Consider the following 57,671-nt stretch of genomic DNA (forward strand, 5'->3'; position numbering starts at 1 on the left):
TTTCCCCCGCGCTTTGGCTATCTCGTCGGCGCCGTGCTGGCAGACCGGATCGGTGCGACCCTAACGCTCGATCGCATGGCCAAATTGCCGCCTGATGCAGTGAAGCTCCGCCCCATAGCGGCGCTCGCCGCTTATGGCCGCTGCTAGGCGGTAAAGCGCTTGGTGAACCCCTTGGGCAAGCGTTCGGTATCGGCGCGCGCCTCGACATGGTCGACGCGCGCGAGCGGCGGCCCATCGCGGCAGGCGTCGATCAGCGCGGTCATTGCTTCGTCCTCGCCTGCGACCAGCAGTTCGATGCGCCCATCCTTGAGGTTGCGCACCCATCCCACCACACCGAGATCCGTTGCCTTGCGCACGACCCAGTCGCGATACCCGGTCTTTTGGACCTTCCCGCTGACAAACACGCGCTGCATCATCATAATCCGCCCTTAACCCGCCGCGACGCGAGACCCGCGCGACGATACGTCGTATAGCACCGTCGGATGCAGAACGCGGCGCGGCATATTCGGCGTCCATCGCAAATCACGCAGTTTCCGTCGCTTATGCAGCACGTTTCACGGGTAGCTGATCGCTAAAACCTCGTAGCTGCGCTCTCCCGCTGGAAGCGTTACGCGCCGCACATCGCCAATCGCAGCGCCCCGCAGCGCCCGCGCGATCGGTGCGTTCCAGCCGATCCGACCCGCCGTCGCGTCGGTCTCGTCGTCACCGGCCAGCGTCAGGATCCGTTCGGCATTATCCCCCATATCGTCGACGTCGGCGATTGTGACGGTCGCGCCGAACCAAACGCGGCTGCGGTCGGGCTGGGCGGCGGGATCGATCACCTTTGCCGCCTTCATCCGCCGCGCAAGGAAGCCGAGCCGCCGGTCGATCTCACGCAGCCGTTTGCGTCCGTAAATATAGTCGCCATTTTCCGAGCGGTCGCCATTCCCGGCAGCCCAGGAAATGACATCGACCAGCTTCGGCCGTTCCTCGCCGAGCAACTGGCGATACTCCGCGCTCAGCACGGCATAGCCAGCGGGCGTGATGTAATTGGGTCGGTCGTCCATCGGAGGCGGTACGCTCAGCCCGCGGTCCGCTTGCCCAGATACCAGCTCAGCCGATTAGCCCCGGCCGAGCGCGAGCGCTGGGGGTTCATCAGATCGTAGACCACCGCATTTTCGAGCACGCGCTGCACGTAATTGCGCGTTTCGTAGATCGGGATCGCTTCGATCCAGTCGACCATGTCGACGCCGGGCATCCGCGGATCGCCATTGGCGCGCAGCCATTTGTTCACGTTTCCGGGGCCGGCATTATACGCCGCGACCGCGAGCGGATAGCTGCCGAACAGGCTGTAAATCCGGCGGAAATAGGCCGAGCCGACCATGATGTTGTAATCGGTATCACTGGTCAGTGCCGAGGCGTCGTAGGACAGGCCGAGCTTGGTCGATTGCTCTCGCGCGGTGCCCGGCATCAACTGCATCAGTCCGCGCGCGCCGGCATGGCTGATCGCGGCGCGATCGAACTGGCTTTCCTGTCGTGCGATCGCGTGGATCATCGTCCAGTCGTCCTGGCTCGCGGCGGGGACGCGGACATTGGGGAAGCCGATCGTCGAATAATCGCTGAGCCCGTTCTGCAGCGCGCTGCGCCCGACCATCACGCCGAGGTCGGGCCGCCCGAGCGTGCGCGAGAGTTCGGTCGCAAGCACATGGTCGCTGTCGCTCTTGGCGTCGATCGCGATCTGGCGGACAAAGGCGGTCTGGTCCTCCCACGCGCCCGTCGTGCCGAGATATTGCGCGGCGCGCACGGTTTCGCGTGCGTAGAAGGCAGCACGAACCGCGGGGTCGACCGCACGCAGGATCGGATCGCCGGGTGCTGTCAAAGGTTGGCCGAGCTGCTCGCTCGCCAATTGCCCGTAGAACACGTCGCGGAAGGCGGCGGCGCGTGTGTAATAGCCGTTGGCCTCGTCACGCCGCCCGGCGGCCTCGGCCGCGCGTGCTGCCCAATACAGGCCCTTGGCCTGGATCGCCGGGGCTTTTGACCCAGTCGCATAGCGCAGGAACGGCGTCACTGCTTCGGCCGGTCGCCCTAGTTGCTTGAGTGCGGTCTGCCCGGCGAGCCAGGTCAAATTGGTATAGTCGTCGCGCTCGCCATAGGGGCGCGCGGACACGTCGGTGCCGGTCGGATAGGCATCGCCGACCTGTCGTGCGATGTCGTAAGCGAGCGTCGCTTGCCCGTCATGCGCGGCGGCGTTCGCATTGGTCCACAGCACCTCGAACCATTGGCCGGGGGAGGCGGGCGCGGTCGCCAAGGCCGGACGTTGCGCCAGCGTGCTGCGCGCGCTCATCGATGCGCCATTGTTGCGGAACCAGCTTGCCCGGTCGGCGAGCCACCCGGGGTCGGCCATGCCGAGCGCTTGCGTCGTCACCGCACGATCGGACGCGTCGGGCGCATTGGTCTTGAATGCGAGCCGGGCGGCGAATACCGGCTGGCGCGACGGGCTGGTCAGCGCAAGCTGGCGCTGGGCGGCGGCGGTAGCACCTTGCCACAACAGCATATCCATCCGCGCATCCTGATCGGCCGGGGACAGTGCTGTCGCAAAGCTCGTCGCGATCTTCGCTTCATCCGCCACCGACAACGCGCCCGATACCCAGGCGGCGCGCGCGGCGGCATTGGCCTCCTCACGCGCACCGATCGCCGCCAGCGCTTCGGCAAAGCGTGTCTTGCCCGCACTTGTCAGCGCCGGGAAACGCCGGAAGAAGCTGACGGCGCTCGATGGCGACCATCCCGCCGCATCGAGCGATTTTTCTGCCGCGCGCTGCAGTGCCAGTTCGCCCGGCCAGCCGGGATGCGCGAGCAGGAAACGCGCATAGCTGTCGAACCCATAGCCCGTTCCGGCCGAGAGCGATTTCCATTCCGCGATCGCCGAGGCAAGCGCGGCGTTGCTTGCCGTCGTGCCCGTCAAAACTTGCGTCGCGCGGCCCCAGCCAAGCTGATCCTGCGCCGCGTCCGAATTGGCACCCAAGGAGATGGCCAGGGTCGAAACCCCTGCCAGCAGCAACCCCGATTTGATCAAAGATGCAATCATGTGGACAGACTATGCCTCCCGTCCGTATTTGTCGCGTATCTTATTCGAAAAATGCGACGGAATCCCGTCCCGCAGGAGTATATCAACCATGTTTTCGGGATCGATCCCGGCGCTCGTCACGCCGTTTGCCGCTGACGGCCGTTTCGACGAGGGCGTTTATCGCGATTTCATCGAGTGGCAGATCGCCGAAGGGTCATCCGCGCTCGTCCCCGTCGGCACCACGGGCGAGGCGGCGACGCTGAGCGCCGAGGAGCATTTTTACATCGTTGCGGTGTGCGTCGATCAGACCAAAGGCCGCGTGCCCGTTATCGCCGGTGCTGGATCGAACGACACGCGCGTCGCGATCCACAACATTGCCGCGGCCAAGGCGGCGGGGGCGGATGCCGCGCTGATGGTGCCGCCCTATTACAATCGCCCCAATCAGGAGGGGATCTTCCGCCATTTCGAGGCGGTCGCCGGATCGTGCGATTTGCCGATCGTCCTCTACAACGTGCCCGGCCGCACCGTCACCGACATCGCGGTCGAAACCGTCGCACGGATCGCGCAGGAACTCCCGAGCGTGGTCGGGATCAAGGACGCGACCGGGCAGCTCCAGCGCGTCTCGGGTCAGCGCGCCGGGGCCGGGGCAGGGTTCTGCCAGCTTTCGGGCAATGACGAGACCGCGCTCGCCTTCAACGCGATGGGCGGGGTCGGCTGCATCTCGGTCACCGCGAATGTCGCGCCACGGCTGTGCGCCGAATTTCAGGCGGCGTGCGCGGGCGGCGATTACATCGGCGCGCTGGCGCTGCACGACCGGTTGTTCGCGCTGCATCTGGCGCTATTCACCGATGCGTCGCCGGGGCCGGTCAAATATGCGGTGACGCGGATGCGACCGGGCTTCCCGGAAGCGTTGCGTTTGCCGATGATGTGGCCGAGCGCGGCGAGCCGTGCGGCGGTGGATTCGGCGATGGCCGCGCTTTCACCGCGACCCTGACAAAATAGGAGCGGGACATGCCGGGCGGACTTGTAGCCTTATTGGACGATATCGCGGCGCTCGCGCGGCTGGCGGCGGCGTCGGCTGACGATGTTGCTGCCGCTGCGGGCAAGGCCGGTACCAAGACGCTGGGCGTGGTGATCGACGATGCCGCCGTCACGCCTGGCTATGTCGTTGGCCTGTCGCCAGCGCGCGAGCTGCCGATCATCTGGAAGATCACGCTCGGATCGCTGCGCAACAAGCTGCTCTTCATTCTGCCGGTCGCGCTACTGCTCAGCGCCTTCGCGCCATGGGCGCTGACGCCGATCCTGATGCTGGGCGGCCTGTATCTCAGTTTTGAAGGGGCCGAGAAAATCCTGAAGGCGGTGCAAGGCAAACACGCGATCGCAGAGGTCGCCGCGATCGAGGACCCGGCCGTGCTCGAGGCGCGACAGGTCAGCGGGGCGATCCGCACCGATCTCATCCTCTCGGCCGAGATCATGGTCATCACGCTGAACGAACTGACCGGTTCGCCGCTGCTCACCCAGGCAGGCGTGCTGGCGCTGGTCGGCGCGGCGGTCACGGTCGGGGTTTACGGCGTAGTCGGGCTGATCGTGAAGATGGACGATATCGGGCTGCATCTGGCCCGATCGGGCGGGGCTGCCGCCGGGTTCGGGCGCGGACTCGTCGCAGCGATGCCGGTGTTGCTGCAAACGCTGTCGGTGATCGGCACCGGCGCGATGTTGTGGGTAGGCGGCGGAATCCTGATCCACGGCTTCGCCCAATTCGGCTTTGCCGCGCCAGAGCATGTGATTCATGCTCTGGCAGTTGGCGTGGGTCGCGGCGTCGGCGTGGTCGAATGGGCGGTCGGCGCGCTTGGTGGTGCGTTGGTCGGGCTCGCAGCGGGCGCGGCCGTTGCAGGCTTGCTGCATTTGAAACCGGGCGCGAAGCACTAGGACCGCGCGATGTTCGCGCGGCTCAATCCTTGGCGAAGAACTTGTCGATCACGCCTTGTGCCAGCCGTGCCGGTCGCAGCGTGGTTGCGTCGAGGCAGCACCAGCTCGATTTCACCTCGGCCAGCACTTCCTCACCGCGCTTGATGATCGTTTCGTAGAAAGCGCGCGCGCCCTGGACCTTCTCGAGCAGAACGGTGGCGATCACTTCATCGTCGAGGAAGGTCGGCTTGCGATAGGTAATCTCGTGGCGGAGCGCGACCCAGGCGTGGCTGGCGACCGCGTCGGCCGGCGCGAAGCGCTGCCAGTGGCTCACCACCGCGTCCTGTACCCATTTGAGATACGAGGCGTTGTTGACGTGCCCCATAAAATCGATGTCCGCCGCGTCGATCGCGACCTGAAAGATGTGAGAAGCGAATTTGGGGGCAGCAAGATCGGACATGGCACATCCTACACCGGAACGGGCTGTGGCGCGAGCGTACAATCGGCCCAATGCATAGATAAGCGGTTAGCGCGCGCATGCCATATCCGGTAAATTACGCAGACGGCTTTCGCTTGTGCATCGCAACGCCTACATCGCCGCTCTTATGGCGCGCCCAAAACCCCCCATCTTCGAAAAAACCAAGATCGTCGCCGAGAACCGGCGCGCGCGTTACGATTATTCGATCGACACGGTGTACGAGGCGGGGATTGCCCTCGTCGGCACCGAAGTGAAGTCGCTGCGATCGGGTACCGGATCGATCGCCGAGAGCTATGCCGAGGTGAAAGACGGGCAAGTCTGGCTGATCAATTCCAATGTACCCGAATTCAGCCACGGCAACCGCTTCAACCACGAGCCCAAGCGCGCGCGCAAACTCTTGTTGAAAGAGCGTGAGATCAACAAGATGCATGGCGCAGTCGCGCGCGACGGCATGACGCTGGTGCCATTGATGATCTATTTCAATTCCAAGGGCCGCGCCAAGGTCGAACTTGCACTCGCCAAGGGCAAGAAGGCGCATGACAAGCGCGAAGCGACCAAGGAGCGCGACTGGAAGCGCGAGCAGGGTCGGTTAATGCGCGACCGTGGCTGAGGCAGCGATCAGACCTGGGATCGTTGCGCGGGTCTTCGCGCGGCTCCACCATCACATCCCGACGCGCGAACGGATCGAGGCGAATCGCTATTTGCGGCCGGTCGCGGGGCGCATTCTTGTGCCGTCGCTGTGGCGCTTCAATCGCCGGTCGGTGCCGCGGGGCGTCGCGCTCGGGCTGTTCACCGGCATCCTGTTTCCGTTCGTCCATGCGCCCGTTGCCGCGGTTTCGGCGCTCCCGGTGCGCGCCAACGTCCCCGTAGCAGTTGCGACCACGCTGTTGCACAACCCGCTGACGACGGTGCCAATCTATTATGGCGCTTTCCTGATCGGGCACTGGATCCTGCATTTCGACCCGTATCTCGGGAAACCGCTCGCCGCCAACGTAAAGGCGAATGCCACGTGGTTGCACTGGCTGGTGGCGCAGGGCGGGCCTGCCACGATCGTCGGGCTGATCGCGATGGCGATCGGGCTGGCCGGTCTCGGCTTTGTCGCGAGCGGCCTGTTCTGGCGGTTCCGCGTGGCGCGAAAATGGCGCGCCCGGGCGCATCGATTAGGGCCGAATCAGGCGAATTGACTAGGCGTATGGTCTGGGTACAACACGCGGCAATCTCCTCTCCAAGAAGGATTACCGCATGCGCCGTTCGCTGATCGCCGTTTCGTTGCTCGCTTCCGCCGCTTTGGTCGGTGCCAGTTATGCCAAACCAGCTCCAAAAGCTAAGCCGGCAGCAGCGAAGAAGGTGGTAGCGGGCAAAGCCCAGACCGGGCCGAAGATCGGCGCCTTCGGCTTCGATATTGCCGGCATGGACCGCAGCGTTAAGCCGGGCGACGATTTCGCCGCTTTCTCGGGCGGGACTTGGTTCAAAACCACTGAAATTCCCGCCGACCGCGCAACCTGGGGCATGTTCAACGTGCTGCAGGATGTGTCGAACGAGCAGACCCGCGCGATCCTCGATGAAGCCGCGAAGGCCCCGGGCAGCAAGATCGGCGATTTCTACGCAAGCTTCATGGATGAGGCCGCGATCAACGCAAAGGGCGTCGATCCGATCAAGCCGTGGCTCGCGCAGATCGACGGGGCCAAGGACAAGACCGAACTCGCAGTCGAGATGGCCAAGCTCGCGCGGTACGGGATCGGCGGCATCTTCGGCATGGGCGTCGGGCAGGACAGCAAGGATCCGCAGACTTATGTCGTCAATCTCGGTCAGGGCGGGCTCGGCCTGCCGGATCGCGATTATTATCTGAAGGATGACGCCAAGCTCGCCGACACGCGCGAAAAGTATAAGGCGTATCTCGCCACGATGCTCGGTTTCGTCGGCACGCCCGATGCAACGGCGCGGGCGGGCGCGATCTTCGATTTCGAAAAGGCGATCGCGACGGTGCATTGGACCCGCATCGAATCGCGCGATGCCGACAAGCGCTACAACAAGCTGACCTTTGCCGATATCGAGACCAAGGCGCCCGGTTTCCCGTGGGCAGCCTATGTCGCGCAAAATGGCATGGCGGGTCGTCCTTATTATTTGGTCGGCCAGCCGAGCGCGATTGCGGGCGAGGCCAAGGTGTTTGCCGATACGCCGCTGTCGGTGTTGCAGGATTACATGAAGCTGCGCGTGCTGCGTTCTTATGCCAATTATCTGGCGAAGCCGGTCGTCGACGCGAACTTCGCCTTTACCGGCACGGTGCTGAGCGGCACGCCGCAACAGCAGCTGCGCTGGAAGCGCGGTGTCGCGGCAACCAGCGGCGCGCTGGGCGAGGAAATCGGCAAGGTCTATGTCGCGCGCTACTTCCCGCCGAAATCGAAGGCGGCGATCGATCAGCTCGTCAAGAACATCATCGCGGCGATGAGCGTGCGGCTCGACAAGCTCGAATGGATGGCACCCGATACCAAGATCAAGGCGCACGAGAAGCTCGCCGCCTTCACGCCCAAGATCGGTTACCCGTCGGTATGGCGCGATTACAGCAGCGTGAAGATCATGCGCGGTGATCTCGTCGGCAATGTCGCAGCGGCGAATGAATTCGAATATCTGCGCAATTTGCACAAGCTCGACAAGCCGATCGACCGCACCGAATGGGGCATGACCCCCATGACGATCAACGCCTATGCCAATCCGGTGCTGAACGAGATCGTCTTCCCGGCGGCGATCCTGCAAGCGCCGTTCTTCGATGCCAAGGCTGATCCGGCGATCAACTATGGCGGGATCGGGGTCGTGATCGGCCATGAACTGAGCCACCATTTCGACGATCAGGGCCGCAAATATGACAAAACCGGCAAGCTGACCGAATGGTGGACGGCAGAGGACGTCAAGCGCTTCACCGCGCTGACCGACAAGCTCGTCAAGCAGTACGATGCCTATGAGCCGATTCCCGGCCAGCATATTCAGGGTGGCCTGACACTGGGCGAGAATATGGCCGATCTGGCTGGCCTCGCCGTGGCCTATGATGCGTATCACCGTTCGCTTGGTGGCAAGCCTGCGCCGGTAATCGGCGGGATGACGGGCGATCAGCGCTTCTATCTCGGCTATGCGCAAGTGTGGCGCAGCAAGTTCCGCGAACCCGCGCTGCGCTCGCAATTGCTCAGCGATCCGCATTCGCCCGGTCAGTTCCGCACCGCCGAGGTCCGCAATGTCGATGCGTGGTATGCGGCGTTCGGTGCGCAGCCGGGCGACGCGCTGTACCTTGCGCCTGGTGACCGTGTGCGCGTCTGGTGACGCCGCCACGCCTCCATTCTCTCTGATCAGGACATATCCGATGAAGCGTTCGTATCTCATCGCTCTCGCCTCGGCCGGTGCACTCGCGACTGCGATTGCCGGCACGGGCGTGGCCAAGACCGCGCCCAAGGCCGCTGCAAAGGCCGCCCCCGCCGCCAAGCCCTTTATCGGCAGCTTTGGTCTCGACACCGACGGCATGGACAAAGCGGTCACGCCCGGCGACGATTTCGTAAAATATGCGGGTGGCGCTTGGGAAGCGAAGACCGAAATCCCGGCCGACAAGGCCAGCTGGGGCGCGTTCAACGCGCTCGGCGATCGCTCGCTCGACCAGACGCATACGATCCTAGAGGCCGCAGCAAAGGCCCCCGGCAGCAAGATCGGCGATTTCTACGCCAGCTTTATGGACGAAGCCGCGGTCAACGCGAAGGGCATCGCGCCGATAAAGCCGTGGCTCGCCGAGATCCAGGCGGCGGGCGACAAGACTGCGCTGGCGGTCGAAATGGCCAAGCTCGAGCAGCAGGGCGTCGGCGGGCTGTTCCGCGGCGGCGTGCAGCAGGACGACAAGGCCCCCGAAAATTATATCTTCGGCTTCAGCCAGGGTGGGATCGGTCTGCCCGACCGCGATTATTATCTGAAGGACGACCCCAAGCTCGCCGACACGCGCGTGAAATATCAGGCATATCAGGCACAAATGCTCGCCCTCGCCGGGATCGAGAACGCCCCGGCGAGGGCCGCCGCGGTCTATGCCTTCGAGAAGCAACTCGCGACCGCGCATTGGGACCGGATCAAATCGCGCGATTCGGACCTGACCTACAATAAATGGGCGATGGCGGATTTTGCGGCGAAGGCGCCCGGCTTCCCGTGGGACGCCTATTTCAAGACCGTCGGCACCGCCGGGCAAGCCGATTTCCTTGTCGGCATGCCCAGCGCAGTGACGGGTGAGGCGCAGGCCTATGCCGATGCGCCGCTACAGATGCTGCAGGATTTCCTGACGCTCAAGGTGATGCGGTCCTACGCCGGCTATCTCGCCAAGCCGATCAACGACGCCAATTTCGCCTTCTACGGCACCGTGCTGAGCGGCGCGCCGCAGCAGCCGGTGCGCTGGAAGCGCGCCGTCGGCACCGTCGGTCAGGCGCTGGGTGAGGACGTCGGCAAGAGCTACGTCGCCACCTATTTCCCGCCTGCGACCAAGGCGGCGGCGGATCAGCTCGTCAAGAACATCATTGCGGCGATGAGCACGCGGCTCGATAACCTCACTTGGATGGCGCCCGAAACCAAGGTCAAGGCGCACGCCAAGCTGGCCGCCTTCACCCCGAAGATCGGCTACCCGTCGCAATGGCGTGATTATAGCGCGCTGACGATCAAACGCGATGATCTGGTCGGCAACGTCGCCGCCGCCAATGTATTTGAATATAAGCGCGATCTCGCCAAACTTGGCCAGCCGATCGACCGCACCGAATGGGGCATGACCCCGATGACGGTGAATGCCTATGCCAATCCGCCGATGAACGAAATCGTCTTCCCGGCGGCGATCCTGCAAGCACCGTTTTTCGACGCAAAGGCTGATCCGGCGATCAATTATGGCGCGATCGGTGTGGTAATCGGCCACGAGCTCAGCCATCATTTCGACGATCAGGGCCGCAAATATGATCCGACTGGCAAGCTGGCCGATTGGTGGACCGCGGAAGACGTCAAACGCTTCACCGCGATGACCGACCAGCTCGTCAAGCAGTACGACGCCTATGAGCCGCTGCCGGGGCTGCACATCAAGGGCGGCCTGACGCTGGGCGAGAATATGGCGGATCTCGCCGGGTTGGCGCTCGCGTACGACGCGTATCACCGCTCGCTCGGCGGCAAGCCCGCCCCGGTGATCGGCGGCCTGACCGGCGATCAGCGTTTCTACCTCGGCTATGCCCAGGTGTGGCGGATCAAGTTCCGCGAACCGGCGTTGCGCTCGCAGGTCATTTCCAACGAGCATTCGCCCGGCCCGTTCCGCACCGCCGAAGTGCGCAACGTTGATACGTGGTACAAAGCGTTTGGGGTGAAGCCGGGCGACAAGATGTATCTGGCGCCGGGCGATCGAGTCAAAGTCTGGTAACGCGCTGAGCGGCCTTTCCTTCCCCGGCGGAGGCCGGGGCCCAGTCGCAAGCCGTGTGGTAGGCAAGCGCATCACCCGCTTGCTTGGCGCGTGCTCTTGGGCTCCGGCCTTCGCCGGGGAAGCGCCGGTTTAAGGAAGCGAAAGGATGACAGCGGCATCCGCCGCGCAAACCCCCGTCGGTCCGCCGCTTAGCTCTTGACGCCCCCGGCCGATCCCCCAAAGCATGACGCAATGGCCACGCTCCCCGCGATACCGCAGTCCACCGCCTTTCGCAGCGCCGCGCTGATCGCGATCGGCTGCGGCGTGGCCGCCGCGCTCGTGATTCTCGGGCTGATTGGTAGCGTCCCTGTCGCCGCCGCCTTTCTGGCCGCGGCGCTCGTCGTGACGGGCGGATTGATCGCGTTCCGACGCCTGTTCCCGGCCTCGGCCTCAACCGCGCTCGAGCCCGACTGGAGCGTTGCGCGCGCGCTGGCCGAGAGCAGCCCCGATGCGATTGCGGTGACCGACCGCGCCGGGCGGCTAGTCTGCGCCAACAACCGATATGAAGCGGTGTTCGGGGGCTTTCCGACACCGCCCGGTCTGCCATTCGATGCGAGCGGGGTCGAGCGCCTGGGCAATGCCGGGCGCGCCGCGTGGCGTGACGGCGACGCGGCGATCGATCGGCTGCTGATCAACGGCACCAATTTGTCGGCGCATGTCTCCCGCGCGGGCGAGGATGAGAATTTGCTCGTCTGGCGCTTCCACGCGCCACAAGGTCTCGACTTGGCGCAAACCATGGAAAATCTGATCGCGGGCGCGACCGGTGATCGGCTCGGCAGTGCCGGGATCATGGCTGCGCTGATCAAGCCAGATGGCCGCATCCGCGCCGCCAACCGCGTGCTGCGCGCACGCGCGATGGGGCATGAAGAAGGTGCGATCATCGGCCGCGACTTCGCGCAATTCCTGATCACCGATGCGAACGGCATGGCGCGCTTCGAACGCGAGGGGCTGACGCAAAACCCTTTGCGCGTTTTGCAAATCCCGTTTCTCGACGGCGAGGATGCACCGATGCTCGTCGCGCTGATCGACGAGGAGGAAAGCGGCCAACCCGCGATCGGCGAAAGCGCCAGCGCCCATATCAAGAGCCTCGTCTCGCTAATGCCGTTCGGGATTGCGCTGATCGGCGGCGACGGGCGCTTTTTGCAGATGAATGATGCGTTTGCGCGCGCCGCTTCGGTCGATCCGCACAGCCCGCCCATCTATCCCGGAGATCTGGTCGTGCGCGAGGACAAAGGCGTGGTGGCCGACGCGATCCGCAAATTCGCCGGTGGTGCGACGCATTCGACCGATCTTGCGGTGCGGCTGAAGGACCATCCCGACGAGCCGGTCGCACTCTCGATCGCAGGGGCGCGCGGCCTCGGCAATTCCGCGGTTCTGCTCAGCCTCAAGGACAATAGCGAGGAAACCCGGCTCAAACGCGAAGTCGCGCAGGCGACCAAAATGCAGGCCGTGGGGCAGCTTGCCGGCGGCGTCGCGCACGATTTCAACAATATCCTGACCGCGATCATCGGGCATTGCGACCTGATGCTGATGCGCCATTCACCCGGCGATAGCGATTATGACGACATCCAGCAGATTCGCGCCAATTCGAACCGCGCCGCCAGCCTAACGCGGCAATTGCTCGCTTTCTCGCGCCAGCAGACGCTGCGCCCGCAAGTGCTGCAATTGCCCGATGTGATTTCCGAGGTTTCCAACCTCCTCAAACGTCTGCTCGGCGAGACCGTGACACTCACCGTCAAGCACGGTCGCAATCTCTCGCCGGTCCGCGCCGATCCCGGGCAGCTAGAGCAGGTTGTCGTCAATCTCGCGGTCAATGCGCGCGACGCGATGATGTCCAAAGATTCGCGCGGCACCGGCACGCTCGCGATCCAGACCTATGCGGTTACCGCAGGCGAAGTGCGCAAGCTCGGGTCCGACATCCTGCCCGCCGCCGATTATGTCGTGCTCGAAGTCGCCGATACCGGCGGCGGCATCCCTGCCGAAATCCTGCCCAAAATCTTCGAACCGTTCTTTACCACGAAGGAAGTGGGGAAGGGGACGGGCCTCGGCCTGTCCACGGTGTACGGGATCGTCAAGCAATCGGGCGGCTACATTTTCGCCGAGAATGTAAAAGGCGGGGCGAAAGGCGGCGCCGGTGCGGTGTTCAAGATCTATCTCCCCGTCCACACCGCAGGGGCCCTGGTCGAGCCGACGCCACCGCGCGTGCTGCCGAAGGAAAAGCCGGTCGATTTGTGGGGCACCGGTACGATCCTGCTGGTCGAGGATGAAGATATGGTCCGCGCTGTTGCGGAGCGCGCGCTGACGCGGCAGGGCTATACCGTGCTGACCGCCGAGCATGGCGAGGCTGCGCTCGAACTGCTCGCCGCCCATCCCCGGCCCGATCTGCTGATTTCCGACGTGATGATGCCATTGATGGACGGCCCGACGATGGTCCGCCACGCCCGTGCGCGCTATCCCGATCTGCCGATCCTGTTCATGTCAGGCTATGCCGAGGAGACGATCCGCAAGTCGATCGATCTCGACAATGTCGATTTCCTCGCAAAACCTTTTTCGGTGCAAGAGCTTGCCGAGGCGACGCGGGCGGTGCTGTTGCGCGCGGCTGCACTTGCGAAATGATATGGCGCCCATCGCTGGCGGCGGGTAAGGCGAGGCAATGGGTGCACCACATACTATCCTGATCGTCGAAGACGAGCCGCTGATCGCGATGATGATCGAGGACTTTCTGGAGGTGCTCGGCAAGGCGCTGGCCGGTTCTGTCGACAGTGTCGATGCCGCACTCGCACGGATCGCGGAGGGCGGGATCGACGCTGCCATTCTCGACGTCAATTTGCGCGGTGGCGAAAAGAGCTTCCCGATCGCCGATGCGCTCGCGGCCAGGGGCATTCCGTTCCTGTTCGCGACCGGCGGATCGCACGATACCGTCTCCGAAGCATATCGTGATCGCCCAACGTTGCCCAAACCGTTCACAATGGACGGCGTGGCAAAGGCGCTCGACGCGCTGGGATGATCGCGCGCGCACGAAAATAAATCGCGTTCTACTCTTGTTCCTTAAGAACAAACGCGATACAGACTCCAACACACATTGAACGCATGGCGCGTTCGGTCTAGCGGTGGAGGCTCCCAATGGCGGTATCGTTAAAGGTCATCGACAGCAAAATGGCAGCATCCACGGACAAGGCCGCCGAAAAGGCCAAGGACGAACGCGCAAAGGCGCTTGAGGCCGCACTCGCCCAGATTGACCGCGCGTTCGGCAAAGGTTCGGCGATGAAGCTGGGCTCCAAACAGACGATGCAGGTCGAAGTGATTTCGACCGGGTCGCTCGGGCTCGACATCGCGCTCGGCGTCGGCGGTTTGCCGCGCGGGCGTGTGATCGAGATTTACGGTCCCGAATCTTCGGGGAAAACGACGCTCGCGCTCCATGTTATCGCCGAGGCGCAAAAGGGTGGCGGTACCGCTGCGTTCGTCGATGCCGAGCATGCGCTCGACCCGGTCTATGCCAAGAAACTCGGCGTCAATATCGACGAGCTGATCGTGTCGCAGCCCGACACGGGCGAGCAAGCGCTTGAGATCGTCGATACGCTGGTGCGCTCGAACGCGATCGACGTGCTGGTGATCGATTCGGTCGCGGCGTTGGTGCCACGTGCGGAAATCGAGGGCGAAATGGGCGATAGCCATGTCGGCTTGCAGGCGCGTTTGATGTCGCAGAGCTTGCGCAAGCTGACCGGCTCGATCAGCCGCTCGCGTTGCATGGTAATCTTCATCAACCAGCTGCGCATGAAGATCGGCGTGATGTACGGCAATCCCGAGACGACGACGGGCGGCAATGCGCTCAAATTCTATGCTTCGGTCCGGCTCGACATTCGTCGCACCGGGCAGATCAAGGATCGCGACGAGATCATCGGCAACACCACCCGCGTCAAGGTCGTCAAGAACAAGGTCGCGCCACCGTTCAAGCAAGTCGAGTTCGACATCATGTACGGGCAGGGCGTGTCGAAGATCGGCGAGATTCTCGATCTCGGCGTCAAGGCCGGGCTCGTCGAGAAATCGGGCGCGTGGTTCTCGTACGACAGCGTTCGCATCGGCCAAGGTCGCGAAAATTCGAAGACCTTCCTCAAGGATCATCCCGAAATGTCCGATCGGCTCGAGGCGGCGATTCGTTCGCGCACCGACAAGGTTGCCGAGGAAATGATGTCCGGTCCCGAGCCTGATGAGGGCGACGACGAGATGTGAGGTTCGCGTTCGCCCTGCCGGGTCGGCAGGTCGGGCGCGGGGACGGCGGGCGTGCACGCCGCCGTTCCAGCCAAGACGGCGCGCGTCAGCGTGTTGCCGGCGCAGAAACCGGGAAGGCCCGTCGGCAACGGCGGGCCTTTCATATTACGCGCGCGGTGTGCGTGCTTGGGCGTTTGAGACTGGACTGCTACGATATGACATCAGTCGAAATCCGGAGACGCCGCATGCCGCTCATCGTCCATCATCTCGAGAACTCCCGCTCGCAGCGCATCTTGTGGATGCTCGAGGAACTCGCTTTGCCCTATGAGATCAAGCGCTACGAGCGCGACAAAGAGACGATGCTGGCCCCGCCGGAGCTCAAACACGTCCATCCGCTCGGCAAATCGCCGGTGTTGCAGGATACCGATGCCGGGCAGACGATCGTCGAAACCGGGGCGATCATCGATTATCTGGTCGAACTGGCCGACGGCAAATTGGGGCCGCCCGCGCATCGCGCCGATACGCTGCGCTATCGGCAATTTTTGCATTATGCCGAAGGATCAATGATGCCGCCGCTGCTCGTGCTGCTGGTCGTCAACCGCATTCCGCTGGTGGGCAAGACCGCCGCAAAGCGCATTCAGCCAATGATCGATATCCATCTCGATTATGTCGAGGCCGAATTGTCGAGCCGTCCCTATTTTGCGGGGGACGAGCTTAGCGGCGCCGATATCATGATGAGCTTCCCGCTCGAGGCTGCGCGCAGCCGCGCCGGCCTCGACGAATCGCGTCCGGCAACGATTGCCTGGCTCGACAAGATCCACGCGCGCCCGGCTTATCAGGCGGCGCTCGCCAAGGGTGGGCCGTACGCTTACGCTTGAGCCGCTGCTGCCTGGAAAAAAGAAGAAGGCGGTTCACGCGAAGGGCGCGAAGAGAAGAAAGGCCGCGAACGATAAGAGGATCGGGCGATATGCGATAGCCGACTAAGGACGCTTCCGCGCCAATTTCGACTTCGCTCCCTTTTCTTCTCTTCGCGGCCTTCGCGTGAATTCTTCTCCTTCAAACGACCCCATGCGGCGAATGCGGCGCATGGGGTGGTTCGATCTCGGGTTCCTCCGGCGCGCCGAGCGTCCCCTCCCATTTCGCCACCACCGCGGTCGCCACCGCATTGCCGACGACGTTGGTGCCCGATCGCCCCATATCGAGGAACTGGTCGACCGGCAGGATCAGCAACAGCCCGGCCTCCGGGATGCCGAACTGCCCCATCACTGCCGCGATCACGACGAGCGACGCGCGCGGCACGCCGGCAATCCCCTTTGACGTCACCATCAGCACCAGCAGCATCACGATTTGCGTGCCGAGCGGCAAATCCACGCCGTACACGCGCGCGAGAAACAGTGTCGCGAAGGTCATGTACATCATCGACCCGTCGAGATTGAACGAATAGCCGAGCGGCAGCACGAAGCTGGCGATGCGGCGCGGCACGCCGAAGCGCACCAGCGCCTCCAGGGTGCGCGGATAGGCCGCCTCGGACGATGCGGTCGAGAAAGCGAGCAGGATCGGCTCGCGGATATAGCGCGCGAGGCTGAAAGCGCGCGGCCCGATCACGACGAACGCAGCACCGAACAGCAGCAGCCACAAGACCGCCAAGCCGAGATAGAAGCTCCCGACGAACAGCCCGAGCGTCCACACGATGCCGAGGCCATTGACCGTGATCGTCGCGGTGATCGCCGCGAACACCGCCAGTGGTGCGAGCCGCATGACGTAATCGGTGATTTGCAGCATCATTGCCGCGAGCGCCTCGGCCCCGCGCACGATCGGCGCGCCCCTTTCGCCGATCGCGGTCAGCGCAACGCCGGCGAACACCGAGAACAACACGATCTGGATGATCTCGTTGGTCGCCATTGCATCGACGACCGATGAGGGCACGATGTGGGTGACGAAATTGGTAAGGTTGAACGCCTTTTCGTCGAGGCCCACGCTCGCATCGGGCGGGGGCAATTTGAAACCGAACCCGCTGCCCGGCGCGACCGCGTCGATCACGAATTCGATGCCGTGGAACAGCAGGAGGCCAAGGCTCAGCGACACCAGCGATGCGGTCACGAACCACGCCATCGTTCGCCCGCCGATCCGCCCGAGCGCGTTGATGTCGCCCATATGCGCGATGCCGACGACGAGCGTCGAAAAGACCAGCGGCGCGATGATCATCTTGATCAAGCGCAGGAAAATCGTCGTGACGATCGAAAAGCCTGCGCCGATTTCCTTGAGCCGCGCTGCCCCCTCGGGCGTATTGTCGGCAATCTGGACGTTGATCGCCCAGCCGACGATCAGTCCGAGCACCAGCCCGATCAGGATATAGGTCGTCAGTCGCTTCGCCACGTGTCGGCCCCCGGTGTTACAGTCCGGGCCATCAACGGGAGAATGATGCGGGGGTCAAGCGTTGCGCCACCGGATTGACGCGTTGCGGCGGCTGCGGCGTGCTGGCACAGTGCCGCGATGAAGCTGACCCGACGCGCATTCGCCACCGCTGCCGCCGCCATCCCGGCCCTTTCCGCGACCGGCGTGCTCCGCGCCGCTGCGCCCGATCTGGCGGGATTGCGCGCGATCACCGGCGGCACCGCGCCGATCGGCGTACCCGAACGCCGCGCCCGCATCGCCCGCGCGCAAGCGCTAATGATATTGCATGGTGTGGGCGCAGTTGTGATCGAGCCGGGGTCGTCCATGGTCTATTTCACTGGCGTGGAATGGCATCGCAGAGAGCGCCTCACCTGCGCGATTATCCCTGCCGAGGGCGACCCTTGCATCGTAACGCCCTATTTCGAAGAGCCGTCGGTCCGGCAAACCCTAGCGATTCCGGCAGAAGTCTGGGCATGGGACGAGGACGAAGACCCGATCGCGCGTGTCGCCGATTGGATCGACCGTAAGCACCTGTTGGGTAAGGCAGTTGCGATTGAAGAAACGGTTCGGTTCTTTGTCTCGGACGGTTTGCGCAGCAAGATGGAGGATCTGCTGCCGGCTGCCAAAATCGTCAGCGCCAACCCGATCGTGCGGGCGCTCAGGATGCGCAAGACCGCGCCCGAAATCGCATTGATGCAGGCCGCGACCGACGTCACCATCGCCGCCTATCGCTGGACCTATCCGCGCATCGAAAAGGGCATGAAACCCGCCGATATCGCCGCGCTAATGAACGCCGCTACGCGCGCGCTCGGCGGCGAGCCCGAATTCGCGCTGATCCTGATCGGGGCGGCCGCCGCCTATCCACATGGAAGCCGCGATCCGCAGATCGTTACCGACGGGCAAATCGTGCTGATGGATTGCGGCTGCACGGTGCAGGGCTATCAATCGGACGTCTCACGCACCTTCGTCTTCGGGTCGGCAAGCAAGGAACAGCGCCAGGTGTGGGACCATGTCCGCACCGGTCAGGCGAAAGCGTTCGCCGCCGCGCAGATCGGTACGCCCGCTGGCGCGGTCGATGATGCGGTACGGACCTATTACGAATCGCTCGGCTATGGCCCGCGTTACAAGCTCCCCGGCCTGTCGCACCGCACCGGCCACGGCATCGGTCTCGATGGGCACGAGCCGGTCAACCTCGTTCACGGCGAGACCACGCCGCTCGCGGAAGGCATGTGCTTTTCCGACGAGCCCGGTCTGTATCTGCCCGGCAAATTCGGCGTGCGGCTGGAGGATTGCTTCCACATGACGGCCAGCGGTCCGCAATGGTTCAGTGTGCCGCCGCTGTCGCTGGACGCGCCGTTCGGGTGAGGGGGCGGGGAGACTCCCGCCGAGAGACCTGTTGTGTCAGAACGGCGCTTCCCCGGCGGAGGCCGGGGCCCCGTCGTTGGCGGGATATGGCGGGCGCTGCGCTTGCCTGCGTCCGTCCGCGCGGCGGGGTCCGCCCTCGGCGGGGAAGCGCGAATCAGGCGGGCGGGTTTCGGTCAGATTAACGCAGCCGAAAACGCGCTCTTATCCCCGCGCCACCGCGCCACAGCCGCCAGCCGATCCTTCGCTGCCGCGTCGTTCTGCCCCAACACCGCCAGCGCATCCCCCCGCACCGACAGTGTCACCGGATCCAGCGGGCGCCGCGCCAGCGCCGCATTCGCCTCGCGCAGCGCGTCCTTCGGCTTGCCGGCCGCGAGCAAAGCCGCGGCAAGGCTGCGTCGCACCGGATACCACCAGATTGGCGGATCGTCATAGCCGTGCATCGCCTTTGATTCCTCAATCTTCGCCGCCGTCTTATACGCCCGCACCGCGAGATCAGGCCGGTGGTCGAGCATCGCCGCGCGCCCCTCCAGTACGGCCTTGGCGATGCGCATCAGCATCGCCGCCTGCAGGCTGCCATCGTCATGCTTCGTCGGCCCGACATCAAGCGCGATTGCCGCCGCCTCCGCGCGGACGCCGTTCGCATCGCCCCGCCGTGCATAGGCCTCGCCGCGGGCATAATGGCGATAGGCGCGCAGAAACGGGAATTTCGCACTGGGCTCGGGTAACGCCAGCACCGCCGCGGGATCGGCGAAGCGGCCTTGCGCAAAATAGGCCGTCGCGCCGATCATCTGCTGATACGGCGAGGTCGGTGGCTGTTGCGCCAGCCCGCGCAGCACCGGCGCGCTCAACGCCAGTGCATCCTTGGCATCGCCCGAGATCAGCGCGCCGCCCACCCCGAAATGGACATTATGCCCATGATAGGGCGCTTTGAACGCCGCGGTCTCGGCATCAGGCACCGGCGGCTTGAGATCGCGCGCTTCCGCCACCCCCAGCGCCGCCGCACGGACATTGGCGTCGGCGGCATCCTGATAGCGGCCGATCCAGTAATAGGTGTGGCTCGGCATGTGGATAAGGTGGCTCGCGGCGGGGGCGAGCGCACCGAGCCGATCGGCATACCGCTCGGCCCGCCCCGGAAACCCGCTCATCTCGGTCGCATGGATGTAAAAATGGATCGCCGGGGTGAAGTTCGGATTGCGCTTCAGCACCACCTCCAGCAGCGCGACCGCGCGCGGCATGCCGATCTTGTTATCGGCCAGCGCCGCCGGGATCATCCACGCATCCGCCGCCAGCGTCAGCAATTCGTCGCTCTCGGGATGCGCCAGCGCGATCGCATCCATTGCGCGGGCATAGGCGATGTCGCCTGAACCCTTCCCGCCGCCATCCTTGTAGCGCAGCGCGAGCGCCGCCAGCATTTGCCGCTCCAGCACCGGCCCGTTCGCCGCGAGCGGAATCGCACTGTCGATCAGCTTGCCCATCTTGACTTGCGTCGCGGCATCGACGGTGAAGTTGATCGTCGGCCCGCCCGCCCATGCCTCGCCCCACACGCACATCGCGCACGTCGGGTCGATCCGCGCCGCTTCCTTGAACGCACCGCGACCCGCGTCATGCGCAAAGGCATGGCTCAATTGCAGACCGTTATTGAAGAACGCTTGCGCTTGCGGCTTTGTGGTCGCGATCGTCAGCGCCCCCGCGCCGAACCCGGGCAAAATCCGTTCGACGTTCGGCGCGGCGGTATCGTCGCCACAGATGGTGTGGAGCGGCGCGTCCTGTGCCGCGACCGCGACTTCCGCACTCGGCGCGAGCAGCAACAGCATCGGCGCGATCATCAGCAAACGCATGGCAAATCCCCCAGTCGCATGCTCATATCGTAACACGCCGAACCGGGCCATGCTTGAGATACGCCGCCGCCTCGCCTAAGCCCTGCGTCATGACCTCCACCAACGACATCCGCCGCAGCTTCCTCGATTATTTCGCCGCCAACGGCCATGCGAAGATCGCCTCCGCACCGTTGGTGCCGCAGAACGATCCGACGCTGATGTTCGTCAATGCCGGGATGGTGCCCTTCAAGAACGTCTTCACCGGCCTCGAATCGCGACCCTATGTCACCGCCACCTCGAGCCAGAAGTGCGTGCGCGCTGGCGGCAAGCATAACGACCTCGACAATGTCGGCTACACCGCGCGGCACCACACTTTCTTCGAAATGCTCGGCAATTTCTCGTTCGGCGATTATTTCAAGGAGCGCGCGATCACGCTCGCCTGGGGGCTGCTGACCAAGGAATGGGGGATCGACCCCGACCGGCTGACCGTCACCGTCTATCACACCGATGACGAGGCGTTCGATCTGTGGAAGCGGATCGCGGGGCTGCCCGACGATCGCATCATCCGCATCGCCACCAATGACAATTTCTGGTCGATGGGCGATACCGGACCGTGTGGGCCGTGTTCGGAGATTTTCTTCGACCATGGCGATCACATTCCCGGGGGTCCTCCGGGGAGCCCCGACGAGGATGGCGACCGCTTCGTCGAGATCTGGAACCTCGTTTTCATGCAGTTCGACCAATCGGCCGATGGCACGCGCACGCCGTTGCCGAGGCCGTCGATCGACACTGGCATGGGTCTCGAGCGGGTCGCTGCGGTGCTGCAAGGCGTCCACGACAATTATGACACCGACACGTTCAAGGCGCTGATCGCAGCGTCGGGCGCGCTGACCGGCACCGCGACGACCGGCGACAATCAGGCGAGCCACCGCGTGATTGCCGATCATTTGCGCACCTCGGGCTTCCTCGTCGCCGATGGCGTGCTGCCCGCCAATGAAGGCCGCGGCTATGTGCTGCGCCGGATCATGCGCCGCGCGATGCGCCATGCGCATCTGCTCGGCGCGAAGGAGCCGTTGATGCACCGGCTGGTGCCCGCGCTCGTCGCGGAGATGGGCGCGGCCTATCCGGAACTGGTGCGCGCGCAGGCGTCGATCGAATCGACGTTGTTGCAGGAGGAAACGCAGTTCCGCCGCACGCTCGTCAACGGCCTGCGCCTGCTCGATGAAGCGACCGCAAGCATGGCCCCCGGCGCGACGCTCCCCGGCGAAACCGCGTTCAAGCTCTACGACACCTTCGGCTTTCCCTATGATCTGACCGAGGACGCGCTGCGCGCGCAAGGCTTCGGGATCGATCGCGCCGGTTTCGACACGGCGATGGCCGAACAAAAACGCGCCGCCCGCGCCGCGTGGAAGGGATCGGGCCAGCGCGCCTCCGACGATGTCTGGTTCGACATTGCCGAAGGCTCGGGCGGCACCGAATTCATCGGCTACACGTCGGAAGAAGGCGAGGGCCAGGTCATCGCGATCGTACGTGAAGGCGCTCGCGTCGACAGCGCAACGACTGGAGAAACCGTCGAGATCGTCGTCAATCAGACGCCCTTCTATGCCGAAAGCGGCGGGCAAGTCGGCGACACCGGTACGCTCACAGCACCGGGCGTGCTTGGGCACGTCGAGGACACGCACAAATATCTCGGCCGCCTCTGGTCGCACCGCACTAAAATCACCGAAGGAACGATCGCCGTCGGCGACGCGCTCCACTTGACGATCAACCGCGCCCGTCGCGACCGCATTCGCGCCAACCATAGCGCCACGCATTTGCTCCACGAAGCGCTCCGCCAGCGCCTGGGCTTACACGTCGCGCAAAAGGGCAGCCTCGTCGCCCCCGAACGCCTGCGCTTCGATTTCTCGCAGCCGAGCGCGATCGATTCCGCCGCGCTCGCCCAAGTCGAGGCCGATGTGAACCACCACATCCGCGCCAACGGCACGGTCAGCACGCGCCTGATGACGCCCGACGAAGCGATTGCCGAGGGCGCGATGGCGCTGTTCGGTGAGAAATATGGCGAGGAAGTCCGCGTCGTCTCTATGGGCATCGAGGACCAGGCCACCTATTCGCTCGAACTGTGCGGCGGCACGCATGTCCGCGCGCTTGGCGATATCGGCCTGTTCACGCTCGTCAGCGAAGGCGCAGTGTCGTCGGGCATCCGCCGCGTTGAAGCGCTCACGGGCGAGGCGGCGCGCGCGTACCTCACGTCACGCGACGATAAGCTCAAGGAAGCCGCGACTGCGCTCAAATCCTCGCCTGACGAGGTCCCGGCGCGCGTGCTCGCGTTGGTCGAGGACCGCCGGCGGCTGGAGCGCGAACTCGCCGAGGCCAAGAAAGCACTGGCGCTCGGCGGCGGGGCAGGGGCGGCACAAGCTGGCCCCGAACAGATTGGCGGGATCAATTTCCTCGGGCAAGTCGTCGACGGTCTCGACCCCAAGGGCCTGCGCGGCGCAGTCGATGACATGAAGCAACGCCTTGGTGGTTCTGGCATTGCGATGATCGTCGCGGTGAACGAAGGCCGCGCCTCGGTCGCGGTCGGTCTGACCGAGGATATGGTCAGCACGAAGAGCGCGGTCGATCTGCTTAAGATCGCGGTGGCAACGCTCGGCGGTCAGGGCGGTGGCGGACGCCCCGACATGGCGCAGGGCGGCGGGCCGGATGGTGCCAAGGCCGCCGATTCCATCGACGCGGTCAAGGCCGCGCTGGCAGGCTGATCGGTCACGCCACCGCGGCGGCGGCGTGACCGATCACAGCTATTAGAATTTGAACCCTGCCTCGACCCCGAAGATGCGGGGCTCGTTGACGAAGCCGGTCAGGTTGTTGAAGTCGATTCCGCCGACTGCCTGCGTCGTGTCGGTGATGTTGCGCACGAAGCCCGCCACATCGAAGCGATCGGTCTTGTAGCCAACGCGCAGGCCGCCCTCGAGCAGATGCTTGCTCTGGAATTCGACCGATTCGTACAGGAAGAAGTTGATCTTCGAACGATACGCCCAGTCGGTATAGGCATAGACTTCGCCATTGCCGACCGGCACGCCGCAGCGCGCGGTCCAATTGGCGATCCAGCGCGGCGATTGCGGCAGGCTGTTGCCGTTGATGTTGACGATCGCTGCGGTGAACGGCGCGGTCGGCACCACTACCGGATCGAGCACGGTGCACAACGCCACGCCGTCCGCGCCCTGCACGCCGCACGCCGCGGTGGTCAGGTTGGGATCGCGGATTTCGGTGTGGTTGTAGCTGAGCCCTGCGGTCAGCGTCAGGTTCGGGATCGGGCGCAGCTCGGCATCCGCCTCAAGCCCATAGCCGCGCACGTTCTTGGCGTTGAGCAAGCGGTTGGCGTTCACCCCGCCGCCGACTGCGGTCAGCTGCGCATTGTTGAGGTCATAATAAAAGCCGTTGAAATTGAAGCGGCCGCGTCCGCCAAGGAAGGTCGATTTGACGCCCGCCTCCCACGACTGGACCGTTTCGGACTTGGCGGTGGTGACACCGTCCTCCAGCGTGTTGGCGGTGTTGGCGGGGAACAGGATGCGCCCTTGAATGCTCGGCGCACGATAGCCCTTGGCCGCGCGAGCATAGAGGTTGACCCCATCGCTCGCCTTGAAGTTGGCGGTTGCGTCCCAGGTAACGTTTTCGCCCGACACCGACCGCCGCACCGATCCGAGCGGATCCTGCAGGAAGTTCGGGAATTGCGTGTCCTTGGTGCGCGTGACGAAATAATTGCGCTTGTCATTGTTATACCGCACTCCGCCGGTCACGCTCAGCCGGTCGGTCAATTTGTACGTGGCCGATCCGAATACGCCATAGGCCTTGCTGTCCTGATCCTGCGAAACCAGAATGTTGACCGCGCCCGGCGCATTGTTGGGGTCACCCAGCGTCGAATAATTCTCGCTGACGATTTGCAATTGCTCGCTGAAATAGAACACCCCGGCCTGATAGCTGAGCGGGCCGTTGCCATTGCTGGCGATGCGGAATTCCTGCGTGAACTGGCGCAGCCGCGGTACGCTGTCGCGCGTTTCGGCGGTGAAGGGGATGTTGCCTGGGCCATAGGCACCGGCGGGCAGGAAGTTGGCACCGAAGCCGCCATCGACATCGCCAACCGATGTTGCGTTCCCGCTCCAATAGCTCGTCACCGAAATCAGCGACACCGGCCCGGCATTATAGGTCACGTGCGCCGACAGGTTCTGCGTATCGACCTTCTGCTCGTTCTTGCCATCGGTCGACACGCGATTGCGGTCGAACGTGGCGTTGAGCCCGGTCTGCCCCTTGGTGAAGACATTGGCGCGGAACAGGCGGGCGGTGCCGCGCAACGTGCGCAATTGCCCGGCGAGCAGGATGTCGAAATTCTCAGTTGGCTTGATGTCGATTTGCGCGCGCCCGGCGAATTCCTTGAAGCCTTCGAAGCGATTCCTGGTCGTGCCCGACGGGACGACATTGTCGACATAGCCGTCTTGCCGCTGATATAGTGCAGACACGCGCGCGGTCACCGTATCGCCAATAATCGGCGCGCCGACCGCGCCTTGCGCGTTCACGCCGTTATAGCTGCCATAGGAGATGCGGCCATAGCCGTTGGTGCGGGCGCTCGGCTTGACCGAATCGAACTTGACGATGCCGGCTGGCGTGTTGCGCCCGAACAGCGTCCCTTGCGGCCCGCGCAGCACTTCGACTCGGTCGAGATCGAACACCGGGAACCCCTTCAGGATCGGGTTTTCGAGCACGACATCGTCATAGACGAGGCTGACCGGTTGCGAGGCGTTGAAATCGAAATCGGTATTGCCGAGACCGCGAATGTAGAAGCGCGGGAAAGTGCGGCCGAACGACGATTCGACGATCAGGCTCGGTACGCGCGCCGACAGGAAGCGGATGTCCGGACCGCCCGACGAAATCGCGTCGAGCTTGTCGCCGCGGATCGCGGTGACCGACAATGGCACGTTCTGCAAATTTTCCGAGCGCCGCTGAGCGGTTACGACGATGTCGTCGAGGCCTTTACCCTCTGCGGCGGGCGCGCTCGGTGGCGTCTCCGCAGGTGCGGTTTGCGCGAGCGCGGGCGTGGCGAACACCACCAGAAAGGTCGTGGCGAGAAGAATCGAATGGCGCACGGAAAGGCCCCCCTTTATTCATGAAAGTGCAATATTCGCGGTGCCGTTCGACGGCGTACCGGTCAAGCCTCGATGGCGCGCGGGGGAGATTACGCGACGCAGCCGATGCGATGGAGCAACACCTTCGCGGGTCGGTGCGCTGCCTGGCATCGCGATCAGGCCGGAACCCCGGCGTTCACGTGCACGCCAGTGCAACGGTCTTGGCGCGCAGGTCAAAGGTGATCGACGAACAGTTTTTGAGATAATCGGTGCCGAGCGTGATCGCGTAGCGCGGCTTCTTCTTGGCGTTTGCGGTCACGATAATCTCGTCGGGGTCGGGCACGACGGTGCTGTCGGGGATGCTCGATTTCGCCTCGGGGCGGATCCGCACCGCAATAGCGCCAACGCTATAACCGTCGAGCAGGAACGGCTGGTTGAGCACCAGCCTTCGTCCCGGACGGCGCTCGCTGTTGAACAGCCGGTACTGCACCGGATCGCCGCTGAGCGCGCCGCCATAATGATCGGCCAGCAGCTTGCCGGTCGATGCGTTGACGAGCGTGTCGTGGCGGTCGAGGTTGAAATCGACGCTAACGCGTTCGCCAGCGACATCGATCTCGAACGCGGCGGTCACCAGCCCAAAAAGCGGGAAGCTGCGCAGCGGATGAGTGATGATATGTTCGCCCGGCGACGCCGCGCGTAAGGTCATGCGCACGACATCATAGCCGATGCCCGTTGGGCCGACCACGCCGTCGAAGCCGGTGAAGACATCGCGGTCGGCCCACAGCGCGCGTTGCCGCTTGCGCGAGTCGCCATATTGGCTGCGGACCACTTTCGAACTGATCGTAATGGAATCGCCCTCTTCGGTCTTGCCCTTGCCCTTGAACGGCCCCGATTTCAGCGCGAGCGCGTTGGCGAACCCGCCGTTGAGGATTGGCCATTTCAGTGCATCGGCCGCGACCTTAAGGCGTGCAGACTTACCTTTCACGACGATAGGAATGATATAGTCGCCTGAAAGTTCGATTGTTTTGAGAGACTTGTCGCCGCGCTTGGCCTGAGCGCCGATCACCGGACGATGCGGAACGGCAAGCATCGTGGCGAACAGGGCAGCGACGACCGCACGGCGATAGAAACGTCCTCGGATCATCGACAGAACCTTCCGGCTAAGGGTGCTCGATACCGGACTCGCTTCGCGCCCGCAGGCGTCCACATATGTCCTACACGCGGCCTTTATGGCACAATCGCTGCCGCTCTTTCAAACCGTCGATCCGCGATCACCCCAGCGTGAAGAAAACCACGCGTTGGTGCGACTCTTGTGACTTTTGCACCAAAATCAGGCAAATCCAACCGCGCCCGAAAACATGCTTTTGTCCCTAAACTTAGCCTAAACTTCCGCAGCATCTCCTGCGGCCGCGGCCGCGGCCCGCCGTACGCGCTTCAGCCGCGGCAGCGCTACCATCTCCGCTGCCGCCTTGATCTCCTGGCGCAAGGCGTCGCGCTTTTCGTGGATCGAGGCGATCACCGGGCCGACCGCGACGCCGAGATCGGTCAGCACCGCTTCGGCCAGTTGCAGCGAGGACTCCAGCGTCTCGGGCACCGCGTCGCTCGCGCCCGCCTTGTACAGTTCGGCGGCGTGCGCCGTATCACGCGCGCGCGCCACGATCGTCAGATCGGGCACCCAGCCACGCACGCGCCGCGTCAGCGCGACGCTCAGCACCGGATCGTCCATTGTCAAAATCAGCGCCCTGGCGCGCCCGAGGTTGAGCCGGTCAACCAGTTCAGGCCGCACGACATCGCCGAAAATCACCGGATAGCCTTCGGCGCGGGCCGCCGTCACCGCATCGATATTGGCCTCGACCGCGACATAAGGCTGGCCGTGGACGGCCAGCATATCGCACACCATCCGCCCGACGCGGCCGAAGCCAATGATAACGGTTCCGGGGCCTTCGGGCGAAATCTCGGCGTCGGGCAGCTCGCCGCGCCGTTCGAACCCGCGCGCCGCGCGCTTGCCGAGCATCGACAGCAGCGGCGTGATTGTTAAGCCGATCGCGGTGACGGTCTGCCAGAAGCTGGCAGGACCCGGCGCGATCAGCTGGGCTTGGGCCGCCGCGCCAAGCACGATCAGCGTGGTTTCGGACGGGCTGCCCATCAGCACGCCAGTCTCCACCGCCACCCCGCCGCGAATGCCAGCAAGCCGCAGCAGCACGAAGGTCACTGCCGCCTTGACCGCGACCACCGTCGCAATGCCAACGAAATACGCACCCCAATCCGCCAGGATTGCGCGCAGATCGACGCTCATCCCGACCGTGATCAGGAACACGCCGAGCGCCAGACCCTTGAACGGCGCGGTGATGACCTCGACTTCGCTATGGTAATCGGTCTCGGCGATCAGCAGCCCGGCGATCAACGCGCCGACGATCGGCGACAGGCCGACGGCACTGGTCGCGAGGCTCGCGGCGATCACGACGAGCAACGACGCCGCGAGGAACAGTTCGGGGCTCTTGGTGCGCGCGGCTTGCGCGAACAGCTTTGGCAGCAAAAAGCGACCGCCGATGAACAGGATCGCAAGCGTCAGCACCGCCGCCCCGCCGACTCGCGCAAAGCCCATCATGCCACCCGCCGCCGCCATCGGCCCGACCGCGCCAAGGATGAAAATGATCGGCACCAAGGCCAGATCCTCGAACAACAGCATGGCGAACGCAGTCTGTCCAACGGGTCCCGTCGTCCCGGCGATCGGCAAAACCAATGCGGTCGACGACAAAGCGAGCGCGATGCCGAGCGCCATCGCGCCCGCCCAATCGAGCCCGGTCAGCAGATGCAGTCCGAAGCCGATGACCGCGCCCGCGCCGATCAATTCCGCCGCGCCGACCCCGAACACCAGCCGCCGCATCGACCATAATCGCTTGAAGGACAGCTCGAGCCCGATCGAAAATAGCAGGAGCACGATGCCGAATTCGGCGAACGGTTCGATCGCGTGCGGATCGGAAATGGTGATATGGTAAAGCCACGGATAGTCGCCGACCAGCGCGCCGAGGCCGAATGGCCCGACCAGTAGGCCGACCAGAATGAAACCGATCACCGGGCTGATCTTCGCGCGCGCAAACGCCGGAATGACCAATCCCGCTGCGCCGAGAATGACGAGCGTGTCGCTAAAGCCACTATTGGAGAGGGGGGAGACCATTCGCGCACCTTGGCGCGAATGGCCGCGTTTGTCAGCTTATCCTTGCACGCCCATCTTGATTTCGAGGTTGAGGCGGACCTGTTCGAAGAACTGCTCGGTCGTCATCCACGGTTGATCGGGCCCGATCAGCAAGGCGAGATCCTTGGTCATGTGACCGTCCTCGACCGTCTGGATGCACACCTGCTCCAGCGTTTCGGCAAAACGCGTCACGTCGGGGGTGTCGTCGAACTTGCCGCGATATTTCAGGCCACCGGTCCAGGCGAAGATCGAGGCGATCGGGTTGGTCGAGGTCGCCTTGCCCTGCTCATGCTGGCGGAAATGGCGCGTCACGGTGCCGTGCGCGGCTTCCGCCTCGACCGTCTTGCCATCGGGGGTGAGCAGCACCGAGGTCATCAGCCCGAGCGAGCCGAAGCCTTGCGCAACCTGATCCGACTGGACGTCACCGTCATAATTCTTGCACGCCCAGACGAATTCGCCATGCCATTTGAGCGCCGAGGCGACCATGTCGTCGATCAGGCGATGCTCGTAGGTGATCCCGGCTTCTTTGAACTTGTCCTTGAATTCCGCTTCGAACACTTCGGCGAACAGATCCTTGAAGCGACCGTCATAATATTTGAGGATGGTGTTCTTGGTCGACAGATACACCGGCCACTTCAAATTGAGGCCATAATGCATCGACGCGCGCGCAAAATCGCGAATCGAATCGTCGAGGTTGTACATCGCCAGCGCGACGCCCGGGGAAGGATAGCGGAACACTTCCTCGTCGATCACCGTGCCATCATCACCGTGGAACACCATCCGCAGTGTGCCCGGGCTGGGGACGAGAAAATCGGTCGCGCGGTACTGATCACCAAAGGCGTGGCGACCGACGACGATCGGGTGCGTCCAGCTCGGGATCAGGCGGGGGACATTTTTGATCACGATCGGCTCGCGGAAGATCGTACCGCCCAGAATGTTGCGGATCGTGCCGTTGGGCGACTTCCACATTTTTTTGAGGCCGAACTCCTCGACGCGCTGCTCATCGGGAGTGATCGTCGCGCACTTCACGCCGACGCCATATTTCTGGATCGCCTTGGCGCTGTCGACCGTAACCTTGTCGTCGGTGGCGTCGCGGGTCATCATCCCGAGGTCGTAATAATCGAGATCGATGTCGAGATAGGGGAGAATCAAGCGTTCGCGGATCCACTGCCAGATGATCCGCGTCATCTCGTCGCCATCGATTTCCACGACGGGCGTCTTAACCTTGATCTTCGCCATTACGCTCTTTCCTGTGGGGAGGTTTGCGCCAGCGTCTAGGAGGAAGGCGGGCGGCGATCAACCCGGCGCGGGCGTGACGTCGATCGAGCGTGACTTGCCCCCCCCGGTTCGCGATTGTCGCGGGCAGGGGGGTGGGGTAGGACCGGGCCATGTCACCCATTGAAAAACCCGCCCTCCCCGCCGAAGCCGTCAAATGGCGGGTGCCCGATCTCCATCCGGAGGGGCGCAAATATGTTATGATCGCGGGGGTGGTTTCGTTCGTCGCTTGGGTGTCGCTGGGCTGGTTCGTCGCCTGGCCGCTGATCGGCTTCACGCTCTGGGTGGCGTTGTTTTTCCGCGATCCGGTGCGCGTAACGCCAAGCGGGGAAGGGTTGATCGTTTCGCCGGCCGATGGACTCGTCTCGATGATCGAGCGCGTGCCCGTGCCGCGCGGACTCGCCGGACCGAATGCCCTGGGCGATGCCCCGCTGATTCGCGTCTCGGTATTCATGTCGGTGTTCGATGTGCACATCAATCGCACGCCGATTGCGGGAACGATCAAGCAAGTCATCTATATCTCTGGCAAATTCGTGAATGCCGAACTCGACAAAGCCAGCGAAGATAATGAGCGGCAGCATATTCTGGTCGAGGGGCGCCCGGATTCGAGCGGAACCGCGCGCCGGATCGGGTTTACCCAAATCGCCGGATTGCTGGCACGGCGAATTGTACCGTTCGTGAAGGCAGGCGATATGGTCGCCGCCGGCCAGCGCATTGGTCTGATCCGCTTCGGTAGCCGGGTCGATGTCTATTTGCCTGACGATTGCGCGTGCCAGGTCGTGCTCGGCCAGCGCAGCGTGGCGGGGGAAACGGTTCTCGGACGCGTTGGTGGGAACACCGCGACTGGCATCGCGCAATGATCGGCCGGGTACGGCGATCATGACCCGGAGTTTGCGCCGCCCGACGGCGCGCGGGCTTCCGCTGCGCGCCGTTGCGCCAAATGCGGTCACTGCGCTTGCCTTATGTTCGGGCCTGACCGGAATCCGCTTCGCGATTGCCGGGCAATGGGAAACCGCCGTGGTGATGGTGATGATCGCCAGCGTGCTCGACGGGATCGACGGTCGAATCGCGCGGATGATGCGCGGCGAGAGTCGATTCGGTGCAGAACTCGATTCCTTATCCGACGCGATTTCGTTTGGCGTGTCGCCCGCCTTGATCCTGTATCTCTGGTCGTTGCAGGATTTGCCGCGAGTCGGCTGGCTGATTGCGTTGGTGTTTGCAGTGTTCTGCGCGTTGCGCCTCGCGCGGTTTAACGCTGCGATCGATGTGGCGGATCAGCCCCACAAATCGGCGGGTTTCCTGACCGGGTCGCCCTCACCCGTCGGGGCGGGGCTTGCCATGCTGCCAATGTATTTGTGGTTCTGGACCGGTCTCGACCTGTGGCGGTCGCCGTTGATCGTCGGCCCATGGGTCGCGGTGATGGCGGTGCTGATGGTGTCGAGCGTCGCGACGTATAGCTGGTCGTCACTAAAGCTTCGCCACAACATTCGGTTCGAAGCAATTGCCGTCGTCGTCTTGCTGGGCGCTGCGCTGGTCTCGGCGCCGTGGCACACGCTGACCTTCCTGTGCTCCGCCTATCTTGCGACGCTGCCCTTCAGCATCGCAGCCTATGCGCGCGTCAGGCGGCTGCGCGCCACTGCGGGCGAGACAAGTGGGTCACCGTCCGGGTCCGCGCGCGAAGCCGAGCTTCGCTGACGATCAGGACCGGAACAGCCGGAGAGAACGGGCCAACACCGTCGCGCAAAATGGCCGCGATCCGCGGCAGGGCGGGCACCAGCGTCAGCCAGAATACCGCGACGCTCGCGGTGAGCGCGCTTGCGAAAACCAGAAAACCGACAAATGCCATCTTTCCACTCCATCCTTCACGGTGACGGGTCACGTTCTCGCAACCGGCTAGCACGCAAACGGTTCCTTGTTCCGCTCACAAACACGATATGTTCTTTTTACGTTCCCTATGTCAAGGGTGATTACGGAGTTGCGTTTCCTAAGTGCTTCCGCTAACCGACCCGCCTTCACACCGCATGGGAAGCACACATCACCGGTGTCCGCCCGGGGTTTTACCCCGATCACGGATTACTCGCTTCCCAGAGGATCAACCGGAAAGGAACTCTCTTATGGCGGCACCTGTCGTCTCCATGCAGCAATTGCTCGAAACGGGCGCGCACTTCGGCCACCAGACGCATCGCTGGAACCCGAAGATGAAGCCTTACATCTTTGGCGACCGCAACGGCGTCCACATCCTTGATCTGTCGCAGACCGTGCCGTTGTTCGCACGCGCCCTTGAATTCGTCGCAGCTTCGACCGCGTCGGGTGGCAAGGTCCTGTTCGTCGGCACCAAGCGTCAGGCGCAGGAACCCGTTGCAGAAGCAGCGCGGCGTTCGGGCCAGCATTTCGTCAACCATCGCTGGCTGGGCGGCATGCTTACCAACTGGAAGACGATTTCGGGTTCGATCAAGCGCCTCAAGACGCTCGAAGAGCAGCTTTCGGGCGACACGCACGGCCTGACCAAGAAGGAAGTGCTCCAGCTCACCCGCGAGAAGGACAAGCTTGAGCTGTCGCTCGGCGGTATCCGCGACATGGGCGGCATTCCCGACGTGATGTTCGTGATCGACGCAAACAAGGAAGAGCTGGCGATCAAGGAAGCCAACACGCTGGGTATCCCGGTCGTCGCGATCCTCGATTCGAACGTCTCGCCCGATGGAATCGCTTTCCCGGTTCCCGCGAACGACGACGCAAGCCGCGCGATTCGGCTGTATTGCGAAGCGATCGCGATCGCCGCGACGCGTGGCGGCAACGAGCAGCTTGCGCGCCGTCAGGACATCGGCTCGATGGAAGCGCCGCCCGCCGAGGAAGCGCTGACCGTGGCACCGGAGGCTCCTGCCGCCGAAATTACGCCTGCAACCGATGCGGCGTTGCAGGCCGAGATGGTCGCCGAGGCCGAGCGCCAGATCGACGCGTAAGCGTCTCCGAACTGACATGTGGGCGGGGTAGGGCTTTGGCCCCGCTCCGCCTATATGCGTTTTTTCAAGATAGAAGGATTTTGACATGGCCGAGATCACGGCAGCAGCAGTGAAGGACCTGCGCGAGAAGAGCGGCGCGGGCATGATGGATTGCAAGAAGGCGCTGACCGAATCCGCCGGCGACATGACAGTGGCAATGGATTGGCTGCGCGCCAAGGGCCTTGCCGCCGCCGCCAAGAAGTCGAGCCGTACGGCCGCTGAGGGCCTGATCGGCGTTGAAGTGTCGGGCACCAAGGGTGCCGCGGTTGAGGTCAATTCCGAAACCGATTTCGTCGCGAAGAACGATCAGTTCCAGACCTTCGTCCGCGACGTGACCTCGGTTGCGCTCGAACTGGGCGATGACATGGATGTGATCAAGGCGGCGCATCTCGGCGGCAAGACCGTCGAGGAAATCCTGACCAACAACATCGCGACGATTGGCGAGAACCAGAATCTGCGCCGCGCCAAGCGCCTCGAAGTCACGCAGGGTGCGGTCATTCCGTACATCCACAACGCTGCAGCACCGGGCCTCGGCAAGATCGGCGTGCTGGTTGCGCTTGAAAGCGATGCTGACCATGAGGTGCTACAGACGCTCGGCAAGCAGATCGCGATGCATATTGCAGCAGCCTTCCCGCTGGCGCTCAACGAGGACGGCCTCGACCCCGAGATTGTCGCGCGCGAGCGCGCGATCGCGACCGAGAAGGCGTCGGAAAGCGGCAAGCCCGCCGACATCGTCGCCAAAATGGTCGATGGCGCGATTGCCAAATACTGCAAGGAAAACGCGCTCGTCAGCCAGTTGCTGGTGATGGATGGCAAAACCAAGATTTCGGACGTCGTCGCCAATGCCGCCAAGGCGGCGGGCAAGTCGATCGAACTCAAGGATTATGTCCGCTTCCAGCTCGGCGAAGGCATTGAGAAGGAAACGAGCGACTTCGCCGCCGAAGTCGCCGCCGCTTCGGGTGTGCCGCAGCCGGTCGCCTAAGACTCGCGCTTCGCAGACAAAGCAGGGGCTGTGCCGGGAACGGTACAGCCCCTTGTCACATTCGCGTTCCTCGCACCGGCCAGCCGCGATCTGCACGGTTTCCGCGCTTCCAATCCCGGCGAGCCGCAGATAAGGTTCGCGCCGCCCACCTTCAGCAGCCTGGAACCCCGTGACCAACCCCCGCTATAAACGTATCTTGCTGAAATTGTCGGGCGAAGTCCTGATGGGCAGCAGCGGTCTGTCGATCGATCCCGACGTCATCGCGCGCGTCGCGGCCGAAATCGCCGATGTTAAGCATCAGGGCTATGAACTGTGCGTCGTCGTGGGTGGGGGCAACATTTTTCGCGGCATTTCCGGCGCGGCGCGTGGCATGGACCGCGCGACCGGCGACTATATGGGCATGCTCGCAACCGTGATGAATGCGCTGGCGGTGCAGAACGCGCTGGAACAGATCGGCGTCGAGACGCGCGTGCAATCGGCGATTCCAATGGCATCGGTCTGTGAGCCCTTCATTCGCCGCCGCGCCGAGCGGCATTTGGAAAAGGGGCGGATCGTGATCTTCGCGGCCGGCGTCGGCAGCCCGTTCTTCACGACCGATAGCGGAGCGGCACTCCGCGCCGCAGAGATGAAGTGCGATGCGCTGTTCAAGGGCACATCGGTCGATGGCGTCTATGACGCGGACCCGAAACTGATCCCGACCGCAAAGCGCTTCGATACCGTCAGCTACGGGACCGTTCTCGCGCAGGACTTGAAGGTTATGGATGCGAGCGCGATTGCTTTGTGCCGCGACAACAATATTCCGATCGTCGTTTTCAACATCCGCGAATCCGGCAATCTTGCCGCGGTTCTGCGGGGTGAGGGCGTTTCGACGACGGTCCAGCCCAGCATAGGAGAATGACCATGGCCGCTTACGAAAAGGCCGATCTTGAACGCCGCATGGCAGGGAGCGTGGAGGCGCTGAAGGGCGATCTGCAGGGCCTGCGCACTGGTCGCGCATCGATATCCTTGCTCGATCCGGTGACGGTCGAAGTATATGGCGCGCAAATGCCGCTCAATCAGGTCGCGACCGTGTCCGCGCCCGAGTCGCGGATGTTATCGGTGCAGGTGTGGGACAAGAGCAATGTCGGCCCATGCGACAAGGCGATCCGCTCGGCTGGGCTCGGGCTCAACCCGATCGTCGACGGGACCACGCTGCGTTTGCCGATCCCCGATCTGACCGAGGAGCGCCGCAAGGAGCTCGCCAAGCTTGCCGGGAAATATGCCGAGGAAGCGCGCATCGCCGCGCGCAACGTGCGTCGCGACGGGATGGATTCGCTGAAAGTCGATGAGAAAAAGGGCCTGTTCGGCGAGGATGAGCGCAAAAAGCTCGAGACCGAAGTCCAGAAGCTGACCGACAAGACGATCGCCGAGATCGACGCCGCCGCGACCGCCAAGGAAAAGGAAATCCTGGGCAAGTGAGGCCGTTTGCCGCCCCGGCAGCCGATCGGGCGACTGCGGTTGGGGCCGAGGTGCTTCCGCGCCACGTCGCGATCATCATGGACGGCAACGGTCGCTGGGCGAAAAAGCGCCATTTGCCGCGGATTGCCGGGCATCGCCAGGGGATCGAAGCGGTGCGCCGCGTCGCGCGCGCGGCACGCGCCCTCGGGATCGAGGCGCTGACGCTGTACGCCTTTTCGAGCGAGAATTGGCGGCGACCGGAGGAGGAGGTCAGCGACTTGATGGGGTTGCTGCGGCTGTTCATCCGAAGCGATCTTGAGGAGCTGGTGCGCGATAATGTTCGGCTGCGGATCATCGGCGATTATCGCCGCTTCACGCCCGATCTGGTCGAACTGCTCGATAATGCTGTCGCCCGCACGGCGGTCAATGACGGCCCGATCCTTGTGATTGCGCTCAATTACGGCGCGCAGGCAGAGATCGCTGCGGTGGCGCGGCGAATGGCCGAACGCGCGCGCGATGGGTTACTCGATCCGTCGGTGATCGACGAGACGATGTTCGAAGGCGAACTCGAGACCCACGATTTGCCGCCGCTCGATCTGTTGATCCGCACCTCGGGCGAGGTGCGGTTGTCGAATTTCCTGCTGTGGCAGGCCGCTTATGCCGAATTGCTGTTCGTCGACACGCTGTGGCCCGAATTTGACGGCGACACGCTGGCGCAGGCGATTGCGGCGTTCGCGCAGCGGCAACGGCGGTTCGGCGGTCTGTGACGTCGCAGGTTCCGCCGAAAGGCATGTCCAACCTGATGCTGCGCGTGCTGGTCGGCGTGGCGCTGATTATGGTCGCGCTGGCCGCTGTGTGGTTTGGTGGAATTCCGTTCTGGCTGTTGTGCGTGGTGCTGGGCGTTGTGATGATGGGGGAGTGGGCCGATCTTCACGCAACCCCGCCCGCCACCAAGCGGCTGTCGCAATATGCTTTGTCGGTGCCGCTGGCGGTGATGATGCCGGTGCTCGGCGTCGGCCCCGGGTTTTTCGCGCTCGGGCTGTTGGCAGGCGCTGCCTTTTTCGTCGTCATCACCACACGGCGGAGCGGCCTGGCGCGTGGTATTCTCTATGTCGGGCTGCCGATCATGGCGTTGCTGTTGATCCGGCGGCAGGAGGAGGGCGTGGTCTTTACGATTTGGGCGCTCGCTCTGGTGTGGGCGTGCGATATCGGGGCTTATGCGGCCGGGCGCTTTATTGGCGGACCGAAGCTGGCACCGACAATCAGCCCGAATAAGACCTGGGCGGGGCTCGCCGGGGGCGTGCTGCTCGCCAGTTTGTTGGCGGCCTTGCTGCATTATCGCTACGGCCTTGCGCTCCGCCTGACGCTTGCAACGCCGGCGCTCGCGGTACTGGCGCAGGGCGGCGATTTGTACGAAAGCTGGCTCAAGCGGACGGCAGGGGTCAAGGATAGCGGGACGGTGCTGCCAGGGCATGGCGGCGTGCTCGACCGGCTTGACGGTCTGGTGCCGGTGGCACCGGTCGCGGCTGTGCTGGTGCTGTTGCCAAAATTCTATTGGTGGTGAAGACGGTACCGATGAAGTCGATTACAATTTTGGGGGCAACCGGGTCGATTGGCACATCGACGCTCGATCTGGTCGAGCGCGCGCCGGACCGGTTCGAAGTGTTTGCGCTCACCGCCAATTGCGATGTCGCGCGCCTAGCCGCGGCGGCGATCCGCACGCGCGCGAAGCTCGCCGTGGTCGCCGACGAGCGCTGCCTCGACGATTTGCGGGCGGCGCTTTCCGGGACCAATATTGGTTGCGCTGGCGGGCGCGCGGCGGTGATCGAGGCGGCGAGCCTTGGTGCCGACATCACGATGGCGGCGATCGTTGGCTGCACCGGGCTCGAGCCGACGATGGCGGCGATCGCGCGCGGCAAGACCGTCATCATCGCGAATAAGGAGCCGCTGGTTTCGGCCGGCGATGTCGTTCTGGCGGCGGCCAAGGCGTCGGGCGCGACGTTGCTGCCCGCCGATTCGGAGCATAATGCGATCTTTCAATGCTTCGACGCGAGTAGGCCCGAGCGCGTCCGGCGGATCATCCTGACGTGTAGCGGCGGGCCGTTCCGCCAACGCTCGACCGAAGAAATGCGCGCGATGACGCCCGAACAGGCGGTAGCGCACCCCAATTGGTCGATGGGTGCGAAAATTTCGGTCGATTCGGCGACTTTGTTCAATAAAGGGCTGGAACTGATCGAGGCCGCGCGGCTGTTCCCCGTACCGCATGACGCGATCGAGATCGTAATCCATCCGCAATCGGTGATTCACTCGCTGGTCGAATATGTCGATGGCTCGACGCTCGCGCAATTGGGGCCGCCCGACATGCGCGTGCCGATCGCGTCGTGCCTGGCCTGGCCCGATCGAATGGCGACGCCAATGGCCCCGCTCGATCTGGTCGCAATCGGGCGGCTCGATTTCGAAGCCCCCGATCCGCTGCGCTTCCCCGCGATCCGCTTGACGCGTGACGCCCTCAATGCGGGTGGCGCACGCCCGGCGATCCTGAACGCCGCGAACGAGATCGCCGTGGCGGCCTTTCTCGATAAGCGTATCGGCTTCCTCGAAATTGCCGCAATCGTCGAAGATACGCTATCGGCATACGATCCGGCCGCGCCGGGGACATTGGGCGATGTCCTTGCGGTCGATACCGAAGCACGCAGCATCGCGCGTCGGCAGATCGCGGTTCGCAACGGGGCGTTTTTGAAGGATACCGTCGCTTGAGCCAATCACCTGGCCTGTTGCTCACCATCCTGGCGTTCGCGCTGGTGCTCGGGCCGCTTATTTTTCTGCATGAGTTGGGGCATTATCTCGCTGGGCGCTGGTTCGGCGTCAAGATTGATGCCTTTTCGATCGGCTTCGGCCGAGAGCTGTTCGGCTGGACCGACAAAAGCGGCACACGCTGGAAATTCAGCGTCCTGCCGCTTGGTGGATATGTGAAATTCGCGGGCGATTTGAACCCCGCAAGCGTGCCCGATCCGGCATGGCTGGAACTGCCGCCCGAAGAGCGCGCGCGTAGCCTGCAGGCGCGCCCGGTCTGGCAGCGCGCGATCATCGTCGCCGCGGGGCCGGTGACAAATTTCATCGTCGCGATCGTTATCCTCGCGGGGATGGCGATGGCCTATGGTGTAGACGCGACGCCCGCCACGGTCGGGCTGGTCCAGCCCGGCAGCGCGGCGGCGGTGGCGGGGATCCAAACGGGAGATCGGATAACGTCACTCGGCGGTCGCGATGTCGCGACCTTTTCCGATCTGGCGAGCTTCACCGTGATGCGCCCGAACGAGCGCGTCGCAGTATCGCTGCTCCGCAACGGCCAACCGTTGCAGATTGCTGTGACGATCGGTGCGTTGAAGCAGAAGGACCGGTTCGGCAACGAATCGAAGATCGGGCGCTTGGGGATCGGCCCGGGCGCACCCGCGCTACGCAAGGTCGGCTTGCTCGAAGCACCGGCCGCAGGCGTGCGCGCGACGGTCGAGGCGTTGCAAGGGACGGTCGACGGGCTTGGCCAGATCATTACCGGCCGGCGTTCGGTCGAAGAATTGGGCGGGCCGCTGCGGATCGCAAAGATGTCGGGCGAAACGCTGTCGCTCGGCACGCCCTATCTCATTTGGTTCATCGCGATGATCTCCATTAATCTGGGATTCATCAACCTGTTGCCAGTCCCGCTGCTGGATGGCGGTCACCTGTTTTTCTATGCGATCGAGGCGATCCGGCGCAGGCCAGTCCCGCCGCACGTGCAGGAATGGGCGTTTCGCGGTGGTTTGGCCGCGATTTTGGCGTTGATGGTGACGGTGACGTTCAACGATCTCGGCGCGTTCGGCGTATGGACGACGCTGCGCGGGTTGATCGGTTGACGCAGGTAAGGCAGGGCGGGCCGACGGTTTTCGGCCACGCGGAATTTTCTCCGACTTGGGGTGGGATGTGACAGCGATCAAGGTTTCAAATTTCGGAGCGCGGGCCACCGCCGTGCTGCTTACCGGCACGATGCTGGCGGGCCTGCCCGTGGCGGCGTCGGCACAGACCACTGGTCAGCCGACCGCCCCGGCGGCGCAAACGGCACCCCCGCCGCCCGTCTCGGTGCCGTTGCCGCCCCCGGTAACGCGCACGATCAAGACGCTCCGCGTCGAAGGTGCGCAGCGGCTCGAGCCCGAGACGGTGCTGTCTTATACCAAGCTGCGCAGCGGGCAGGTTTATACCAACGAGACGCTCGATCAGGCGATCAAGGATCTGTACGCGAGCGACCTGTTCGCCGACGTGATTATCGCCGGTGCCGAAAGCGGCGACATCATCCTGCGCGTGCGCGAGAATCCGGTGATCAACCGCGTGATCTTCGAGGGCAATAAGCGCCTGAAGGAAGACAAGATCAAGAAGGAGGTGAAGCTCGCTCCCCGCCAAATCTTCACGCGTACCGCCGTCCGGCAGGACGTGGCGCGGATCGTCGAATTATACCGCCGCCAGGGCCGCTTTGCCGCCGTCGTCGAGCCAAAGATGGTCAATCTCGACCAGAATCGCGTCGATGTGATTTTCGAGGTGAGCGAAGGGCCGAAATCCAAGGTCCGCCAGATCAACATCCTCGGCAATGTGGTCTATTCCGACAACAAGCTGCGCGAGCAGATGGCGACCAAGCAAGCACGGTTGATCACCTTGCTCAGCTCGAACACGAGCTACGATCAGGATCGCCTCGCTTACGATCAGCAAAAATTGCGGCAATTCTATCTGACCGAGGGCTATGCCGATTTCCGCGTGACCTCGGCGGTCGCCGAACTGACGCCGGACAAGAAGGACTTCATCATCACCTATGTGGTGGAGGAGGGTAAGCGGTATAAATTCGGCGACGTGACGGTCGACAGCGACATTCGCGATTTCGATAATAAGAAGCTCGCCGCCAATCTCGGGATCAATAAGGGCGATTGGTACAATGCGAAGAAGGTCGAGACCTCGGTCGATTCGCTGAGCGAGGCGGCCGGCCTGTTCGGCTACGCCTTCACCGACGTGAACCCCGACTTCCTGCGCGACAAAGAGACGCTGACGATGGGGATCAATTTCCACATCGCCGAGGCGAAGCGTTCGTATATCGAGCGGATCGACGTCAACGGCAACACGCAGACGCAGGACAAGGTGATCCGCCGCGAAATCCGCTTGGCGGAAGGCGATGCGTTCAACAGTTTCCAGGTTAAGCGCTCGCAGGATCGCATCAACTCGCTCGGATTTTTTCAGGACAAGTTCGAGATCAAGCAGACGCAAGGGTCCGCGCCCGACCGCGTGGTGCTGACCGCCAATGTCGAAGAGAAATCGACCGGTGAATTGTCGCTGTCGGCGGGCTTTTCGAGCCTTGAGCGCTTCATCATCCAGGCATCGATCCGGCAGCGCAATTTCCGCGGCAAGGGCCAGGAATTGCGCGCGAGCGTCAATTATTCGACCTATTCCAAGTCGGTCGAGCTGGGCTTTACCGAACCATATCTGTTCGACAAAAATATCGCGATCGGCGGCGACATTTTCCGGCGCGATTACAACGCCTTCAACTTTATCGGTAATCAACGGCAGACGACCTATACGCAGGTATCGACCGGATTTCAGATCCGCTCTGGCGTGCCACTGACTGAATATGTCCAGCTCGCGGCACGCTATGGCCTGTCCTACGATCAGGTCGGCCTCGATCAGAATTCGTATTTCTCCCCCAATCCGGTAACCGGCGTTCTGGCGTGCGATCCGATCAAGGCGGGGCGCTATCTGTGCGACGCGATCGGTAACCGCGTCACGTCTTCGGTCGGCTATTCGCTGATCTATGACAGCCTCAACAGCCGCCTGCGCCCGACGGCCGGTCAGCGCGCCATTATCAGCCAGGACTTTGCCGGCCTCGGCGGCGACGTGAAATATGTCCGCACGAAGTTCGAAGGCTCTAAATTCGTCAATATCGGTAGCGGCTTCATCGCATCGCTCAACGTCGAGGGCGGCTACATCCGCTCGTTGGAGAAGAGCCGTGGGGAAGGGATCGACAAGGTCCGCATCACCGACCGTTTCTATCTCGGCGAACCCGATTTCCGCGGTTTCGACATTCGCGGGGTCGGCCCGCGGATTCAGCGGATTCAATATACGACCGATGCGACCGGAAATCAGACCCTGCAAACCGATCGCACACAGTTCGTCGACGATGCGCTGGGTGGGCGGGCGTATTATCTCAGCAAGCTCGAGCTTGAAATCCCACTGCCATCGGGTGCGCGCGAGCTTGGCTTGCGGCCGTCCATCTATGTGCAAGCCGGCGCGCTGTTCGGTATCACACGTCCGTTGCCGACGATCGGGCTTTGCGCGGCCGGCACCACGGGAAACAATTGCTTCGCGACCGTCGGCGGCGTCGTACAACCGCTGGTTACGAATGTTTTGGCCAGCAACGGCGACCCCTTTTATACGGTGCCGAACATCGACGCGACCAACCCGGGCCTGGTTACAACCTGTAAGGTTGGGTATTCGGCAACCGTAGGCGGGACATGCGTCGGCTCTTCGACCAACACGCTTTATACGAGCTCGCAGGCGCCGTTCCTCGAGCGCTTCGTCGGCGATTCGCCGCGGCCGCGCATTTCGGTCGGCGGTGGCGTCAACTGGAACTCGCCGTTCGGGCCGCTGCGCATCGATCTTGCCTATGCCCTGCTCAAGGACAAAGGCGACGACACCAAACTCATCACGTTCAACGTAGGGACACAGTTCTAATGAAGATGTATCAGACATTTCTGCTCGGCTGCGCGGCGATCGCGCCGGCTTTCCTAATCGCGGGTACGGCGCAGGCGCAGGTCGGCGGCGTCGCGATTTCCGATCCGGAAACCGTCATTCTGACCGCCAAGGCGCTCGATGCCGCCAATCAGACGATCGGCACGACCTACAAGGCGCAGCTCGATCAAGCCAATGCCCGCCAGACGGCGCTGCAGGCTGAACTCGCCACGATCGGCGCGCCGCTCGACCTCAATAAGGACAAGCGTTTGTCGGAAGACGAGATCGCTGCCGCGCAGCGGTCGAACAGCCCGATCCTCGCCAAGCTCGAAGCCGCACAGAAGGCCGGTCAGGCTGATGCGGCGCGCCTCAGCTCGCCCGCTACGCTGGCCCAGGCCTATGCGATCGAGCAGATTTCGCAGCGTTATGCGGCAGCGGTAAAGACCGTCGTTGAGGCCAAGAAGATCAGCCTGTTGCTGTCGGCCGGTACCGTTCAGTATAATGCGCCTGCGGTCGACGTGACCGACGATATCAAGGCCGCGCTCGACGCCGCTGCGCCGACCGTGCCGATCACGCCGCCCGCGGGTTACCAGCCGAGCCAGCAGACACAGCAGCTGCAGCAGCAGTTCCAGCAGCTCGTCTACCTCGCCGCCGTTCGCCGCGCACAGGCGCAGGCTGCCGGTGGGGCGCCTGCCGCACCCGGTGCGAAGCCTGCACCGGCCAAGCCGCCGGTCGGCCGCTGAGCCACAATCGGTGAGCGAAACGGCAGATCGCGGCGCGCTTGGCCCGCTCGATATCGCGCGGGTCATGGCGGCGCTGCCGCATCGCTATCCGATGCTGTTGGTCGACCGGGTCGAGGAGCTGATCCTCGACCGGTCGATCACCGCGATCAAGGCGGTGACGATCAACGAGCAATTCTTTCAGGGGCATTTCCCGGGACGTCCGATCATGCCCGGCGTGCTGATCGTCGAAGCCATGGCGCAGGCCGCCGGGATCCTCGCGGTCGAATCGCTCGGCCTCGCGGGGTCGGGCAAGCTTGTGTATTTCATGGCGATCGACGGAGCGAAGTTTCGCAAACCGGTCGAACCCGGCGTGCTGCTTAAACTGGAGGTCGAATTCGTGCAGAAGCGCTCGAGCGTGTGTAAGTTCGCCGGTCGCGCGACGATCGACGGACAATTGGCGGCGGAAGCCACTTTCACCGCGATGATCGCCGACCCGCCCAAGGCGGGCTGAGACCGACAAGAGTTGCGTCATGCGCGGTGCTCTGATAGGTGCCACGCCTTCGCTGCTGGTCGGTAACCAGTGGCTTACCCGGAGAATTAGACGTGAAAAAAGGCATTCACCCCGATTATCACACCATCACGGTGCAGATGACCGACGGCTCGCAGTTCCAGACCCGCACGACGTGGGGCAAGGAAGGCGATCTCATGACGCTCGACATCGATCCGCTGGCGCATCCGGCCTGGACCGGCGGGCGTGGCACGATGCTCGATGCAGGCGGCCAGGTCGCGCGCTTCAACAAGCGTTTCGGCGGCATGTCGGCAATCGGCAAAAAGTAAGCGTTCTGCCGCGTCGTTAACGGCGCGTTAGCGATAATTGCATAGGATTTCCTTCTCGCAGGTGTTGCGGGAAGGGACATCCCATGATTGCTGCTGAATTCGAGCCCGCGATAAAGCCCGACCGCCGCCGCAGCCGGCGCGCGCCGACCTCGCTCGACGCCAAGGTCGGACGCGGCGGTCTCGATCGCGCCTTGTGCAAGGTGACCAACGTGTCGCTGCACGGTGCCAAGCTCCACACCTATTCGCCGATGCAAAAAGGCGCGACGATCTGGCTGACCTTGCCGCGGCTTGGTCAGGTCATGGCGACGATCATGTGGGTCGATGATTTCGAGGCCGGCTGCCAATTCTATGATCCGCTCGATGACCACGCCTTTGCACGGTTGGTCGGGGCAAATGCTGAGCTCGAATGAGCGACCCGGTTTGGATGCGGCGGTGGCGGAGAGAGTGGGATTCGAACCCACGGTGAGCTTGCACCCACGGCGGTTTTCAAGACCGCTGCCTTAAACCACTCGGCCATCTCTCCGCGCTGCCTCCGCTTAGCCAGCGAACGATGACTTGTGCAAGGTTTGTGGTGCGCGGGCGGCCTTTGGGGGTTCATGTCGACGGGCGGCTGTGCCACTAATGCCGTATGCTCGGCATTAAACCTTTAGGACGACGAATCCGGATAGCAGCCATTGCAATCGCGGTATGTTTTGCGCTTGGCGGTCCGGCGGTGGCGCAGGACGAGAGCGGATTCCAAACTTATTTGCTGCAATTGCGCGCGCAGGCCGAAGCGAAAGGGGTCAGTCGCGCGACGCTCGATGCGGTGATTCCGACGCTTACCCTCAACCAGCGCGTGATCGATCTCGACCGGCAGCAGCCCGGTGCCAATCCCAATGCGCCAATCCCCGATTTCGCACCGTACAAGGCGCAGCACCTTGAGCCAGCGCTCATTTCCAGCGGGCGTGCAGCCTATCTTTCGGCGCGGTCCCGGCTCCAGCGGATCGAGCAGGAGACGGGTGTGCCTGAGTCGATCATGGTGGCAATCTGGGGCCATGAAACGAGCTATGGCCGGGTGATGGGCGGATTCGATTTGCCGCGCGCGCTGGCGACCTTGGCCTATGAAGGGCGGCGGCGCAGTCTGTTCGCCGACGAATTCATCGCTTCGTTGCAAATGATGGATCGCGGCGTCGCCCGTTCGCAATTGACTGGCAGCTGGGCAGGCGCAACGGGTGGACCGCAATTCCTGCCTTCGGTGTATCTGCGGCTGGCGCGCGACGGCGATGGCGATGGGCGCGCCGATATCTGGAGCAGCCAGGCCGACACGCTGGCGTCGATCGGAAACTATTTCGCCAATGCCGGATGGCGCGCCGGGCAGCCGTGGGGCTTGGCTGTATCGGTGCCGCCGACGTTCGACCGCAGCCAGCTCGCCAATCGCTTGATCTCACCACGCTGCCTGAAAGTGTTCGCACGGCACAGCGCGTGGAAGACAATGGCCGAATGGCGCACGCTGGGTATAGCACCGATGTCTCGCGGTTGGCCGGATGATCGCGTGCTGGCGACGCTGATCGAACCCGATGGTCCGGGCAAGACAGCGTATCTGCTGACGGGAAACTACCGCGTGATCCTCGATTATAATTGCTCCAATTTCTACGCGCTCTCGGTCGGTTTGCTTGCCGATGCCGTCGAGCAATAGCATGCCGCTCCTGCTCGGGCTTTTGCTCGCTGGGTGCGGCGGCGGTTATGGCGTTGGCCCGGCGATCGCTTTGCCTCCGGGTTCAGCGCTTGCGGGTGCACCGGGGGCCGGTCAGCGTAGGATCGACGTTGCTGGCGACCGCGTGCCGATGAACCCGGAGCTGTCGTCGGCAGCAGCGATTGCCCAGGTACCACGCCCGTCCGACGTGCCGCCGGAAGTCTCAGGCAATCGCGGCCCGCGCGGCACCTCGGGCGAGACGCATGACGATGGTGTCGGCTATGCCGCGCTGATGGCCGAGCAGCCTGAGGCGCGCTGGAGCAAGGTCGCGGTTGGCGTCGGTTACGCAGGCTTGCCGGCGGGGGCGCTTGTCGAACTCACCGCGCTCGATACCGGACGCACGATCGTGGCGTTGGTGGTCGCGCGCGAGACGGGCGGCGGCTTGGTGGCGTTGTCGCCGGGTGCCGCACAGGCGCTCGGGGTCGGAGACCGCGCGGCGGTCCGGGTGCGCAGCGTCGTATCGAGCCCGCAGGACGAGATGGCGTTGCGGTCGGGGCGATCTGCCTCGGCCAGGCTCGACGCGCCGCCGGCCTTGCTCACCGCCCTGCGGCGCAATTTGCCCGGGGGTAGCGGCCCGCAACGGGCCACGACACCAACGCGCGCGCCTGCGCGCCCGCCAGTGCGCGCCGCCGCGTCGGCGCCCGTTGCAGCGCCGTCGCAGCGTGCCGTCGGTGGCTGGTACGTTCAGGTGGCGGCGCTTTCCTCCTCCGCCCGCGCGACCGCTTTGGCGCGCGATTTGGGCGGACGCGTTGCAGCCTCGGGCGGTCTGTACCGCGTGCAACTCGGCCCGTTCGCACATTCCGCCGATGCTGCCCGCGCGCGTGACGGCGTCGCGCGGCGCGGCTATGGCGATGCCAGAATTCTCCACTCCGAATGACCAGATCGAGATCGAACCCAATGTCCTTGCGCCATAAAGTCTTCGCTGCCGCCACCGTCGCGATCGCCGCGACCTGTCCTGCGGTCGCCGCGCCTGACTATCAAACCCCCGCGCCGGTCGCGTATCTGCAGGATCTGTCCTCGGGTGCGATCCTGTATGCCAAGGATGCCGATCGGCGGATGCCGCCTGCCTCGATGGCGAAGATGATGACGGTCTATGTCGCGTTCGACATGATCAAGTCGGGCGAATTGAAGCTCAATCAAAAATTCCCGGTCCGGCCAGAGACATGGCGGGCATGGCATAGCCAGGGATCGACCATGTTCCTCGGCGTCGGCGAAGAGCCGAGCGTCGACGATCTGTTGAAGGGGATCGTCACGCTGTCGGGCAATGATGCCTGCGTCGTCCTCGCGGAAGGGATTTCGGGCACCGAAAGTGCGTTTACCGATCGCATGAACCGGGCGGCGGCGAAACTCGGTCTCGCCAACAGCCATTTCGGCACGTCGAACGGCTGGCCCGATGAAGGGCGCACCTTTGTCACCGCGCGTGACCTCGCGAAACTGGCGAGTGCGACGATCACGGATCATCCCGATCTCTACAAGCGCTTCTACTCGCTGCGCAGCTTCACCTGGGGTAAGACGCTGGGCGATGCCAAGCCGATCGACCAGGCCAATCGGGATCCCTTGCTCGGGCGCGTTGCGGGGGCCGATGGCCTGAAGACCGGCCATACCGATGAAGCGGGCTATGGCTTCACGGGTTCGGCCGAGCAGAACGGTCGTCGTCTCGTGATGGTGATGGCCGGGCTTGGCACGTACGGCCAGCGCGCTGAGGAATCGGTCAAATTCATGGAATGGGGCTTCCGCGCGTGGCAGGCCAAGCCGATCCTGGCCAAAGGCAAGCAGATCGAAACCGCCGAAGTCCAGCTCGGCAGCGCGAGCAGCGTCGGGCTGGTCGCGCCGACCAATTTGACCGCAACGCTGCCGGCTGGTGCCGTGCCCGAGATGCGGCTTACCGTCAGCTATGACGGCCCGATCAAGGCGCCGATCAAGGCCGGGCAGCATATTGCCGATTTGATCGTCACCACGCCGGATTTGCCGCCGCAGCGCCTGCCGCTGGTGGCTGCGACCGATGTCGATGAGGCTGGCTTTTTTGGTCGCGCCTGGGCCGGGTTGATGGGGCTGTTCGGCGGGTGAGGCGATGACGACGGGACGTTTCATCTCGCTCGAGGGTGGCGAGGGCGCGGGCAAATCGACTCAAGCCAAGCGGCTTGCTGCTGCGCTGGCCGCGCGCGGGATCGATGCGGTGCTGACGCGCGAGCCGGGCGGCAGCGAGGGGGCGGAAGCGATCCGCACGCTCCTGATGCAAGGCGATGTCACGCGGTGGAGCGCGCATAGCGAAGCCTTGCTGTTCGCAGCGGCCCGCGCTGATCATGTCGAAAAGACGATCCGTCCCGCGCTCGGGGCCGGACGCTGGGTGATTTGCGACCGCTTTATCGACAGCAGCCGCGCCTATCAGGGCGTGGCGGGCGGGATCGACGATGCGGCGGTGCTTGCGCTGCACGGCTTCGGGTCGCGGGGGCTTCTGCCCGACCGGACCTTGCTGCTGGAACTGGCGCCCGACCATGGCCGATTGCGCGCCGCGGGCCGAGACGGTGCGGCGGCCGATCGGTTCGCGGCGCGCGGGGAGGCGTTCCACGCCGATGTCGCCGCCGCGTTCCGACGCTTCGCGGCGCACGAGCCCGACAGGTTCCGGCGGATCGACGCCGACCACGCCATCGACAGCGTCGCCGAAGCGGTGTTCGCCGCCATCGCCGATTTACTGCCATGAGCTTGCCGATCGGCAACGATACCGCGCACGCCGCCTTTGCCGCCGCGGTGGCGAGCGGGTCGCTGCACCACGCGTGGCTCTTCGCCGGGCCGGAGGGGATCGGCAAAGCCAGCTTCGCGCGCGCGGCGGCGTTGCGCTTGCTGGCGGAGGGGGCCGGGGCGGTGTTGCCGCCCGGGTTCGAGGTTCCCGACGACAATGTGCAGCGCAAGCTGATCGCCGCCGGATCACACCCCGATTATCGCGAACTGACACGTCAGCCAAAGGAGGGCGACAAGACCGGCCTTGATTTGGCGCGCTCGATCCCGATTGCACAGGTGCGCGGCCTCGGCCCGATGTTCGCGACGCGCCCGTCGATGTCGGAGCGGCGCGTCGTCATCATCGATGCTGTCGACGATCTTGAGCGGCCCGGCGCGTCGAACGCCTTGCTCAAGAACCTTGAGGAACCGCCGCAGGGCACGATCTTCCTGCTCATCAGCCACGCGCCGGGGCGCTTGCTGCCGACGATTCGCTCGCGCTGCCGGCAGTTGCGCTTCGATCCGCTCGGTGATGACGCCATGACGTCGGTGCTGCGGGAGCGGCTGCCGTCGGCCGATCCGGCGGAGATCGCGGCGCTGGTCCGAATGGCGCACGGTTCGCCGGGGCGCGCGCTGGGTTTTGCCGGACTCGACCTCGCCGCGCTCGACGCCGCGCTGAGCGCGATCGCGCAAAGCGGCGATCCCGACAATCGCCGCCGGGTGAAGTTGGCCAGGAGCCTTGCGCTCAAGGCAGCACAGCCGCGCTATGAGGCATTTCTCGAGCGCGCACCCGCCTTCATCGCCGCCGCCGCGCCGAGGCTACGGGGGGAACGGCTGCGCACCGCGCTCGACGGCTATGATGCGGCGCGCACGCTGGCGGCAACGGCGCGCGCGCTGACGCTCGATGCGCAGGCAACGGTCTATGAGATGGCCGGGATCGTCGCGCGGCTCGCCCGGTAAATCGGCGGCGGCTAAGGCTTCAATTGGCGCAGCCGATGCTTTAGGACGCCGCCATGACCGAACCTTTTTATATCACCACCGCGATCAATTATCCCAATGGGCGGCCGCATATCGGCCATGCCTATGAGGCGATCGCCGCCGACACGATCGCGCGGTTTCAGCGTCAGGCCGGGCGCGACGTCCGCTTCCAGACCGGCACCGACGAACATGGCCTGAAAATGACGCAGGCGGCGCGCGACCGGGGCATTGAAACGCGCGCGCTCGCGGATGAAATGTCCGGATATTTCAAGGAAATGGCGGCGGCCTTGAACATCAGCCATGACCGTTTCATCCGCACCACCGATACCGATCACTACGCCGCCAGCCAGGCGATCTGGCAGGCGATGGCCGATGCCGGCGATCTGTATCTCGATCGCTACGAAGGCTGGTACTCGGTCCGCGACGAAGCCTTTTACGACGAGAAGGAACTCGTCGACGGGGAAGGGGGGAAGCGTTCGCCGCAGGGCACACCGGTGGTGTGGACCGCGGAGGAGACGTGGTTCTTCCGCCTGTCGAAATATCAGCAGCCGTTGCTCGACCATTATGCCGCCAACCTCGATTTCATCCGCCCTGAGAGCCGCCGCAACGAAGTAGTCCGTTTCGTCGAGGGCGGATTGAACGACCTGTCGGTGTCGCGCACCAGCTTCGACTGGGGCGTGCCGGTGCCGGGGAGCCCGGGGCATGTCATGTACGTTTGGGTCGACGCACTGACCAATTACATCACCGGGCTTGGCTATCCCGACCTGACGGGCGATTTCGCGCGCTTCTGGCCGGCGAACCTGCACATGATCGGCAAGGATATCGTGCGTTTTCATGCGGTTTACTGGCCCGCCTTCCTGATGTCGGCGAAGCTGGCGTTGCCAAAATCGGTGTTCGGGCACGGCTTCGTGCTCGCGCGCGATGGCGCGAAGATGGGCAAGTCAGCGGGCAATGCCGCCGATCCACTCGCCCTGGCCGAGGCCTATGGCGTCGATGCGTTGCGCTACTTCCTGCTGCGCGACATCAGTTTCGGTCAGGACGGCAGCTATTCGCCCGAAGCGATTGTGATGCGCGCCAATGCCGATCTCGCGAACAGCTTTGGCAATCTCGCGCAGCGGACGCTCAGCCAGATCTTCAAGAATTGCGATGCGCACCTGCCCGCGATCCATGGCCACACCGAGGCCGATGGCGCGCTGTTCGATCTGGTCGACAAGACCGTGCGGGACATCATGCCGCGCGCTTTCGAAGAACTGGCACTGTCGCAAGCGACTGAGGCGTGGATTCAGGGCGTGTTCGCCTGCAATGCCTATATCGACGAACAGGCGCCGTGGGCGCTCAAGAAGACCGATCCCGAGCGGATGGAGACCGTGCTGGCGACGCTGTACATCTGCATTGCGCAGTTGGCGGTGGCGATTGCGCCGGTGATCCCGGCAAGTGCTGCGAAACTGCTCGATGCGATGGGAATCGACCCGGCACTGCGGACCCCGGCGGCGATCGGCTCGCATTGGTACTCACCGCTCGCCGAAGGCGGGCATCGGCTCGATCAACCGGTGGCGCTGTTCCCGCGGCTGGATATGCCGACGGAGGTCGCGGCGTGACCTTTATCGATAGCCATTGTCACCTGAACTACAAGGGCTTGGCGGAGCAACAGCAGGATGTGCTGGACCGCGCACGGGCGGCGGGAGTCACCACGATGCTGACCATTGCGACGCGCGAGAGCGAGTGGGACGACGTAATCGCGATCGCCGAGCGCGAGCGTGATGTCTGGGCGACGGTCGGGATCCATCCACACGAGGCGGACAAGCATCCCGATGTCGGCACCGCGCGCCTCGTCGAGCGCGCGCAGCATCCACGCGTCGTCGGCATCGGCGAGAGCGGGCTCGATTATTTCTACGATCACAGCGACCGCGACCGCCAGCGCGCCAGTTTTCGCGCGCACATCGCCGCGGCGCGTGAGACCCAATTGCCCATTATCGTCCACACGCGCGATGCCGAAGAGGACACTGCGGACATCCTGCGCGAGGAAATGGGGAAGGGGGCCTATCCCGGCGTGATCCACTGCTTCACCGCGAGTGGAGCGTTCGCCGATATCGCGCTCGAGCTCGGTTTCTATATCTCGATTTCGGGTATCGTGACCTTCAAGAATGCCAAGGATTTGCAGGAAACCGCCGCGCGATTGCCGCTGGAGCGGTTATTGATCGAGACCGACGCGCCGTTTCTGGCGCCGGTGCCGCATCGCGGGAAGACCGGCGAACCAGCCTTCGTTGCCGATACCGCCGCCTTTCTGGCAAAACTGCGCGGCGACCCGCTCGACGCACTGGCGGCAGCGACCGCTACGAATTTTCAGGCGTTGTTTTCCAAGACGCGCGCATGAAGGTGCGGATCCTAGGATCGGGCACGTCATCGGGCGTGCCGCGGATCGGTAATGATTGGGGCGCGTGCGACCCGAACGAGCCGCGCAATCGGCGCATGCGGGCTGCGATCCTGATCGAAACCGCGACGACCCGCATCCTCGTGGACACCGGCCCGGACATGCGCGAGCAACTCCTCGCGGCGAGTGTGTCCACGCTCGATGCCGTGATCTGGACACACGATCATGCCGATCACACCCACGGGATCGATGATCTGCGTCAGGTCTTTCACGCGATGGGGCATCCGGTCCGCGGGATCGCGCGGCCGAATTTGAAAGAGACGCTGATGCGGCGGTTCCGCTATGTTTTCCACGGTTGGGACGGCTATCCGCCGACGGTCGCGATCGAAGATTTGCCCGATGCGATCACCATTGGTGATATTGCCGTGCGCGTTGCCGAGCAGCCGCACGGACCGTTCCAGTCCGCCGGTCTACGCTTTGAAAGCGCCGGCCGGTCGATCGGATATGCGACCGATCTTAGTGCGATGACGGCTGATCTTGAGGTTCTCTACAAAGGCCTGGATATTTGGATCGTCGATGCGCTGCGCCGACATCCGCATCCGTCGCATTTTAATCTGGCGACCACGCTCGGCTGGATCGAGCGGTTCAAGCCGGGCCGCGCGGTGCTGACGCATATGGACCAATCGATGGACTATGCGACGCTGGTCGGTGAACTGCCGCCGGGCGTCGAGCCGGGCTATGACGGGCTGGAGTTGGCGGCATGAACGATACGGGGATCAATGCGCTGTATCTGGCGCTGATGTTGATCTTGCCGATCAGCGCGCTTGCAGCGCGACGCTTGCCGATCGCACAGACGTTCAAAATGGCGCTGGCATGGGTGGCGATCTTCGGGGTGATGTTCGTGCTGGTGATGCTGTGGCAAGACGCCTTTGGGGGTGGCGGAAGCGTGGGAGGCGTGAAATGAAAAGCGGGTATATGTTTAACATAATACATATTATCGGACTGAATCGGCTTACGCTATCGGAGGTCCCCTCACGATGATCCAGCGTCTCGTGACGATTATGGCCCGACTCCGCGATCCGGAGACCGGATGCAAATGGGACGTCGCGCAGGATTTTGCGAGCATCGCGCCGTATACCATCGAGGAAGCCTATGAAGTCGCCGACGCCATCGCGCGCGATGATATGGCGGATCTGAAGGATGAACTCGGCGACTTGCTGCTCCAGGTGGTGTTCCATTCACGAATGGCCGAGGAAGCCGGGCATTTTGCGCTGCCCGACGTCGTGGCTGCAATCAGCGACAAAATGGAGCGCCGCCACCCGCACATCTTCGGCGAGGCGGTAAATGGCGGGCACCAGCTATGGGAACAAATCAAGTCTGAGGAACGCTCAGCCAAGGGAGAATCCGGGGCGCTGGACGGTGTGGCAATCGGCCTCCCCGCCCTGCTCCGCGCTGAAAAGCTCCAAAAACGCGCGGCGCGGACCGGCTTTGACTGGCCCGATGCAAGTGGCCCGCGTGCGAAGATCGACGAAGAGATTGTCGAGATTGAGGGTGCGACAACGCCCGCCGAGATTGAGGACGAGATTGGGGACCTGTTGTTTTCGGTGGTGAATTGGGCGCGCAAGCTTGGGGTCGATCCAGAGGCGGCGTTGCGCGGCGCGAACGAAAAATTCTCGAAGCGCTTTAAGGCAATGGAAACCTCCGCCGGTGACCGTTTCGCGGGATTGCCGTTGGCGTCCAAGGAAGCGTTGTGGCAGTCGGTCAAATATCCGATGGCCGACAGCTAGCAGCCGGGAGGAATGCGGTAGCGTAAGGCGCCAGCATGCGCCAACCCAGGGTTTCGTACAGCGCCCGCCCCTGATCGGTGGCAACCAGTGCGTGCCTGGAGGTATCCAAGGCCCGTTGCGCGCCAAGCAGCGCCATTACCGCCGTCCCAAGGCCGCGCCGCCGATGATCGGCGCTGGTGACGATCCGGTCATAGCAGAAGACCCCGTTGATTTCAGCAGCGTAGCCGCTCGCCGCGAGCGACCCGTCGGGGGCGGTGATCGCAATTTGGTGGGCGCCCTCGGTGGTTTGAATGGTGGCGGTATAGCCTGTTGGAAGAGCCGTTCTGACGGAAATCTCAGGCGCGGTCATGAACCACGAACATGGATCAAGTTGCCACCCAGCGGGCAGAAGCGCGGCCAGAACGGCATCGGCGGCACACAGTTTGAGGAGCACGTCAGGCCGGCCGATCGTTGCCGCCAAGTCGGCAATGCGGTTATCGGGTGCCGCGAACACGTAGCGACACCATTCCGCATCGCTTCTCGTATCCACGCGCCAGCCGCCATGCGTCGCCATCGGAGCGGGCAAGCCCCGCGCCACCGACCGCGCAGCGAGCCAGCCACGGAGCAAGCCCGGATCGACGCCCTCAGCGCTGGCTGAACCGCGCATATTCGCGTTCGTCCATCCGGACATCATAGACCGCGAGATCACCTTCGACCGACTGCCCCAGCACATCGCCGTGCGAATGGAGCCATGCCGCCCCGGCGCCGTCCCCGGCATCAAGCATGATGGTATAGCGCCGGTGTGAAGAGGTCAGCAACGCGGCAACGGTGTCGAGCAGCCCCGAGACCCCTTCCCCGCTCAGCGCCGACAGCGCGACGACATCGTCGCGCCGCGCCGCTTCGCCCACCATTTGCTCACGCTCGTCGGCGTCGAGCAAGTCGAGCTTGTTCCATGCCTCGATCCGCGGGACCGAGAGATCGACGCCGATATCCCGCAGCACCGACTCAACGTCGTCGCGCTGGGCGATCGTATCGGGATGCGCGATGTCGCGGACGTGGATCAGCAGGTCGGCGGAAACGACTTCCTCAAGCGTCGCCTTGAACGCCGCGACCAATTGCGTCGGCAGTTCGGAGACAAAACCAACCGTGTCGGACAGGATCGCCTTGTCGATGCCGGGCAACGCGATTTGGCGCAGCGTCGGGTCTAGTGTGGCGAACAGCAGATCCTCTGCCATGACGTCAGCGCCCGTCATCCGGTTGAAAAGTGTGGATTTTCCGGCATTGGTATAACCGACGAGCGCAATCACCGGCCATGGCGCGCGCTGGCGGCGGTCGCGGTGCAGGCCGCGGGTGCGGGCGACCTGTTCGAGCTCCTTCTTCAACCGCGCCATCCGGTCGCGGATCAAGCGCCGATCGGCCTCGATCTGCGTTTCGCCCGGGCCGCCGAGGAAGCCGAAACCGCCGCGCTGACGTTCCAAGTGAGTCCAGCTGCGCACCAGCCGCCCCGCTTGATAATCGAGATGCGCGAGTTCGACCTGGAGCCGCCCTTCGGCGGTCGCGGCGCGCTCCCCGAAGATTTCGAGGATTAAGCCAGTGCGGTCGATCACCTTGGCCGACAACGCCTTTTCGAGGTTGCGCTGCTGCACCGGGGTCAAGCTCGCATCGAACACAACGAGTTCGGCCTCGACCATCCGCACCGTCGCGGCGAGCGCCTCAAGCTGGCCCTTGCCGATCAGAGTCGAGGGCTGGAGCGCACGGACCTTGATCGCGACGCGCTCGACCACTTCGACGTGGATCGCCATCGCGAGGCCCGCCGTCTCGGCCAGCCGCGCCTCGGCATCGCGCGTCGATGCGCCGGTATCGGGGTATATGACAACAGCCTTGGCACCGCGCGCTACGTCGTCGCGATCACGTTCAAATCCGTTAGTGAAATTTGGGGTCAATCGTCGTCCGAACCTGCTGTTTCATCAGCCAAATTGAGGGGGTGTGCGGGCTGGATCGTCGAGACCGCATGTTTATAGACAAGCTGCGCCATGCCGTCGCGCTGGAGCAGCATGCAGAACAGGTCGAAAGCGGCGATCTGCCCCTGCAGCATGACGCCGTTGACGAGGAACATCGTCACATTATCTTCCGACTTGCGCACCGCGTTAAGGAAGATTTCCTGGAGCAACGGCGCTTTTTTCTGGGCCTCGCCCACGGCGTTGATGATCGCGTCGATATCGACCGTGTTCGACGGCATGATCGTCGAAATCGCGTGTTTGTAGATCAATTGCGACTGGCCATCGCGGCGCAGCAGAACCGAAAAATTGTCGAACCAGGTAACGATGCCTTGGAGCTTTACGCCCTTAACGAGGAACATCGTGATCGGGGTTTTCGAGCGGCGCAGCGCGTTGAGGAAGAGGTCTTGCAGCGAGGTATGTTTGTCGGCCATCGGTCGATCCTATGTTTTTGGCAGGTGATTCCTGCGGTGCGCCGGTTCCGGCGTCGAGGTTGCGCGTTATGCACAATGCTAATCTAGGGAGCCGCATACGGTTCGTCCATGGGCGATGCGCGTGACCGACAACCGATCGCGTAAAGTCACAAAGGTTAGGCCATTGGCGTGTTTTTGCGCAGGCGATCAGCCCGTAGACCTAGTCTCGACATATTCGAGCGTCTCGGCATTCCGCAGATCACGCGGGTCGGCAGCGATTTTAAAGAGCGTCGCCAGTATCGCACGGGCGTAGGCGTGTAGGAAAGCGGGAAGCGGTGGCGGCCCCTGGTGCCGCCACCGCTTCCCTGCCGCGCTTCAATAGGCTGCCGACAGCGTCACGAAGAATTGACGCGGCGCGATCGGATAGGCCGAATAGCTGTTGGTGGCCGATCCGATCGACAAGGTCGATACGCCCTTTTCGTCGGTCAGGTTGGTGATGTTGAGCGACAGTTCGATCTTACGCCGTGGCAGCACGTCCTCGGGAAGGCGTGCGGCCAGCCGCAGCGACGTCAGGAAATAGCCCGAGACACTCGCATCGTTGGTGAAGGTGCTGAAACGGCGACCGACATAATCGCCAAACACCTGCGCCTCGAATGGGCCGACCGACAGCGTGGCGACGGTCTTGTTCAGCCATTTGGGCGTGCCGGGCAATTGCTTGCCGCAGGTTGGAACGACCCCGCCGGTGACGAGATAGCCGCCGATGCAGGTCCCGGTAGCGTTGCCGATGCCGATCGCACTTGAGAAATAGTCGCTGCGATATTTCGAGAGATTGTAGGAGGTCGCGTTGTAGAGTGAGAAAGCGCGACCGAGGCGGAGCGTGAAGGCGGCATCGACACCATCGGTGTGTACGTTGCCGACATTGACGAGGATCGAGGTGCCCCCGGTGATGCCACCACCGGCAATGCCGCCCGGATTGGTCGAGATCGCCAGCAACCGATCGATGAAAGTGACGTGGTAATAGTTGATCTGCGCTTCCAGCCCAATCCCGTTGGAAAAACTGCGTTTTGTGCGGAAGCCGCCTTCATAGGTCCAGCTGCTCTCGGGCTTGCCCTGCGTGGCAAAGGTGTCGAACGCCGCTTGGCTGCCCGTGAACCATGGGCCGCCACCGCCCGCCAGATACGCCTGATACTGGCGCAAATTCTTCTGGACGTTGAAATAGAGCTGCTCATGCCCGTTGAAATCGTAATTGGCGCCGACCGCGGGCAGGAACCAGCGGAGCGTATTGATCTTGCCCTGCGGCAGGCCGCCGGCGAGGCCTGAAAGCGATCCGGCGCGGGGCTGAACCGGGAAGCGGCCATCGGCCCATTGCGCGCTGGTTTTGAACCCGGCCTGGAGCAGCAGTTTGTCGGTTGCCTGCCACGTGTCCTGCAGGTGGAGCTGGAGCTGGTTGATCCGCGCCTCACCCTGATATTGTGTGAACAGCGGCGCGGCGGCGCTGAGCGGGCGGATGTAAGGCGAGCTCGAACCCGGATTGTTGACATCGACAGCATACCAGCGGCGCCACTGCGTCGTGCTGTTATGTTCGAACCAGCCGCCCAATTCGATCTTGTGGTCGCCAAGATCGATGTTGAGCGCCGAGATGATGCCTTCGCGATCGATGCGATATTCGGTTGTGCGCGTGATCAGGCCCGAACCGCCAGTTGCGACGACCAGAGCGGCACCAGCCGCTGCAGCCTGTG

General features: G+C 63.7%; 52 protein-coding genes and 1 tRNA gene (2 of these 53 running past the window's edge). 38 read left to right on the plus strand and 15 right to left on the minus strand.

Translation table 11 applies throughout. The features are described 5' to 3' along the window. Nucleotides 1-64: the final stretch of a hypothetical protein gene (locus IEV62_RS09065; RefSeq protein WP_188446680.1), read on the plus strand. The gene continues 221 nt to the left of window position 1, outside the view; 64 of the gene's 285 nt are visible here — the last part of the coding sequence; its start codon lies off the left edge, out of view; its stop codon occupies nucleotides 62-64. Nucleotides 65-143: 79 nt separating this feature from the next. Here the strand turns inward: IEV62_RS09065 and IEV62_RS09070 are convergent, their stop codons facing one another. The 3 genes from IEV62_RS09070 to IEV62_RS09080 all read right to left on the minus strand — a co-directional run bounded on the left by IEV62_RS09070 (nucleotide 144) and on the right by IEV62_RS09080 (nucleotide 3,064). Continuing rightward, nucleotides 144-419 carry an acylphosphatase gene (locus IEV62_RS09070; protein WP_188446682.1) on the minus strand — a complete coding sequence of 92 codons (276 nt, stop codon included), beginning with the start codon at nucleotides 417-419 and terminating at the stop codon, nucleotides 144-146. A 135-nt stretch (nucleotides 420-554) separates the two neighbouring features. Continuing rightward, nucleotides 555-1,046 (minus strand): GreA/GreB family elongation factor, encoded by a 492-nt coding sequence (locus tag IEV62_RS09075; RefSeq protein WP_188446684.1) that lies wholly within the window; start codon nucleotides 1,044-1,046, stop codon nucleotides 555-557. Between the two features lie 14 nt (nucleotides 1,047-1,060). Further along, entirely contained in the window at nucleotides 1,061-3,064 is a 2,004-nt protein-coding gene (locus IEV62_RS09080; protein WP_188446686.1) for a lytic transglycosylase domain-containing protein, read from the minus strand. A gap of 88 nt (nucleotides 3,065-3,152) precedes the next feature. Between IEV62_RS09080 and dapA the strand changes: the two genes are divergently transcribed. Both dapA and IEV62_RS09090 read left to right on the plus strand, forming a co-directional pair. Continuing rightward, nucleotides 3,153-4,037, plus strand: coding sequence for a 4-hydroxy-tetrahydrodipicolinate synthase (gene dapA, locus IEV62_RS09085; protein ID WP_188446688.1), 885 nt, complete (start codon nucleotides 3,153-3,155; stop codon nucleotides 4,035-4,037). Nucleotides 4,038-4,054: 17 nt separating this feature from the next. After that, nucleotides 4,055-4,972 (plus strand): DUF808 family protein, encoded by a 918-nt coding sequence (locus IEV62_RS09090; RefSeq protein WP_188446690.1) that lies wholly within the window; start codon nucleotides 4,055-4,057, stop codon nucleotides 4,970-4,972. 22 nt (nucleotides 4,973-4,994) lie between these two features. On the opposite strand, the gene IEV62_RS09095 is transcribed toward IEV62_RS09090, so the two are convergent. Next, the gene (locus tag IEV62_RS09095) at nucleotides 4,995-5,411 is read right to left on the minus strand and encodes an acyl-CoA thioesterase (RefSeq protein WP_188446692.1); all 417 of its coding nucleotides are present in this window, start codon (nucleotides 5,409-5,411) and stop codon (nucleotides 4,995-4,997) included. Between the two features lie 145 nt (nucleotides 5,412-5,556). On the opposite strand from IEV62_RS09095, the gene smpB reads away from it, so the two are divergent. From smpB to IEV62_RS09135, 8 genes are all read left to right on the plus strand, one after another. Then, nucleotides 5,557-6,039, plus strand: coding sequence for an SsrA-binding protein SmpB (gene smpB, locus IEV62_RS09100; RefSeq protein WP_188446694.1), 483 nt, complete (start codon nucleotides 5,557-5,559; stop codon nucleotides 6,037-6,039). After that, the gene (locus IEV62_RS09105; RefSeq protein ID WP_188446696.1) at nucleotides 6,032-6,613 is read left to right on the plus strand and encodes a DUF2062 domain-containing protein; all 582 of its coding nucleotides are present in this window, start codon (nucleotides 6,032-6,034) and stop codon (nucleotides 6,611-6,613) included. Before smpB ends, IEV62_RS09105 begins: the two co-directional genes overlap by 8 nt. A gap of 58 nt (nucleotides 6,614-6,671) precedes the next feature. Next, entirely contained in the window at nucleotides 6,672-8,741 is a 2,070-nt protein-coding gene (locus tag IEV62_RS09110) for a M13 family metallopeptidase (protein ID WP_188446698.1), read from the plus strand. Nucleotides 8,742-8,781: 40 nt separating this feature from the next. Next, complete coding sequence (locus tag IEV62_RS09115) at nucleotides 8,782-10,839, plus strand: M13 family metallopeptidase (protein WP_188446700.1); 2,058 nt, start codon at nucleotides 8,782-8,784, stop codon at nucleotides 10,837-10,839. Nucleotides 10,840-11,070: 231 nt separating this feature from the next. After that, nucleotides 11,071-13,494, plus strand: a complete 2,424-nt coding sequence (locus IEV62_RS09120; RefSeq protein WP_188446701.1) for a response regulator — start codon at nucleotides 11,071-11,073, stop codon at nucleotides 13,492-13,494. Nucleotides 13,495-13,531: 37 nt separating this feature from the next. After that, nucleotides 13,532-13,885 carry a response regulator gene (locus tag IEV62_RS09125; protein ID WP_188446703.1) on the plus strand — a complete coding sequence of 118 codons (354 nt, stop codon included), beginning with the start codon at nucleotides 13,532-13,534 and terminating at the stop codon, nucleotides 13,883-13,885. 116 nt (nucleotides 13,886-14,001) lie between these two features. Beyond that, on the plus strand, nucleotides 14,002-15,108 hold the full coding sequence (gene recA, locus IEV62_RS09130; RefSeq protein WP_188446705.1) for a recombinase RecA: 1,107 nt from the start codon (nucleotides 14,002-14,004) through the stop codon (nucleotides 15,106-15,108). A 224-nt stretch (nucleotides 15,109-15,332) separates the two neighbouring features. Then, nucleotides 15,333-15,965: a glutathione S-transferase family protein gene (locus tag IEV62_RS09135; RefSeq protein WP_188446706.1), complete on the plus strand. Its 633-nt coding sequence runs from the start codon at nucleotides 15,333-15,335 to the stop codon at nucleotides 15,963-15,965. Between the two features lie 178 nt (nucleotides 15,966-16,143). On the opposite strand, the gene IEV62_RS09140 is transcribed toward IEV62_RS09135, so the two are convergent. Further along, on the minus strand, nucleotides 16,144-17,463 hold the full coding sequence (locus IEV62_RS09140; protein ID WP_188446708.1) for a dicarboxylate/amino acid:cation symporter: 1,320 nt from the start codon (nucleotides 17,461-17,463) through the stop codon (nucleotides 16,144-16,146). Between the two features lie 117 nt (nucleotides 17,464-17,580). Between IEV62_RS09140 and IEV62_RS09145 the strand changes: the two genes are divergently transcribed. After that, entirely contained in the window at nucleotides 17,581-18,846 is a 1,266-nt protein-coding gene (locus tag IEV62_RS09145; RefSeq protein WP_188446710.1) for a M24 family metallopeptidase, read from the plus strand. A 173-nt stretch (nucleotides 18,847-19,019) separates the two neighbouring features. Here the strand turns inward: IEV62_RS09145 and IEV62_RS09150 are convergent, their stop codons facing one another. Beyond that, complete coding sequence (locus IEV62_RS09150) at nucleotides 19,020-20,684, minus strand: hypothetical protein (RefSeq protein WP_188446712.1); 1,665 nt, start codon at nucleotides 20,682-20,684, stop codon at nucleotides 19,020-19,022. An 89-nt stretch (nucleotides 20,685-20,773) separates the two neighbouring features. Here IEV62_RS09150 and alaS point away from each other — a divergent pair, with 89 nt between their 5' ends. Beyond that, complete coding sequence (alaS, locus tag IEV62_RS09155) at nucleotides 20,774-23,419, plus strand: alanine--tRNA ligase (RefSeq protein WP_188446714.1); 2,646 nt, start codon at nucleotides 20,774-20,776, stop codon at nucleotides 23,417-23,419. Between the two features lie 42 nt (nucleotides 23,420-23,461). Here the strand turns inward: alaS and IEV62_RS09160 are convergent, their stop codons facing one another. The 4 genes from IEV62_RS09160 to IEV62_RS09175 all read right to left on the minus strand — a co-directional run bounded on the left by IEV62_RS09160 (nucleotide 23,462) and on the right by IEV62_RS09175 (nucleotide 30,212). Next, entirely contained in the window at nucleotides 23,462-25,798 is a 2,337-nt protein-coding gene (locus IEV62_RS09160) for a TonB-dependent receptor (RefSeq protein ID WP_188446715.1), read from the minus strand. Nucleotides 25,799-25,973: 175 nt separating this feature from the next. Continuing rightward, on the minus strand, nucleotides 25,974-26,921 hold the full coding sequence (locus IEV62_RS09165) for a hypothetical protein (RefSeq protein ID WP_188446717.1): 948 nt from the start codon (nucleotides 26,919-26,921) through the stop codon (nucleotides 25,974-25,976). Nucleotides 26,922-27,158: 237 nt separating this feature from the next. After that, nucleotides 27,159-28,955: a cation:proton antiporter domain-containing protein gene (locus IEV62_RS09170; RefSeq protein ID WP_188446719.1), complete on the minus strand. Its 1,797-nt coding sequence runs from the start codon at nucleotides 28,953-28,955 to the stop codon at nucleotides 27,159-27,161. A 36-nt stretch (nucleotides 28,956-28,991) separates the two neighbouring features. Beyond that, nucleotides 28,992-30,212: an NADP-dependent isocitrate dehydrogenase gene (locus IEV62_RS09175; RefSeq protein WP_188446721.1), complete on the minus strand. Its 1,221-nt coding sequence runs from the start codon at nucleotides 30,210-30,212 to the stop codon at nucleotides 28,992-28,994. 149 nt (nucleotides 30,213-30,361) lie between these two features. Here IEV62_RS09175 and IEV62_RS09180 point away from each other — a divergent pair, with 149 nt between their 5' ends. The 15 genes from IEV62_RS09180 (at nucleotide 30,362) to IEV62_RS09250 (ending at nucleotide 44,370) form a co-directional block, all read left to right on the plus strand. After that, the gene (locus IEV62_RS09180) at nucleotides 30,362-31,108 is read left to right on the plus strand and encodes a phosphatidylserine decarboxylase (protein ID WP_188446722.1); all 747 of its coding nucleotides are present in this window, start codon (nucleotides 30,362-30,364) and stop codon (nucleotides 31,106-31,108) included. 19 nt (nucleotides 31,109-31,127) lie between these two features. Next, complete coding sequence (locus IEV62_RS09185; protein WP_188446724.1) at nucleotides 31,128-31,943, plus strand: CDP-alcohol phosphatidyltransferase family protein; 816 nt, start codon at nucleotides 31,128-31,130, stop codon at nucleotides 31,941-31,943. 419 nt (nucleotides 31,944-32,362) lie between these two features. Beyond that, nucleotides 32,363-33,208 (plus strand): 30S ribosomal protein S2, encoded by an 846-nt coding sequence (rpsB, locus tag IEV62_RS09190; protein WP_188446726.1) that lies wholly within the window; start codon nucleotides 32,363-32,365, stop codon nucleotides 33,206-33,208. An 85-nt stretch (nucleotides 33,209-33,293) separates the two neighbouring features. After that, complete coding sequence (gene tsf, locus IEV62_RS09195; protein ID WP_188446728.1) at nucleotides 33,294-34,229, plus strand: translation elongation factor Ts; 936 nt, start codon at nucleotides 33,294-33,296, stop codon at nucleotides 34,227-34,229. A 169-nt stretch (nucleotides 34,230-34,398) separates the two neighbouring features. Further along, nucleotides 34,399-35,127, plus strand: coding sequence for a UMP kinase (gene pyrH / locus IEV62_RS09200; protein ID WP_188446730.1), 729 nt, complete (start codon nucleotides 34,399-34,401; stop codon nucleotides 35,125-35,127). Nucleotides 35,128-35,129: 2 nt separating this feature from the next. After that, nucleotides 35,130-35,687: a ribosome recycling factor gene (gene frr, locus IEV62_RS09205; RefSeq protein WP_188446732.1), complete on the plus strand. Its 558-nt coding sequence runs from the start codon at nucleotides 35,130-35,132 to the stop codon at nucleotides 35,685-35,687. A 77-nt stretch (nucleotides 35,688-35,764) separates the two neighbouring features. Next, nucleotides 35,765-36,433: a polyprenyl diphosphate synthase gene (uppS, locus tag IEV62_RS09210; RefSeq protein ID WP_229732983.1), complete on the plus strand. Its 669-nt coding sequence runs from the start codon at nucleotides 35,765-35,767 to the stop codon at nucleotides 36,431-36,433. A gap of 23 nt (nucleotides 36,434-36,456) precedes the next feature. Further along, on the plus strand, nucleotides 36,457-37,230 hold the full coding sequence (locus tag IEV62_RS09215) for a phosphatidate cytidylyltransferase (protein ID WP_188446736.1): 774 nt from the start codon (nucleotides 36,457-36,459) through the stop codon (nucleotides 37,228-37,230). A gap of 11 nt (nucleotides 37,231-37,241) precedes the next feature. After that, complete coding sequence (locus tag IEV62_RS09220) at nucleotides 37,242-38,423, plus strand: 1-deoxy-D-xylulose-5-phosphate reductoisomerase (RefSeq protein ID WP_188446738.1); 1,182 nt, start codon at nucleotides 37,242-37,244, stop codon at nucleotides 38,421-38,423. Beyond that, nucleotides 38,420-39,553, plus strand: a complete 1,134-nt coding sequence (gene rseP / locus IEV62_RS09225; protein WP_188446740.1) for an RIP metalloprotease RseP — start codon at nucleotides 38,420-38,422, stop codon at nucleotides 39,551-39,553. Before IEV62_RS09220 ends, rseP begins: the two co-directional genes overlap by 4 nt. Before the next feature lie 130 nt (nucleotides 39,554-39,683). Then, a complete protein-coding gene (gene bamA / locus IEV62_RS09230; RefSeq protein WP_188446798.1) occupies nucleotides 39,684-42,404 on the plus strand; it encodes an outer membrane protein assembly factor BamA in 2,721 nt (906 codons plus the stop codon). Then, complete coding sequence (locus IEV62_RS09235) at nucleotides 42,404-43,144, plus strand: OmpH family outer membrane protein (protein ID WP_188446742.1); 741 nt, start codon at nucleotides 42,404-42,406, stop codon at nucleotides 43,142-43,144. Before bamA ends, IEV62_RS09235 begins: the two co-directional genes overlap by 1 nt. 10 nt (nucleotides 43,145-43,154) lie before the next feature. Beyond that, nucleotides 43,155-43,634, plus strand: coding sequence for a 3-hydroxyacyl-ACP dehydratase FabZ (gene fabZ, locus IEV62_RS09240; RefSeq protein ID WP_188446743.1), 480 nt, complete (start codon nucleotides 43,155-43,157; stop codon nucleotides 43,632-43,634). Between the two features lie 92 nt (nucleotides 43,635-43,726). Next, on the plus strand, nucleotides 43,727-43,960 hold the full coding sequence (gene rpmE / locus IEV62_RS09245) for a 50S ribosomal protein L31 (RefSeq protein ID WP_188446745.1): 234 nt from the start codon (nucleotides 43,727-43,729) through the stop codon (nucleotides 43,958-43,960). Nucleotides 43,961-44,043: 83 nt separating this feature from the next. After that, nucleotides 44,044-44,370: a PilZ domain-containing protein gene (locus tag IEV62_RS09250; RefSeq protein ID WP_188446747.1), complete on the plus strand. Its 327-nt coding sequence runs from the start codon at nucleotides 44,044-44,046 to the stop codon at nucleotides 44,368-44,370. A gap of 23 nt (nucleotides 44,371-44,393) precedes the next feature. On the opposite strand, the gene IEV62_RS09255 is transcribed toward IEV62_RS09250, so the two are convergent. After that, a tRNA-Ser gene (locus tag IEV62_RS09255) sits at nucleotides 44,394-44,483 on the minus strand. A gap of 105 nt (nucleotides 44,484-44,588) precedes the next feature. Between IEV62_RS09255 and IEV62_RS09260 the strand changes: the two genes are divergently transcribed. From IEV62_RS09260 to mazG, 10 genes are all read left to right on the plus strand, one after another. After that, complete coding sequence (locus IEV62_RS09260; protein ID WP_188446749.1) at nucleotides 44,589-45,635, plus strand: lytic murein transglycosylase; 1,047 nt, start codon at nucleotides 44,589-44,591, stop codon at nucleotides 45,633-45,635. 1 nt (nucleotide 45,636) lies between these two features. Beyond that, a complete protein-coding gene (locus IEV62_RS09265; protein WP_188446751.1) occupies nucleotides 45,637-46,569 on the plus strand; it encodes an SPOR domain-containing protein in 933 nt (310 codons plus the stop codon). Nucleotides 46,570-46,589: 20 nt separating this feature from the next. Continuing rightward, nucleotides 46,590-47,759 (plus strand): D-alanyl-D-alanine carboxypeptidase family protein, encoded by a 1,170-nt coding sequence (locus tag IEV62_RS09270; protein ID WP_188446753.1) that lies wholly within the window; start codon nucleotides 46,590-46,592, stop codon nucleotides 47,757-47,759. Between the two features lie 4 nt (nucleotides 47,760-47,763). Further along, nucleotides 47,764-48,393 carry a dTMP kinase gene (gene tmk / locus IEV62_RS09275; protein ID WP_188446755.1) on the plus strand — a complete coding sequence of 210 codons (630 nt, stop codon included), beginning with the start codon at nucleotides 47,764-47,766 and terminating at the stop codon, nucleotides 48,391-48,393. Then, entirely contained in the window at nucleotides 48,390-49,367 is a 978-nt protein-coding gene (locus IEV62_RS09280) for a DNA polymerase III delta subunit-related protein (RefSeq protein ID WP_188446757.1), read from the plus strand. The genes tmk and IEV62_RS09280 overlap by 4 nt, the downstream gene beginning before the upstream one ends. Before the next feature lie 53 nt (nucleotides 49,368-49,420). After that, nucleotides 49,421-50,983, plus strand: coding sequence for a methionine--tRNA ligase (gene metG, locus IEV62_RS09285; RefSeq protein ID WP_188446759.1), 1,563 nt, complete (start codon nucleotides 49,421-49,423; stop codon nucleotides 50,981-50,983). Beyond that, the gene (locus IEV62_RS09290; protein WP_188446761.1) at nucleotides 50,980-51,759 is read left to right on the plus strand and encodes a TatD family hydrolase; all 780 of its coding nucleotides are present in this window, start codon (nucleotides 50,980-50,982) and stop codon (nucleotides 51,757-51,759) included. Before metG ends, IEV62_RS09290 begins: the two co-directional genes overlap by 4 nt. Further along, complete coding sequence (locus tag IEV62_RS09295; protein WP_188446763.1) at nucleotides 51,756-52,520, plus strand: MBL fold metallo-hydrolase; 765 nt, start codon at nucleotides 51,756-51,758, stop codon at nucleotides 52,518-52,520. The genes IEV62_RS09290 and IEV62_RS09295 overlap by 4 nt, the downstream gene beginning before the upstream one ends. After that, a complete protein-coding gene (locus tag IEV62_RS09300; protein ID WP_188446765.1) occupies nucleotides 52,517-52,720 on the plus strand; it encodes a hypothetical protein in 204 nt (67 codons plus the stop codon). Before IEV62_RS09295 ends, IEV62_RS09300 begins: the two co-directional genes overlap by 4 nt. A gap of 73 nt (nucleotides 52,721-52,793) precedes the next feature. Next, the gene (gene mazG, locus IEV62_RS09305; RefSeq protein ID WP_188446767.1) at nucleotides 52,794-53,543 is read left to right on the plus strand and encodes a nucleoside triphosphate pyrophosphohydrolase; all 750 of its coding nucleotides are present in this window, start codon (nucleotides 52,794-52,796) and stop codon (nucleotides 53,541-53,543) included. On the opposite strand, the gene IEV62_RS09310 is transcribed toward mazG, so the two are convergent. The 4 genes from IEV62_RS09310 to IEV62_RS09325 all read right to left on the minus strand — a co-directional run. Further along, nucleotides 53,518-54,096, minus strand: a complete 579-nt coding sequence (locus IEV62_RS09310) for a GNAT family N-acetyltransferase (RefSeq protein ID WP_229732974.1) — start codon at nucleotides 54,094-54,096, stop codon at nucleotides 53,518-53,520. The two genes, mazG and IEV62_RS09310, sit on opposite strands and share 26 nt — an antisense overlap. A 70-nt stretch (nucleotides 54,097-54,166) precedes the next feature. Beyond that, nucleotides 54,167-55,465: a GTPase HflX gene (hflX, locus tag IEV62_RS09315; protein WP_188446771.1), complete on the minus strand. Its 1,299-nt coding sequence runs from the start codon at nucleotides 55,463-55,465 to the stop codon at nucleotides 54,167-54,169. Beyond that, nucleotides 55,462-55,953, minus strand: a complete 492-nt coding sequence (hfq, locus tag IEV62_RS09320; protein ID WP_188446773.1) for an RNA chaperone Hfq — start codon at nucleotides 55,951-55,953, stop codon at nucleotides 55,462-55,464. Before hfq ends, hflX begins: the two co-directional genes overlap by 4 nt. Nucleotides 55,954-56,307: 354 nt before the next feature. Next, on the minus strand, nucleotides 56,308-57,671 hold the 3' portion of the coding sequence (locus IEV62_RS09325; protein ID WP_188446775.1) for a TonB-dependent receptor. The gene runs 1,201 nt beyond the window's last position; only the last 1,364 of its 2,565 coding nucleotides appear in the window; its start codon lies off the right edge, out of view; its stop codon occupies nucleotides 56,308-56,310.

Origin of the sequence: Sphingomonas psychrolutea, from assembly GCF_014636175.1 — a bacterium.
Lineage (GTDB): Bacteria > Pseudomonadota > Alphaproteobacteria > Sphingomonadales > Sphingomonadaceae > Sphingomonas > Sphingomonas psychrolutea.

Coding starts and splice junctions, on each gene's coding strand:
- IEV62_RS09070 (WP_188446682.1), bottom strand. CDS start 419: ATGATGATGCAGCGCGTGTTTGTCAGCGGGAAGGTCCAAAAGACCGGG.
- IEV62_RS09075 (WP_188446684.1), bottom strand. CDS start 1,046: ATGGACGACCGACCCAATTACATCACGCCCGCTGGCTATGCCGTGCTG.
- IEV62_RS09080 (WP_188446686.1), bottom strand. CDS start 3,064: ATGATTGCATCTTTGATCAAATCGGGGTTGCTGCTGGCAGGGGTTTCG.
- dapA (WP_188446688.1), top strand. CDS start 3,153: ATGTTTTCGGGATCGATCCCGGCGCTCGTCACGCCGTTTGCCGCTGAC.
- IEV62_RS09090 (WP_188446690.1), top strand. CDS start 4,055: ATGCCGGGCGGACTTGTAGCCTTATTGGACGATATCGCGGCGCTCGCG.
- IEV62_RS09095 (WP_188446692.1), bottom strand. CDS start 5,411: ATGTCCGATCTTGCTGCCCCCAAATTCGCTTCTCACATCTTTCAGGTC.
- smpB (WP_188446694.1), top strand. CDS start 5,557: ATGGCGCGCCCAAAACCCCCCATCTTCGAAAAAACCAAGATCGTCGCC.
- IEV62_RS09110 (WP_188446698.1), top strand. CDS start 6,672: ATGCGCCGTTCGCTGATCGCCGTTTCGTTGCTCGCTTCCGCCGCTTTG.
- IEV62_RS09115 (WP_188446700.1), top strand. CDS start 8,782: ATGAAGCGTTCGTATCTCATCGCTCTCGCCTCGGCCGGTGCACTCGCG.
- IEV62_RS09120 (WP_188446701.1), top strand. CDS start 11,071: ATGGCCACGCTCCCCGCGATACCGCAGTCCACCGCCTTTCGCAGCGCC.
- IEV62_RS09125 (WP_188446703.1), top strand. CDS start 13,532: ATGGGTGCACCACATACTATCCTGATCGTCGAAGACGAGCCGCTGATC.
- recA (WP_188446705.1), top strand. CDS start 14,002: ATGGCGGTATCGTTAAAGGTCATCGACAGCAAAATGGCAGCATCCACG.
- IEV62_RS09135 (WP_188446706.1), top strand. CDS start 15,333: ATGCCGCTCATCGTCCATCATCTCGAGAACTCCCGCTCGCAGCGCATC.
- IEV62_RS09145 (WP_188446710.1), top strand. CDS start 17,581: ATGAAGCTGACCCGACGCGCATTCGCCACCGCTGCCGCCGCCATCCCG.
- IEV62_RS09150 (WP_188446712.1), bottom strand. CDS start 20,684: ATGCGTTTGCTGATGATCGCGCCGATGCTGTTGCTGCTCGCGCCGAGT.
- alaS (WP_188446714.1), top strand. CDS start 20,774: ATGACCTCCACCAACGACATCCGCCGCAGCTTCCTCGATTATTTCGCC.
- IEV62_RS09165 (WP_188446717.1), bottom strand. CDS start 26,921: ATGATCCGAGGACGTTTCTATCGCCGTGCGGTCGTCGCTGCCCTGTTC.
- IEV62_RS09170 (WP_188446719.1), bottom strand. CDS start 28,955: ATGGTCTCCCCCCTCTCCAATAGTGGCTTTAGCGACACGCTCGTCATT.
- IEV62_RS09175 (WP_188446721.1), bottom strand. CDS start 30,212: ATGGCGAAGATCAAGGTTAAGACGCCCGTCGTGGAAATCGATGGCGAC.
- IEV62_RS09180 (WP_188446722.1), top strand. CDS start 30,362: ATGTCACCCATTGAAAAACCCGCCCTCCCCGCCGAAGCCGTCAAATGG.
- IEV62_RS09185 (WP_188446724.1), top strand. CDS start 31,128: ATGACCCGGAGTTTGCGCCGCCCGACGGCGCGCGGGCTTCCGCTGCGC.
- rpsB (WP_188446726.1), top strand. CDS start 32,363: ATGGCGGCACCTGTCGTCTCCATGCAGCAATTGCTCGAAACGGGCGCG.
- tsf (WP_188446728.1), top strand. CDS start 33,294: ATGGCCGAGATCACGGCAGCAGCAGTGAAGGACCTGCGCGAGAAGAGC.
- frr (WP_188446732.1), top strand. CDS start 35,130: ATGGCCGCTTACGAAAAGGCCGATCTTGAACGCCGCATGGCAGGGAGC.
- uppS (WP_229732983.1), top strand. CDS start 35,765: ATGGACGGCAACGGTCGCTGGGCGAAAAAGCGCCATTTGCCGCGGATT.
- IEV62_RS09215 (WP_188446736.1), top strand. CDS start 36,457: ATGTCCAACCTGATGCTGCGCGTGCTGGTCGGCGTGGCGCTGATTATG.
- IEV62_RS09220 (WP_188446738.1), top strand. CDS start 37,242: ATGAAGTCGATTACAATTTTGGGGGCAACCGGGTCGATTGGCACATCG.
- bamA (WP_188446798.1), top strand. CDS start 39,684: ATGCTGGCGGGCCTGCCCGTGGCGGCGTCGGCACAGACCACTGGTCAG.
- IEV62_RS09235 (WP_188446742.1), top strand. CDS start 42,404: ATGAAGATGTATCAGACATTTCTGCTCGGCTGCGCGGCGATCGCGCCG.
- IEV62_RS09250 (WP_188446747.1), top strand. CDS start 44,044: ATGATTGCTGCTGAATTCGAGCCCGCGATAAAGCCCGACCGCCGCCGC.
- IEV62_RS09260 (WP_188446749.1), top strand. CDS start 44,589: ATGCTCGGCATTAAACCTTTAGGACGACGAATCCGGATAGCAGCCATT.
- IEV62_RS09265 (WP_188446751.1), top strand. CDS start 45,637: ATGCCGCTCCTGCTCGGGCTTTTGCTCGCTGGGTGCGGCGGCGGTTAT.
- IEV62_RS09270 (WP_188446753.1), top strand. CDS start 46,590: ATGTCCTTGCGCCATAAAGTCTTCGCTGCCGCCACCGTCGCGATCGCC.
- tmk (WP_188446755.1), top strand. CDS start 47,764: ATGACGACGGGACGTTTCATCTCGCTCGAGGGTGGCGAGGGCGCGGGC.
- IEV62_RS09280 (WP_188446757.1), top strand. CDS start 48,390: ATGAGCTTGCCGATCGGCAACGATACCGCGCACGCCGCCTTTGCCGCC.
- metG (WP_188446759.1), top strand. CDS start 49,421: ATGACCGAACCTTTTTATATCACCACCGCGATCAATTATCCCAATGGG.
- IEV62_RS09295 (WP_188446763.1), top strand. CDS start 51,756: ATGAAGGTGCGGATCCTAGGATCGGGCACGTCATCGGGCGTGCCGCGG.
- IEV62_RS09300 (WP_188446765.1), top strand. CDS start 52,517: ATGAACGATACGGGGATCAATGCGCTGTATCTGGCGCTGATGTTGATC.
- mazG (WP_188446767.1), top strand. CDS start 52,794: ATGATCCAGCGTCTCGTGACGATTATGGCCCGACTCCGCGATCCGGAG.
- IEV62_RS09310 (WP_229732974.1), bottom strand. CDS start 54,096: ATGGCGACGCATGGCGGCTGGCGCGTGGATACGAGAAGCGATGCGGAA.
- hfq (WP_188446773.1), bottom strand. CDS start 55,953: ATGGCCGACAAACATACCTCGCTGCAAGACCTCTTCCTCAACGCGCTG.